Here is a 57,671-nt window from a genome sequence, read left to right on the forward strand (position 1 = left end):
GGTGAGCGCGAGAACCAAGACTGAAAAGAAGAAAAAGGTGCCTTTAAAGGGATAAATAAGGTAAAAGGAGACACTGATGAGCATAATGGCTAAGCCCATAAAAATCAGCAGACGTTCTTTGTCTCTAAAAGTGAGAAGCGCGGGTGATTCATAGAAGGCAAGCACCAGAAAGAAGGAAAAGAATGACTGGAAGCTAACCGGTAGAAACAGCCAATAAGCATAGGCACCAATCGTTGCAAGAAAGAGCGCTTTATGCAAGACAACTCTTTGCAGGTCATAGGGGTCATGCTCATCAAGCCATTGCTTAAACTTTGACATAAACATAGGCACTACTTCCAAGACGAAGCGGATAATCTGGATCCGGATCGGTGATGCGAATAATTACCGGCAGGCGTTGTGGCAATAAAATCCATTGGTTTTCATTAACGACATTTTGTAGCTGTGTTCGATTGTCTACTAATTGTCTATTTGCTGACCAATAATCCGATTCAATGAGCCCATGAAAGATCTTTCTGCCGAGATACATTCTTGGAAAGACGGTGACCTTTGCACCTTTGCGTACACGGCTCAAATCTGTTTCATTAAAATTTGCTTGAATATAAATATTCTGGGTATCAACCAAAGAAAAAAGAGGCTGATTGACATTTACTGGTGTCCCGAGTGTGAAAAACAGATTTTGAATAATGCCATTATCTTGGGCATAAACATCAGTGAGCTGCAGATTTACCTTCGCATTTTTTAATTGCGCACGAGTTGAGATGATTGCCCCTTCTTGTGCCTTAATTTGATACTTATCTATTTCCAGCTGTTGTAGAGATGCCTCCCATCTATTCTTTGCCGCCAGGGTCTCTTGTTCCGAATTTTGTAAAGTAATTAACGAAACTGAACGTAAACGATAGCCTTTTTGATATTTTTCATCATCTTGTTTTACCTTAATGTAATTTCTTTCCTCATTTTTACTTAGTTTCAAATCACGCTCATACGTTGCTTTTAGTGCAGCGAGCGTTGCCTGGGCGCTTACCAAATTGGCGCTGAATTGAGCCTGTGCATAGGCATAGGGTCTTTTAAATACGGTGAAAAGTTTTTGTCCTTTTTGCACCACATCGCCGTTTTTTACATAAAGCCCCGTAATGTAACCACTGGTTAACGCAGCCACTGGCCGAACGTTATTGACGACAAAGGCGTTGTCAGTAAAAGGAAAGAGGAACGAAAAAATATAAACCAGTGTTGTTAAAATACCAATAAAAATAATCGTGTTTGCTAAGGTAATCTTCCTCTTTAAATGAGTAAGACGTTGTTTCAATCCCTGACGCAATCTGGTAAAAGTTATCATATCAACTCAAATCGATTAACTATTCAATATTCAAATAGACCCATAGCAATCTATTTGTCCTGTGTCTTTTCATAAGCATATCCCCCTGCTAGATCTTGGTATAAAACAACTAGAGATATGGCTAGATCTAATTTAGCCTGATTTGTTCTAAGTGCTAAGCTATCCAAATTGATTTTGCTTTGTAATAATTCTTTGTATGAAATCAAGCCTGTTTTTAATAATCCTTGTTGTAATTTGTATTTATGGCGATAGTCTGCTTCGGCACGCAGATAAATAGTGAACTGCTCATTCATGCGTTTGTTTGCAGAATAATCAGTATCCACTTCACGCAAAATCCGTCGGACGGTCTGATAAAATTCAGCAACTTTAGCCTTATAAGCCCCTTTACTGGCAACGATTTTGCCTATAGAACCAGGGATTAGACTCCAGTTAGCATAAGCATCGGTTACTTTTATAAATTTGCGATGCGGTAACTGGGCTTCGCCAACTAACTCATCCAGTTGCAACGTTGGAAAGAAATCACTCCAGGCAACAAGCTTACTTGCCTGGGCTCCTTTTAAGGCATAAACCGCCATTTTCATGTCAGGACGATTATTTAAGACGGTGGCGGGCAAACTTCCTGGTCTAAAATGACTAAAGTCTAATTTAGCAAAATTGTTTTTATTGCTTACTCTGCCGGGATTTTCATTGATGAGGTAGCGCAGCGCATTTTCACTGGACACGATGTTATGCAAAATAGGTTTAATCTGGGCGGCAATTAATTGCTCATCGGAATGTAATTGCGCCAAGGCAATGTCATTTTCAAGCCCTGCTTTAATTTCTTGTTCACTTAGAGCAACTAGGGCTTTTAGATCATTATCTAGCTGTTGCAGAAGTCGCAGCTGCTCTTGTTGTGACATCAGCGTAAAATAGGCTGAGGCAATTTGACCAATTACCACCAAACGAACTCCCTCTGTTGCCGCAAGAGAATATTGTAGGTTGTAGGTTGCTTTTTTCTGTTGGGTATAGAGCTTCATTATGTTCAAAACATAATAGGGCCAAATAGCATAAAAAGCACCTGGCACTCCAAGGGCTGGATTGGTTGAATAACCAGCAAATAACTGGATGGTAGGAATCCAGCTTAGTTTGACCTGCAGTAACTCGCCACGTGCTTGTTCTAGATTTCCTATGGCAATATGAATATCTGTATTATTACGCAAACCCATTGCCATTAAGTTATTTAATTCCGCATCATGAAATTGTTGCCACCAAGCCAGGTACGGTAAATTGTCTAACGGCTTATAGGCTGTGCTACTGGAGGGAAATTTTTTAGGGGCAAGTTGCGAGTGTTGTACCATATCTCTATCACAACTAGATAATCCAATTATAAGTATCAAAAATATTATTTTCGGCATCAATAAATCATCATCGGCAATAGCAGCATTTTCATCATTGTAATTTATAGTGTTTCCTATGGGGTGTCTAGGGTTGTCATGAGAATTGCCTTAGAAAATAAGATGTTATGGGCAGGGCTATTGTCCGATTAATGGCTGCGAGGGCGAACCACCAATAGGATTGAAAATAAATTGGTGGCCTGTGCCATATTATTTCATTAGCTTATCAACAGCACCGGGTTTCATTACAATAATACTAATGCGTCGGTTTATTGCATTAAACGGATCTTTTTTATCCAGGGGCATCGTTGAAGAAAATCCCGACACTTTCATGACCTTATTTTCATCCAGACCCGCTTTTATCAAAGCACGGCGGGCAGCATTGGCTCTTTGCGTAGATAATTCCCAGTTGGTGTATTCTAATTCATCGGGATTATGATAGGGATGCGCATCAGTATATCCTTGAATGGTTACTTTATTAGGTACCCCATTAAGTAACTTAGAAATTTTGGTAAATATGGGTTCAAATTGTGGATTTAATTTTTCCGAACCTACATCAAACATAGGGTTCTTTTGGTTATCAATAAGCTGAATACGTAAACCATCGTGCACTACTTCCATTAACATTCGATCTTTTAAGCCATTGAGTGACGGATCGTTTTGAATGCTTAAGTTAATTTCTGATTTCAATTCTTCCAATTTTTGCGTCTGTGTTTGTGATGATTGGATAACCTCTATATCTTGTGGCTTGGCATCTTTGGAATCATTCATCTTTGTGGTCGAAACCTGGCCATTAGTATCTTCAATCTGAAGTCCTCCACCTTTAACGCGGATTTGTTGGTTACCTACGTCTTTGCCACCAAAAAAAGTCACTTTAATTGGTTGTTTAAAGTATTCGGCAATTCCTTCTCTTTGTGCTTTATTCAATGAGGCAATTAACCACATTAATAAGAAAAACGCCATCATTGCTGTCACAAAGTCAGCATAAGCGATTTTCCATGAACCACCATGATGTGCATGGCCATGTTTTTTTACTTTTTTGATAATAATGGGCTGGGATTTCTCTTTCGCACTGTTTTCATTTTCACTCATAATTTATACTCTAACTAGGGGTTGGTTCAGCATTGGCACTAGACGATGCAGGTTCTGCTTGTTTGACATTTTTTATTTCATCATTTAATTGAGTGAATGAAGGTCGTTGTGCAGAGAATAAGACTTTACGCCCAAATTCTACCGCGATTAGCGGTGGATTATTGTGTAAGCTGGCGAGGATGGTGGCTTTAATCGATTGCAACATTAATTGCGTTTGGTTAGCACGTTGCTCCATGGCTGTGGCTATCGGTCCAATAAATCCATAACCTATTAAAATGCCGAGGAATGTACCTACGAGTGCATGCGCAATGAGTATGCCTAATTCTGCTGGCGGCAGGCTGATTGACTCCATGGTGTGCACCACCCCAAGAACAGCAGCTACAATACCAAAAGCAGGCATGGCATCAGCTACTTTAGTTATGGTATTTGCCGGAATCAATTCTTCTTCATGATGTGATTCAATTTCCATATCCATCAATGCCTCTAATTGAAAAGGCTGCATGTTGGAGGTAATGATTAATCTGAAGTAATCGCAGATGAATTCAATAATATGATGCTCACTCATTAATGACGGATAATTGGTGAAAATAGGACTGCTTTCAGGTTCTTCAATATCTGATTCAATGGACATCATGCCTTGTTGGCGTGCTTTATTTAGCAAGTTATATAATAGGCCTAATAAGCTAATATAAGTGGCTTTAGAAGTTTTTTCACTGCGAAAAACTTTAGGTATTGCTCTTCCTAGTGCTTTTAAAACACTCAGACTATTACCGACAATAAGAGAGCCTACGGCCGCACCACCAATGATAAGCAATTCAACCGGTTGGAATATTGCAGCAAGATGGCCACCTCCGAGTGCAAATCCCCCAAAAACACAGAGTAAGACAACTATATAGCCTATTATAATTAACATTTTTATTCGCTCTCCAAATCTACAACATCCAATTATCTATGCCAGATAATCATGAACAACTCGCCCATAAGGCCAAGTCAAATCTGTTAATAAAGGTACAGCATTTATACTCCAGTGAACCGGTTAGGTTGGCTACAGGTGTGCTTGCGTATTGGGTTAATATTAATATGTAGCCTGCATGCTTTTTGTTTGATTTCTATTTTATTCATTGGTTTGTCTCCATCAAATGCTGCTCGGAGGACATGTCATATAGAGCGATTCCCGCCGATTGTGATGTTGGGGCCAGCCATGGTGATTTTTTAATGGCGTTTACTCCGTCACGATAACCACGCTCAATACGTTCAAGTATTGATTTTCTTGAAAACTCATAGTCCTTAGAATTAAGTTCACTGTTATCTTGTGCATATAAAAAACGAACCACCGCAATGGTCGACTCACATCCTCTACGGATGCAACGATTGATTTCAGGATTTTTTCTTTCCTTGGGCGGAACAAATTGCGACAGTATGTGAATGCTGTTTTTTAATTCATGAATTTCTTTATGGAGTTGAATTGTCTTAGAAAAGCGACTGGAGAATTCAATGTCTTTTTTGCGCATCATAACGTCATCAATGGTTTTTGGATGTAAGCCATAAGAATCAAATAAATGGATTGCAAAACAGAGTAACTTTTGTGTGCCATGCTCTGCGGATAAAACATAAGTTGCAGGCGAATTGCTGGATAGTCCACCATCCCAATAATATTTTCCATCGACTTCTACAGCGGGAAAACCAGGAGGAAGGGCGCCACTTGCCATAATATGTTCTGGTCCAATTTTGCATTTAAAAGAATCAAAATATTCGATTTCACCCGAGCTCACTTCAACAGCACCAAGACATAAGCGGGTGCTTTTAGAGTTGATGCGCTCAAAGTCTATAAATTCTTCCAGCGTACTTTTAAGTAGACTGGTATCATAATAACTTAACTTATCTGGCGTTGTATCATAACCTGGAATTATGGGGGGAATACGAGGGCTAAAAAAACCAGGCTGACCAAAAAGAAGGGTCGATTGAGCTGAAATAAAGTGTTGTATTTGTCGATTTCTAAAGTCATCAGATAGTAATGAGGGGGCTATCAGTGCGGGAGTCGCAATTTTTTCCCAAAATTGATACATTTTTTCAATACGGACTTTTTCATTGTTGCCCGCAGCTATGGCTGCATTAATGGCACCTATCGAGGTACCAGCAAACCAATCAGGATAATAACCTGCTTCATTCAATGCACGTAAAATCCCTACCTGATAAGCGCCTAAAGCGCCGCCGCCTTGAAAGCAGCAGGCAATTTGATCATAGTTTGATTTGGTTTTCTTTTTGGTACGTGCCATTACTTACTCCATGAACCATCCATGACTGACAATGAGTGATTGACCAGTTAGGGCATTCGATGCAAATGAAGCAAAGAATAGGGCAGTTTGCGCTACATCATCTGTAGTTGTAAATTCACCATCTACAGTCTCTTTTAGCATTACTTTTTTAATGACATCCTCTTCACTGATTCCTAATTCTTTGGCTTGTTCCGGGATTTGTTTTTCTACTAATGGAGTCCGTACGAAGCCTGGGCAAATCACATTAGCGCGTACATTGTGAGCGGCTCCTTCTTTGGCTACTACTTTACACAAGCCGATTAAGCCATGTTTTGCTGTAACATAGGGAGCTTTAAGTAGTGAAGCTTCTTTAGAATGAACCGAGCCCATATAAATGATACTGCCACCTTTACCTGATGCATACATGTGTCTGAGTACGGCTCGGGTTGTTAAAAAAGCACCATCTAAATGAATGGATAATAATTTTTTCCAATCGGAGTAGGCTAATTGATCAAGGGCACTAATGATTTGAATTCCCGCATTGCTGACGAGAACATCAACATTGCCAAAGTGTTTCACTACATCGTCAACACCTTGATTCACTTGCTTTTCATCGGTGACATTCATAGCTACGGCCATTGCTTCGCCACCTTTTGATTTTATTTCTTCTGCGGCAAGATTAGCTTGATCTAGATTGAGATCGGCAATGGCAATTTTTGCTCCCGCTTTGGCGTAAACTAAGGCAATTTCTTTGCCTATGCCACTGGCAGCGCCAGTAATTATCGCGACTTTATCTTTTAAGTGCATGATTACAATCCTTGTAGTAGTTTTATTAGGCTAAACCCAAGTCATACTTGAGTACAATCAAAAAATTAATCTTAAGAGTATAGCAATGGAAATTTGATATTGCTGTATTTACATCAGAATTTTTTGATTTAGAGATTGAGTTGTAATCGCCATAATTGTGTCAAACCATGGGCATATTTTTCATCCCAGTTGTAAATATCCTCTATTTAGTGGCAGCCCAACAATGGAGTGAGGGACGGCCATCGCGTTGGACTGCATTGCGTTAGGTACCAAAAAGAGAAGTTTTCGCTCTATATATTAGATTTAATCTGCTATTAGTAATAACCATTATTATAATAACGATGGTGGTAATAATAGGCACGTCGGTCTTGTTCTTGACCAATGGAATTTCCTACTAAAGCTCCTGCACCTGCGCCGATTACTGTACCCAGAGCACTACCTCCAGTCACCGCATAGCCTAAGCCTGCGCCAGCAGCTCCACCTACGCCGGTACCAACTTCAGTATTAGTACAACCACCCAGCATAAAAGTTGATAGACTGACTACACAGAGCGTAGAGATAATTTTTTTCATGGCAGACTCCCTTTTCTTATTCATAAGGTGTTTATTTCCTAAAGAGAAATTAAGCTGTGAATTAAACACCCAAAATTTACTCTTCATTATGAATTCTAGTACAAAAATTAACTTTTATGATGACAAATTACCCATTTATTGTTTGTAAATGGTACTTTTGTGTTTGAAATTTTACTCTTACCCCAGTTTTCCAGTAGTATTGAAAGATTAGAATAATAAAAATAGAGGACGCTATGTTTAAAGGAAGTATAGTGGCTTTAATAACGCCAATGCAGAATGACCAAATTGATGTTCCTCGTCTACGTGAATTGGTCGAATTCCACATTGAAATGGGAACCCATGGTATCGTTGCCGCAGGCACTACCGGCGAATCAGGTACTTTATCTCATGATGAAAAGCTTTTAGTAATTAAAACGGTTGTTGAGCAAGCCAAAGAACGTATCCCTGTCATTGCGGGTACGGCTATGAATGCAACACGTGACTGCATCAAATTAACCTGTGAAGCAATGGAGTCTGGGGCTCATGCGGCCTTAATTATGACGCCAGCGTACATCAAACCAACTCAAGAAGGCTTATTCCAACATTACAGCGCTATTGCGCAAACAGTGCCTATGCCGATTATTCTTTATAATGTTCCTGGAAGAACTGCTTGTGATTTACTGCCTGAAACAGTGGCTCGCTTGTCCAAAATTTCTAATATTGTGGGGGTTAAAGAAGCAACCGGACAAATGACGCGTTTACAACAAATTTTGCGTCTTTCTGAAGGCAGTATTGATGTTTTTAGTGGCGATGATTTTACGGCTGCTTCCTGGATGCTGGCAGGAGCTAAAGGAAATATTTCTGCTTCAGCGAACGTGGCTGCCAAATTAATGGCTAAAATGTGTGATTGTGCTTTAGATGGGGAGCATGCCGCCAGTTTGCGTTTGCATGAACAATTAATGCCTCTAAATGAGTTATTATTCGTTGAAACGAACCCTATTGCTATTAAATGGGCTTTGAACAGAATGGGGCTAATAGGTGATGAAATAAGATTGCCGTTAACTCATTTATCTGCAGAACATCATGCGGCATTAGAAAATGTAATGAAGAGTTTGGAATTGATTTAATCGGGGAATGTTGTGAAAAAATTAAGTTTTATTGTAGGTGCAGTACTGATACTTACTGCTTGTTCAGGTCGTTATTCAAGTAATGGTGAGAGTCTATACTTAAAGAGCCGTAATGGTGTAAAACTGGAAATACCACCACCATTAACAAGAGCAAATATTAGTGATTTTTATAATTTGCCGCCCCAAAACCAGGATGCGCACGTCAGTATTGCGCCACCGATGTAAGTAATAAGAGGTTATCATGACATCAGAATCAGCTGAGTTGCTTATTGTACGAGAGTTATCACAGCGTGTTGTTGATGCGCAACGGAAAATTAGGATCCTTGATAGTATTAAATGGGATGATTCAATAAAAAAGGAATTTTTTAAACATAAGGGGCAAAAGCTTCCTTCTGTCGATAAAGAATATTACACCAAGAAACCACTCCCTTTTGATGTTCATGAGAAACAAGAAGAATTTCGTTTTATTTTACGCGATGCGCAGAATCAATTAGGACAATATTCGACGTTAACTCGTTTAATTCGCCGTCAATGTGAAGAATACAGTCGCGCTTGTCAAATGTTAGCAGTGCGTGGCACTCCAGCATTTAGCGAGTTGGCCATGGAGTTATATGGTAGTCCAAACGATGTATTTTATGCGGGTGGACCACGTATGTCACAAATGGGCACTTTATTATTTGACGTGTTAACTGATTTGAATGTGCAATTACAATCTGAAGCGGATGTGAAACGCCATACACCACAGCAAGCTCAGGAAATTTTACAGGCACGTTTAGGCCATTTTTTCGATAAACACCCTGGCAAAGTAACCGTGATGGTAAGTGATGATATGGTGGCGGATGCTTCTGCGGGCGCCGACAGCATTAAATTAAGCCAGCAGGCCATGTTTAGCGATAGGGATCTGCGTTATCTGGAAGTACATGAGGGCTGGGTGCATGTTGGCACTACTTTAAATGGTTCTATGCAACCGAATTGTTTTTTTCTTTCTAAAGGTTCACCTTCCAGTAGTGTGATTCAGGAGGGTTTAGCCGTCATTACCGAAGTAGTTACTTTTTCCTCCTACCCGGGGCGAATGTTAAAAATTACGAATAGGGTAATTGCCTTGGATAAAGTAACACAGGGCGCTAATTTCCTCGATATTTATCGGCATTTTATCGAGTGTGGTTTAAGTGAAGAAGACAGTTACAATCAAACGGTACGGGTATTTCGTGGCAGCACGCCAACTGGTGGTCCATTCACTAAAGATTTATCGTATGCAAAAGGTTTTGTGTTGATTTACAATTATATTCGTTTTGCAATTAGTCAAAAGCGTGTTGATTCAATTCCTTTACTGTTCACAGGCAAATTAGTTTTGGATGATTTGCCTCTATTAGGTGAGCTAAAAGAGCGCGGTATTTTAACTAATCCTGTTTATTTGCCGCCGCCATTTCAGGATTTGGCCGCATTAAGTGCGTGGATGAGTTTTTCTTTGTATCTGAATCAGTTTGACTTAAATCAGATACAACAAAATTTCCGTTTTTTATTGGTTTAAATTAACGTAAGTCCGGAGAAGAATATCCTCTCCCGCTCCGTTCGAGTTGAGGAGGTGCGCAAGGTTTTACTCGCTATCTTATTCTGCTCTTACGCTAACATTACAGGTGTGAGCTAGTAGGCTGTTCTCGCGCTGTTTCTCCCAGCCCAACACCCATTTCTTTTTTTTCAGGCTGCGATGTAAAAAAACTTTGAGCATGATTTCCCGCGTGCGTTTTGATTGGTGGGTTTTGTGTTTCTTTAGTCTGTTGGGGGTTGTCCAATAATTTTTTACTGTTTTCAATAATAAATGTATCTTGGGATTCCTCAATTTTCTGAAGATAATGAGCTGCCATTTCCTTATCTTCTGGTAGCCCGGTTTTATTTAAAATTTGGCATGCCATCAACATGGCATTAGTGCACCCTAAATCGGCTGCTTGCAGCACGGTTTGTCTGTATTGATCTGATTTGGGATGATAAATCATGGCTAAGTGATACAACGCCAAAGGATTGGTTTTCGCCAATTCTCTCATTTGTGGTAAATGCTTTATTACCTGCTTTTTCAGATGAATATTATCAGGCGCTAGTTGTAATTGGCTTACTAAAGAAGCAAATTCACTACTTGACGTTAAATGAGTTGCCATAACCTTAACCATCCACATATTTATAATAGATTGTAGAATAGATGATTAAAATTAAGGCAGTGTTAACTCAAGGTCACTTTACAATTTTTTTACGATTTCGGTAAATTATTTACTTAATTTAAAGTCGTAAAGTGCCCATCCTAAATGAAAAAGCATATGGGCCAAGATGGAGCAAATAAGGCCATATTGCCAAAACAAGTAGCCAAAAATGACGGATTGCAAGAGGCTAAGTACTATAAATGAATAAATAAATTGCTGGCTTGATGTGCAACCTGCAGCAATATACGCAGGTAGTTGTCCGATCGCAAAAATTATGCCGCTGATAAAAATTGAGAGCCAAATAATAAGGGGAGAAGGTTGCTTTGTGAAAATGAGCGCAAAAAAAGTGGCTAAATTCAATAAACCCCAACGGGCAATAACTTCTTCGACAACACCACCATAAAGAACACAGCCATCAATACCAAGGGTAATGCGCAATTTAGTCATAATTTGCAGGCTTTTTTCATCGATAACGTGTTTTGCCAAACCATAATAAAGAAGACCAAAAGTAACAAGTCCTACCAGAGCATAGAGGGTGGTTGGGAGTAAAATAGGCATAAATGCACTTATTCCTACTTTACCCTCCAAAAATGCTTCCAATATGGGAGCGCCTAAGCCCGTACTTCGGGATATTATGGTTCCAGCCACACACATGAGTAAGACGGTCACCAATGTTTGTGCAATAGCAAAACGGTTGATGCGTTTTTTTAATTCTTCAGTATTGTCGGGTAATAAAAAATAAATTAACCGTTTTATCGCAATGAGGGTACCCGGAATGGACAGACCGAATAAAACAGTAATTAATGGCCAATTGATTGTCATTTTTCATCCTTAAACGCTTATTTCTCTCTAAGGGGAGAGCAATAGTAATTTTTATTGTTTTAACAAAACTGTATAAAAGAATCCATCCATGCCTTGGTCTCCAGGCAAAATTTGTTGGCCATGACCTGTCGCACATCCCCAAGGCCAATTACCGCTTAGTACTTTGCAATCAGGATTTTCTGCGACAAAACGGGCTATTTGCTGCTCGTTTTCGGCAGATATTACGGAACAAGTGGCATAAACCATCAAGCCATCTTTAGCCAGTAAGGGCCATAAAGAATTTAATATAGTATGCTGAATTTTAGTTACCGTTACAATTTCGTCATTAGTACGGAGTAATTTAATATCCGAATGACGACGAATTACCCCGGTAGCCGAACAAGGGGCATCCAATAAAATGCGATCAAAAAGTTGACCATCCCACCAGGTTGTTGGCGTTGACGCATCACCCTGCAGTAATGTTGCTTGTAGGTTAAGACGGGTTAAATTTTCTTGTACGCGAATTAATCTTTTGGGGTCGACATCTAAGGCAACACAAGCACTTAAATTGGGTTCAGTTTCTAAAATATGGCAGGTTTTGCCACCCGGAGCACAACACGCGTCCAATAGGCGTAAGCCGGGTTTTAATGCCAATAAAGAAACGGCTAATTGCGCTGCTGCATCTTGAACCGAGATGCAGCCTTCAGCAAAACCAGGAAGTTGTCGTACATCACAAGGCGAAACCAAAGTAATCCCATCGGGGGCGACAGGGTGAGCATGCGCTTCTACGCCTGCTTGATTTAATGCCTGTAAATAGTCGGCTACGGAATTTTTTCTGATGTTGACTCTTAGGGTCATCGGTGGATGAGCATCATTGGCTTGAGCGATTGCTTGCCAGTCATTAGGCCAATCTGTTTTTAAGCGTTTTAAGAGCCACTGTGGTTGGCCGTAAACAAATAAAGGATCTTGGCTTAGTTTGGCCAGTAATTCCTCTTTTTGTCGACAAAAATTGCGCAAAACGGCATTCACTAAGCCTTTTGCCCAAGCTTTTTTGGTTTTTTCCAGCAAGGCGACGGTTTCTTTTACTACGGCATAATCAGGCTGGTTCATATAATGTAATTGATAAAGACCTATCAGCAAAGCAATCCAGATTTCAGCTTCTTTAGGTCTTTTTTTCAGTAAGCAATCGGCTATGGCTTGCAAACGAAAATAATGACGACAAAAACCAAAACAGATTTCTTTAGTCATTGGTGAGACGTCGGCTGAGCTTGGCATGAGTTGGGATAAGGACGATTTGTCGGCCAGTAATGTCGTTAAAATTTTTAAAGCGTGGAGCCGTTCGTTTTTATTCATGAGTAATTATTCACTACCTTAAGTGGTTTTTTTTTTACGGAGTAGGGGCGCTTTATTCCTACGTTCGCAGCTTGTCCGCCGAATCCATGGTTTCGTCATGGCGCAAGATTCCAGGATCTTGCGGACAAGCTTCAGGAAGTAGGTAGCGGATTTTTTCTTAAGTAAGCACCATAAGACTTTACAGCACAGCCTATTAAAATATCAATCCTACATGTATCTGTGATTTAGATGAATTTAACCAATCAGCAATAGTAATTACTTTGCCACCAGGGAGCTGAATTTTCTCAACCAATATGCCTTGCCGCCCTGTAGCAATCAACATGCCTTTTTTATCAATATGTAGTACTGTTCCAGGCGTTTGCGTGCTTTCTGTGGTGACAACGTGCGCTTGATGAATACGCAATACCTCTTCATTTAAAAGCGTATAGGCTATGGGCCAAGGATTAAATGCGCGGATTTTTTGATCAATTTCAGCGGCGGTTTGTTGCCAATTAATTAAAGCGTCTTCTTTGTTGATTTTTCCGGCATAAGTAGCCAAGTCATTATTTTGTACTTCAGGACGTGCGGTATTATTGGCTAATTCAGTTAACGTTTTAAGCAATGGTTGTGCTGAAATCTGGGCTAATTTATCGTGCAAAGTGGTTGCGGTATCGGTGGTCGTGATTGGGCAGCTCACTTTAAGCAGCATATCGCCAGTATCCATGCCTATATCCATTTGCATAATGGTTACCCCTGATTCGGCATCGCCATGGAGAATGGCATGTTGAATTGGTGAGGCGCCACGCCAGCGTGGTAGTAAAGAGGCATGAACATTAACACAGCCTAATCGCGGTATTTCCAGTACCGATTTGGGTAAGATTAAGCCATATGCAATAACAATCAGCACATCGGGCTTTAATGTGGCTAACTCAGCAACTGTTTCTGGATTTTTAAAGTTCAGCGGTTGATAAACGGGGATATCATGAGCCAAAGCCCATTCTTTAATCGCAGAGGCTTGTAGCTTGCGGCCACGGCCTGCGGGACGGTCTGGCTGGGTATAAATGGCTTGAATATGGTGCGCCGATTGCGCTAAGGCATCAAGGCAAGGCAAGCCAAAGGCTGGTGTTCCTGCAAAAACAATATTTAATCCACTCATGATTTGCCACGAGCTAGCTGACGTTTGAACTTATCTAATTTTTTACGTGCCATCGCTTTTTTTAAGGGTGAAAGCATGTCGATAAATAATTTACCATTCATGTGATCGATTTCATGTTGCAGGCATTCAGCGAGTAAGCCTTCGGCCTTAATCTCAAAAGGTTTGCCATGGCGGTCTAATGCCTTAACGGTAACTTTTTCAGCCCGGGTTACTGTATCGTAGGCACCAGGAACCGAAAGACAGCCCTCATCAAATTTGCTTTCACCTTCAGAAGCAATAATTTCAGGATTAATAATGACGATTTGATTTTTTTTATCCCCCAGAATATCGATTACGGATAAACGTAAACTAACGCCGATTTGTGCTGCAGCAAGACCTACACCATGCGCATCGTACATTGTTTCAAACATGTCATCGATTAGCGTTTGTAAGGTGTCATCAAAGGTAACAACTGGTTTTGATAGCTCTCTTAGGCGAGGATCGGGTAAATAAAGAATCTTGTGAATGGCCATTGTGTATCTGGTTCTCTGTATAAAAATCGTGATATTATCCTTGATATATTGTAATGCTGCAAGATGCCAATAGCCCACAAAGGATTGACTTGATGAGATTTATTCTCTTTTTATTCTTTTTTTTATGCGCCACGCTCAATTATGCACTTAGTTTAAGACCTGATTCCCCCGAACGTTATGTAATCCAACCTGGCGATAGCTTATGGCGTATTTCTGGTAAATATTTGCATAATCCCTGGGAATGGAAAGAACTTTGGCATGCCAATCCCACGATAAAAAATCCTAATCGTTTGTATGCTGGCGATGTATTGATTTTGGCTTATTATGAAAACAAGCCGTACATTAAAGTTTTAAGTAATGGTGTAATTAAGTTATCTCCTAATGCGCGCCCCATGCCTATTGAACAGGCGATTCCCGCAATCCCTTTGGGTGATCTCAAACCGTTTTTAAATGAATCATTAGTCTTAGATGTCGATGCCCTAAGTCGCGCACCCTATGTCGTTGCCTTTATGGGGGAACATATGATGGGCGGGCAGGGGGATGAAGCTTATGTTAAGGGGTTACGCTTGCGCCGGGAATTAGCCGAAGGTGGTTCTATTGCTTATTCATTGTTTCGTCAAGGGACAAATTATGTTGATCCCATAACGCGAGAACCATTAGGGTTTAAAGCATCTTTAGTAGGTTATGCTCGCCTAATCGCAGGTGGCGAACCTGCAACTATATTATTAACCAATATTAATGTAGGCATCAAAATACTGGATCGTGTTTTAATTAATAATAGCCCCGAATTTGATTTGTATTTTGCACCCAAAGCCCCAGCTGTTCCTGTTATGGGACAAATTATCGATATGCCTGATGGTATGCCAAGTGGTAATAGCCAAGAAGCGGTGGGTGGGGTTGTGGTGATTAACAAAGGCGAGCGTAATGGATTAGAAGCAGGGGATGTTTTAGGTATTTATCGAAAACCACACTTGGTTCGGGATCCGAAAAATTCGTTAATTCCGATTAAATTACCTCCTGAACGCATTGGCGAAGTGATGGTATTTAGGGTCTTTACCAAGACTAGTTTTGCATTGATAGTTCGTTCTTCACGAGCCGTTTATTTGTATAATACAGTGACTAACCCATGAATAATTTACCTTATTTTCTTGCTTTAAACCGAATGGATAAAATTGGCCCGCGTACGGTGGCTAAATTATATAGACGCTGGCCGGATTTACAGCAAATGTTCCAGCTTTCTCAAGCAGAGTTAGAACAAGCTGGATTACCGTCATTACTGGCGCAGACCATTACCGGCTTTGATTTAAATCTAATTCAGGCTGATTTGCAGTGGTTGCAGGCTGCTGCAGATCATCATTTATTAACTTGGGATTCGCCAAATTATCCGGCCTTATTAAAAGAAATTACCGATCCTCCGATTGTTTTATATGCCCAAGGCCAGTTATCGGCGTTTCAACAACCGCAATTGGCCGTAATTGGTAGTCGCAATCCTTCGGCGACGGGCAGCGAAAATGCACGTTTTTTTGCTAAAGAGCTGGCTGCACAGGGCATTACGATTGTGAGTGGTTTGGCTTTGGGGATAGATGGTCAAGCACATATAGGTTGTCTGGAATCTGGTGGGAAAACGATTGCGGTGATGGGTACCGGGATTGATTGTATTTATCCGCGCCGGCATGCCAAACTTGCGGAGCAAATTACGCAATCTGGTTTGCTATTAAGTGAGTTTCCGTTAAAAAGTCCACCAATCGCTGGACATTTTCCACGCAGAAATCGTATAATAAGTGGCTTATCATTGTGCACTTTGGTTATAGAGGCCGCAATAAAGAGCGGTTCATTAATTACAGCACGGATGGCATTGGAACAAAATCGGGACGTTTTAGCGATACCAGGATCCATTCATAATCCATTAGCTCGTGGTTGTCATTATTTAGTGCAGCAGGGCGCTAAATTAGTTACCTCAGTTATTGATGTTCTTGATGAGCTTAGAATAGAGCCACAACCGCTCATTACTGAGAAACCTATTTTTTTTCTTGCCAGTGAGAATGAAAACCTAGTAAAGTTCATTGGCTTTGAAATGACGACTATTGATCAGATCATTTTACGTAGTGGAAGCACCGTTGAGCAAGTGACCCGTGAACTTGCAGAATTAGAATTAAAAGGGGCTGTATTATCAGTACCCGGTGGCTATATGAGGTGTTAGTATGAAAGATAACTTATTTGAAATGTTGTTGAACTTATTTGAAACAAGCCTTACCCAGCTGCAAAAGAGTCATAAATCCGTTGATCAAGACGCAACGGATGTTAGTGATGACGAAAACACATCTGCAGATGATGAAGTGTTACATGTTCGAATGCAACAACAAAAGTCAACCCGCATATTTACTTATGATGAGCAAATGAAGTTGACTAAGGCAAGTTATCAATTTCTCATGCGTATGAAGTTATGGAAAGTTCTTAATGCGGAATCTTTCGAAATGATTATGAATCAACTGCAATTTTCAGATTCGCGTATCGTAACTTTGCAAGAGACGAAGTGGATTATCAGACATGTATTGTCTTCTAATTTGACTGAAGAACAATTGGCGTTTCTCGACTTGGTTCTCTATCAAACAGAAGATGAATCTACACTACATTAATGTCAATTATTTAGCACAACCCACAACTTCCTCGCCCAGCGACTTGACTGTAGGGCGAAAGATTCTATATATATTAATGTTGAATGATTATCATTGAATATAAGGAAAAGGTTAACTTTCTATGAGTAAACATTTGGTGATCGTTGAGTCACCCGCTAAAGCTAAAACAATACAAAAATACCTTGGTAGTGATTATGAAGTTTTAGCCTCCTATGGCCACGTTCGCGATCTGCCTGCCCGTAAAGGTTCAGTAAATCCTGACCAGAACTTTTCTATGACTTATGTTCCCCTGGAAAAGAATGCGCGGCATATTGAAACGATTGCGAAAATGTTAAAAAAATCAGATTCGTTACTACTCGCAACCGACCCCGATAGAGAAGGCGAGGCCATTTCTTGGCATATTTTTGAATTAATGAAAGAAAAAAATCTACTTAAAGACAAAGAAGTGCACCGCATTTTTTTCAACGAAATTACCAAATCAGCGATTCAAGATGCAATCAATAATCCACGTGCCATTTCTATGGATCTGGTTAATGCGCAACAAGCGCGGCGTGCCTTAGATTATCTGGTGGGTTTTAATCTGTCGCCTTTGTTATGGAAAAAAATTCGCCGTGGCCTTTCTGCTGGCCGTGTGCAAAGTCCTGCATTGCGCTTAATTGTTGAACGAGAAGAAGAAATAGAGCGCTTTGTTTCCCAAGAGTATTGGAAAATACTGGCTCAGTGCCAGCATGAAAAAGTTCCTTTTGAAGCGCGATTAACGCATTATAAAAGCGAGAAATTACAGCAATTTACCGTAATTAATGAAGAGCAAGCCCTACAAATCAAAGCAGATTTGATTAATCAAGCGCAAGGCTCTTTAATTGTTACTCAAATTGAGAAAAAACAACGTAAACGCAAACCCTCACCACCATTTATTACCTCAACCTTACAACAAGAAGCGGCGCGTAAATTAGGTTTTACGGCACGTAAGTCGATGATGGTTGCTCAGCAGTTGTATGAAGGTATTGATATTGGCACAGGCACTGTGGGTTTGATTAGCTACATGCGTACCGATTCGGTGAATTTGGCGGTGGAAGCGGTAGATGAAATACGCGAGTATATTACTGAGCGTTATGGTGCCAGCAATTGCCCAGCAAGTCCTAGAGTTTATAAGACAAAATCAAAAAATGCTCAAGAGGCGCATGAAGCGATTAGACCAACCTCGGTTAAACGTACGCCAGAAATGGTGCAAGCAGCACTGACTACAGATCAATACAAACTGTATAGCTTGATTTGGAAGCGTACCATCGCCTGTCAAATGGCGGATGCCTTGATGGATACCGTGGCTGTGGATTTAAGTTGTGGCGATGCAGGTAATGTATTTAGAGCCAATGGTTCTACGATTACTTTCCCTGGTTTTCTTGCTGTTTATGAAGAGGGCCGTGATGATTCTAAAGAAGATGACAGTGAAGGATCATTATTACCGATACTTTCTGTTGGCGAAAAGGTTAAGGTTCACGATATCGCGGCCAATCAGCATTTCACTGAGCCACCACCACGATATTCTGAAGCAACTCTGGTTAAAGCCTTAGAAGAATACGATATCGGCCGTCCATCGACTTACGCATCAATTATTCATACGTTACAACAGCGTGAGTACGTAATTGTTGATAAGAAACGATTCTTCCCAACAGATGTTGGCCGTATTGTGAATCGCTTTTTGACTGGTTATTTCACGCGTTATGTGGATTATAAATTTACCGCACAACTAGAAGATACGCTTGATGCGATTGCTCGTGGTGAAAAAGAATGGATTCCTGTTCTTGAAGAGTTTTGGCAGCCCTTTGTGCGGCAAATTCAAACTACGGACGAACAGGTACAACGTAAAGACGTTACCACGGAAATTTTAGATGAAAAATGTCCTAAATGTCAAAAACCTTTGTCAATCAGACTGGGTAAACGTGGTCGCTTTATCGGCTGTACAGGTTATCCCGAGTGCGATTACACCCAAGATATGGCAGGACAAGACGCTGAAAAAAATGAACCAGAAGTAGTTGAAGGCCGAGTATGTCCGGTATGTTCCAGTGCGCTACATATTAAAACTGGAAAATATGGCCGTTTTATTGGTTGTAGCAATTACCCACAATGCAAACATATGGAGCCTTTGGAAAAACCGGCAGATACTGGCGTTGATTGTCCTAAGTGTCATGAGGCCAAAATATTGCAACGCAAATCCCGCAAAGGAAAAATCTTCTATTCTTGTGGTAATTACCCTAAGTGTGATTATGCTTTATGGAATGAACCGTTAGCTGAGCCTTGCCCTAAGTGTTCATGGCCCATCTTAACCGTTAAGGAAAGTAAACGCTTCGGTCGGCAAATTTTGTGTCCTCAAGACGGGTGTGGGTATTCGCGCAAAGACGACGAATAGTGTGACGATATACACTCAGATTACCCGGGTGCCAGCGCAAGCGAACCCGGGAATACAGCATCGCTTCCTGATTCATTGCCCTTATTCAGCTTAGCCATGGTGAATATAAATTAATCATCATGGCATTATTGACTCTTAAGTGATAAGTATTGGACAATAAAACATTTTTCTGGAAATGTTTCATGACGAACGCTATTTTTACCGCCATTAGTTGTAATGATTTAAAGAAAGTACAAGAACTTATTGACGATGGTGTCGATATTAATTGTAGAGGTGAATATTTAACTACACCTTTAATGCTGGCAGTTACAAAAAACAGGCCTGATATTGTTAACTATTTAATTAAAAATGGTGCTGATCCATATTTAATAATGTCTGATGGAGAAGACGCCTTATGGGGGGCAAGGGAATTAAATGTTTCTTCAGAAATTTTTTTAGCGCTTATTAAAAAAATTGCTGTAGATAAACGCTATATTGAGGTAGACGATAATGATAATATCGAGACAATTACTAATAAGTTGATAACTACGCTGCTTTATAAAAGTAATCGTCATAATTGGAATGGTAGCTTATGTTCCGAAATAAGAAAATTTATTGGTGATTTAAAACCTGATTTTGCGATGCAGGAAAAAGCCTTTTTTGATACGTATATTAGCCACAAAGAAACAGAAGAAAATAATTTTTTTGGTTCTTATTTATCTGATAATTCAGATTCGGAAGATGAAGAATATTTTGGCGGACTTGATGAGGAAGAGCAGACTAAGCGCACTGCACCGGCTAAGCTTTTTATACAAAGAGGGCAGATAGAAAAAATTACTTATCAGAAAAAGACAGGTGATAAGCAAAAAGGTGATTTAAAATCAATCAAAAGTGGTTCGGAACTTTTTGACTTAAAATCACGGACTAAAATTCACTACCCTCTCACTACGTTTCCTACATTAGAAGCGCATCTGCACCTACTTAATCAGAAGTTAGCAACTGGAATATCAATAAAGAAAGCCATTCAGGAACTAGAGGCAAATACCCCTAATTTTACGCGCTTTTTTGTCGCTGAATATCGTGGCATTACGTACCAAACAACCAAATGGAATCAATCAAGCCGAAAATCACACCGAAAAGATCAATCGGAAATAGCAAAACCTCTTTATAGCAATTCTGTAATGGCGGCATCTGGGCTTCGTTTTTTTAGATGCCATACAGAAGCATTAGCAGCCATGGAGTCTCAAAAGAAGAGTGTTGATGCCAATGCTAAATTAGTACATGAACTATTACTCACCTTGCGAGAGCCAAAAGCTTATACGTACAAAAAATATTCTTATAATAGCCTTGCCCATGTTTTGCAAAATATTTATACAGAAGATTACGATGGCTTTCATCATCTAATTAAAAAACATCCGGTGCTAAAGGACTTATTTTTAAACGATTTGAATCCTTTTATTTCCATGGGGGATACGCCTTATCATGCTGAAAAATATGCGCATGGAATAAAGCCCTACAAAGGCCATGAATCGTTCCGTTTAAGACCGCGCTGGCAAGCCAATGGACGTGCGGAAAGGCCCTATTCCGGAGTGGTTTATGCTTCCTTACATCCACTTACTGATTTTACAAGAAAGGGCCCTTTGCATGTTGTTTCCTTAAATAGAAACGCTGAAATTAAATTGCAAGATGAACTATTGATTGTTGCCGAGCGAGAATCCTGCTTCCCCTCTTATTTGCCTGAAAATCGTGTTTTTTATAAGCACATTGCAAAATACCCTTCTTTTAGTGGTAACTATAAATCCATCTATTTAATCAAATATGGATTAACCGAGGTAATTTATAATAAATTTAAAGAAAAATTGGCTCATTCTAGACCTCACACTAAAGAGATGGGCGATTTTAAAAAATTATTAGGTGAGTGGTTATGTTCTTTCCATGAAGTCAAATCAATTGAATTAGCGCGCCAAGAGGCTGAAAAACGAGGAGGGATCTTAATTTACCGTGATGTTAATGGAGGCTTTTGCTTAACTCCACCAATAGATTCTGTTAATCGGAACAGCAACGAAATGACTACGCAGATAAAAACACCGGTAAAACTCAAACAACAATCACGAGCTTCTCATTCGCCAGGAGGTTCTGATATCGGATTTTTAAATGAACTATTTGATGATCTTGAAATTAGTAGCGACAAATATGGTATTTCTATTTTAGAAAAAAATTCTTCTTTAAGTATGGCTTTTAGCCTCATGTTAAATGCGGTTTCTAATAAGTATCATTTAGCACTGCAGCACTTCCTTACAAAGCCAAATTTTAATCAGGAAATTAATAAAACATTTCAATGTGAACGTTTAGAACATGCAAGTCTTTTGCATTTAGCTGTTTTGGCTAACAATATCAGAGCCGTTGAACTTTTATTAGAAAATGACACCTTTGACCCGAATCTTACAGCATCCGAAACAACCGATAGTGATCTACATGAGAACAGGTTTTATGAGGAGTTAACTCCATTACATTTAGCTTTGCTCGAAGGGCGTAGAAATATCGCTTTAAAATTAATTCAAAATGAACGAATTAATATTTCGATGCGTGCTGCCTATGTGGTTAATAAAGATTTACTTGGTGATGTTATCTTGTTACCTAACCAAGAATATGATGATTTTGGTAATCCAATCCGAGAGTTACCCAAGGATCACCCGCAATATGATCCCGACGATCTGGGTGTGGCCTGGAGATTCCGAGGAACATGGCCTATTACACGCTACCGCGGAAATAGCGCGCTACATTTGGCAGTAACGCATGATTGGCCAGAAGTTATAAATGCTCTTATTGACAGAGGAATCGATATTGATGCAAGTAACCCAGAAGGAACTACCGCATTAGACCTTGCGCTAAGGGATAAAAAATATATGCTAGCTGCTCAATTAATTAGACATAAAGCAAGCTTAAGTTATTCGATAAGCTTAAAATGCATTCTTGAAGAAATAGATATTGATTCGCGCAGATATATTTTAGATTCCACAAAGCCAATAAATAAAATGAATATCTCTAATGAACTGTTTGAACTTTTAATGGCTGTTAAGGAAATGCATCCACAATTTCTTGAGTTTGATGAAGAGAATGAAGCAAGGACAGGGTTTAATGCGATGAGTAAATAAAAGGGGGATATTGCGGATCTAGTCACTGACTATAAGTGGTTTTATGGCCCATAAGGAACCCGAAGAGTCAACGGGCAGCCTCATGGGCGCGTTATTGCTATTCGTGAAATTACGGAAGATTGGCTTTTATTATAGGGACTTACATGCATAACCGCGGAACCTTGACATGGGTTAGAAAAATTCAAAATATTCTTTTACTGTGGTTATTCTTTCCATTAATACTTCATGCTTCGTTTATTGAATCAACGCTAGGAACCGCCGTCGTGAATGATGCGACGGCAAGTTATTATAATCCAGCAGCTTTAACACTTTTAACCAATGTTCAAATAATAACACTTGGCTCAGTGGCATCTTCTAAAACTCGTTTTACGGGTAAATCAATACAATCAACAACGGGCTTCACTCAATTTGGTAGTTCAGCGGCACAAACGTATTATTATTTGCCTTCATTTTATTTAGGTATCCCTGCTAGCGATAAAATGACTTTTGGATTTGCTGTTATATCTAATTTTTTTAACAAGAATAGCGAAGAAAATTCCATTCTGCGTTATGCTCAAGCGAACAACAGTATTCGCGATATTGATTTATCTCCAGCTTTAGGATTTAAGTTAAATGAATTTTTTTCATTAGGTGTCGGACTATCCTGTTCACACACTAATATTCTATTAGAGCCAATTTCTGGATTCCCAAGCTTAAACATTCCCGATGCCCAAAGTCATAATGACGCGAGTAGTTCGGGTTTAGGGGGCGATATTGGTTTTTTACTAAAGCCAAGCCGTTCAACGTTAGTTGGGTTTAATTACCGAACTTCAGTTACGTATCGATTTAATGGTAAAAGTGTTTTCAAGGATGATCCGGACGTTATTTCCAATGATTATCATTTTAATTTTTGGACCCCGGCCAGGAGTGTGCTTTCTGTAAACCATTTTGTAACCTCTTCATTAGGATTTATTGGTACTGTTCAGTACATTCAATGGCGTATATTTAATGAGGTAAACATTCAAGGTATAGCAACAAAAATAGGTTCTCAACCAATTATTGTGAATGCGAATGTTCCTTTTCATTTACATGATGCTTGGCTTTTTACTGTTGGCAGCCATTATCGTATAACGCCTAAATGGGTAATCAGGGTTGCCGGTAATTACACGCAAACCCCTGGAAACGGTAATTACCAGATATCCAGTGGTGACAATATTATTTTAGGCGCATCAATGGGGTATGAAATCTACAAAAATATTATTATTGATGGCAGCTTCGCTCACGCCTTTATCCAAAATCAAAATGTAAACATTATGACTGGTAGGAACATCATTAATGGTGAAAATAGAACTTTCCGAGATGCATTTTCTTTAAAATTAACGTTCAATCGATAATAAAAAAATCTTGCAAACCGCTTTGAATGGTACGTTTACATTGGTTTATCCCATCTATGAATTGGCATTTGTACCAGTGTAGGAATGGAGCTTCATCTGTGCCGGAAGGCATGTTGGATACATAGAATCTTTAATAGTAGGGCTGTTTGACCCGTTTGAAAATTGACTTATAATTTCTAAAATTATACAGAAAGGGATATTTATGCTTAGACTAACCTCAGAAACAGATAAGCTCCAATTCATTCAATTATTCGAGCAATTAACAAAAAAATGGTGTAAACGTTGAAGGACTTCCGCTATCCACGGAAACCGGTTGCGTGGATGACATTGTATTCGGAGTGTTTGCAAGGAAATATTCCTTGCAAACACTCAAGGTATTAATAATAATCAATAGTCGTAGTCGTCACATCAATAGGACCTTGGCTGTAAGGATAAATCATCACGGGTTCAACGACGGGGGCAATGGCAACTTGCCTGTATTGAACAACTTGCGTCGTGCAACAGCATCCAGCCATAAAGACAACAGCTCCTATTAGAATTATCCATTTCATTGTGAATCCCCGATCGTTACATTTAAACAAAGTGTAGATTATTTAAACATCGATCGCCAGTAACCATAAGAGACAATTAATTACCTTGCTTCGTATTAGGGGCTCGGCCTTGTGCTTACGGGTCTTTATATCAATATTCCTCTTTGAATAATCATCGTTAATAATAGTCAATGGTTGTCGTTGTGACGTCGGTCAGACAGTAACTATTGGGGTAACGCATAAAGGGTTCAACAATAGTGGCAGAAGCACGTTCTCTGCATATAAGCGGAGAATTAAAACAACACCCAGTCATCAATAAAACAACTACCAATAGAATCATCCCTTTCATTCTGAGTCTCTATCTTTAATATATAAATAAATCGCTTATTCTTTGCTTGTTAAGCACCCATGTTGGAAGTGATATTTTACTCATTCTTCCGGTTCATTTTGAATCAGTATATACTCATCAGCTTGGTATCGAAAGCAATTCAGACAGGATGTGAGGATGTTAGATAGAGCCAGTGTAGTTGATGAACAATTTGTTAAAAGAGTACAACAAGCTGATTTCCCTATTCCTAATAGTATCATCAGCTTGGAAACAGCCGAGTTGGATAAAAAAACAGCCATCGATCTGTTTGACTCGCAGATTAAGTCGCGATTATTGGATTTAATTGCCAGGCAGCTTAAAGAAAAAGGCTTATCTTTTTATACTATAGGCAGTAGCGGGCATGAAGGAAATGCTCTTATAGGCCAGGTTTTTCGCCCTGAAGATATGGCCTTTTTACATTACCGTAGTGGCGCCTTCTACATCCAGCGTGCGAAAAAAGTGCCAGGTGTTGATGGGGTCAGGGATATCTTATTGTCTTTAGTTGCTGCAGCCTGTGACCCGATTTCAGGTGGTCGTCATAAGGTTTTTGGTTCAGTGCCTTTAAATATCCCACCACAAACCTCAACCATTGCCTCACATTTACCCAAAGCTTTAGGCGCTGCTTTATCCATTAAATGTGCAAAAGACATAGCGTTTCCTGGTAGCTTAAATCCAGACTCGGTGGTTCTTTGTTCTTTTGGTGATGCATCAACGAACCATGCATCTGCACAGACGACCTTCAATGCATGTTCTTGGATAGCACAACAGCATTATCCTTTACCTATCGTATTTATTTGTGAAGATAATGGCATTGGTATTTCCGTCCGCACCCCAACAAATTGGATTGCGCAATCAATCGGTGCGCGTCCAGGTATTCATTACATTGCCTGTGATGGGCTAAATATTGCCGATGTTTACGCTAAAGCACAAGAGGCAGAGTATTTAGCACGCATCAAAAAACAACCTGTATTTTTACACATGCGCTGTGTGCGTCTATTGGGGCATGCCGGCTCGGATATTGAGTCGCAATACCTGACCCAGGCAGAAATAGAGTTTACTGAATCACATGATCCTTTATTGCATACCGCCGGCATACTTTATCGCGAAGGCTGGATGACGCAAGAAGCCATTATTAGTCTTTATGACAGTAATAAAGACTTAATTGAAGCGAAGGCGGCAGAAGCGATTCGCCAACCGCGAATGGAAAGCGCAGAAGTAATTATGGCCTCACTTACGCCCAAGGTCGCCAAAAAACAAAGTTATACTCTTCCTAATGAAATAAAGCGTGCTGCTGTATTTGGTAATGCTTATCCGCAGTTAGCGCAAAAACGTAATTTATGTCAGCACATTAATTTTGCGTTGACGGATTTACTGGCCCAGTATCCCAATATGCTGGTATTTGGTGAGGATGTTGGTAAGAAAGGTGGGGTTTATCGGGTTACCGCTGATTTACAGGCACGTTTTGGCAAGCGCCGCGTATTTGATACGATTCTTGATGAGACGACTATTTTAGGAACCGCGATTGGCTTAGCTCATAATGGCTTTATCCCTGTTCCTGAGATTCAGTTCTTGGCCTATTTACATAATGCAGAAGACCAATTGCGCGGTGAGGCATCGACCTTATCCTTTTTTTCCGGTGGGCAATACCAAAATCCGATGGTCATCCGCATTGCATCTCTTGCTTATCAAAAAGGTTTTGGTGGCCATTTCCATAATGATAATTCCATTGCAGTCTTGCGTGATTTGCCTGGCGTGATTGTGGCAAGCCCCTCTAATGGTCCTGATGCTGCTAAAATGTTACGGACTTGCATGCGTTTAGCTTATGAGGAAGGACGCATAGTCGTATTTTTAGAGCCTATAGCCTTATATATGACTAAAGATTTACATGAAACTGGTGATAATGGTTGGCTATTTGATTATCCTGCGCCACAGGCATTAATTGAACCTGGCGAAGTTGGCGTGTATGGTGAAGGTGCTACTGTTATTTTAACTTATGCCAATGGCTATTATTTATCGCGCCAGGCTGCGAAAGTATTGCAAGACGAACATAATATCAATGTAAAAATTGTTGATTTACGTTGGCTAAGTCCTTTGCCTGAAGACGCCATTTTACAAGAAATAGCGCAAGCGAAGAACGTGCTTATTGTGGATGAAGGCCGACAAAGCGGCTCAGTGAGTGAAGGGTTAATCACATTATTAGTGGAAAAAGCAACCTCTAGTTTGCAAATCAAACGGATTACCGGTAAGGATTGTTTTATTCCATTAGGGACTGCTTGGCACTATTTATTGCCCAGTAAGGAAAGTATCATTGACGCAGTAATTGCGCTACGGTCAGAGAAAAAGGAGATAGAAATTGGACGACTTGTTGTTTCTTGATGAACAATTGCAAGATGATGAACGAATGATACGCGACAGTGTTGCGCGGTTTGTACGTAATGATGTAATACCGTTGATGGCTGAGTCTTTTGAACACGCACAATTTCCACGTGAATTGATTCGTAAATCAGCAGAGTTAGGCTTATTAGGTTTAACCTTACCTGCGGAATATGGTGGTGCCGAAGCGTCTTATGTCGCTTATGGTTTAGTGTGTCAAGAATTAGAAAAGGGTGATAGTGGCCTGCGTAGTTTTGTTTCCGTACAAAGTTCTTTATGTATGTATCCAATTTTTCGCTACGGTAGTGAAGAGCAGCGGGTGCGTTATTTGCCCGGCATGGCCACTGGTGAAATCATCGGCTGTTTTGGCTTAACAGAACCCGATGCGGGCTCTGATCCAGCCAGTATGCGCACTAATGCTAAAAAAGTAGACGGTGGCTGGCGTTTAAATGGTGCCAAAATGTGGATCACCAATGCACCGATTGCCGACATTGCTATTGTCTGGGCAAAAACGGATGCGGGTATTCGTGGTTTTATTGTCGATACTAAGTCCGAAGGCGTGCGTTGTCCGGAAATTAAATTAAAAATGTCCTTACGTGCCTCAATTACTGGTGAATTGGTTTTTGATAACGTGTTTGTTCGTGATGAAAATTTATTGCCTGGCAGCGAAAAAGGTTTGGGGGCGGCATTAAGTTGCTTGAGCCAGGCTCGATATGGCATTGCCTGGGGTGCTATAGGCGCCGCGATAGAGTGCTTTGATATCACCAGTAATTATCTGCTAGAGCGTAAACAATTTGATAAACCACTCGCTTCATTCCAGATCATTCAAAAAGACCTTGCAGATATGTATACTGAAATTATTAAAGCCCAATGCCTGAACTTACACGTTGGTCGCTTGAAAGATGAAAAACGTGAAACACCAACGATGATTTCACTTGTGAAAGGGAATTCTTGTCGTGAGGCATTGAAAATTGCCAGAAAATGCAGGAATCTATTAGGAGGGAATGGAATTAGTTTAGAGTATCATGTTATACGACATATGCTTAATTTAGAATCAGTCTTCACTTATGAAGGTACGGACAATGTCCATACTTTGGTACTAGGAAAACATATAACCGGAATTAATGCTTTTGGTTAAACGTAACTATTCAGCATTCCTACTCAATGATCTCCTCTTCCATCCGTGGGAGAGGGGGTGGAAGAGGGCGCAGTTTGTACCAAAGTCTCTCTCGCCATACTTCCTCACACAGGGAGCAGAAGTGGATAGTAACGCTTTAACAAAGCTCTTTTATTGGCTTTAAAGCGGAAGTTCCTGCCAGTTTAATTGCAACTTACAGGAGTATCACTATGTCTAAAATGATTTTAAAAAAAACTTTAACTTTAAGTTTGTTTGCATTAAGCATGTCGGCCCAGGCTGAAATCAATAAAGAACTATTAGCCAACCGCTGCTATGAACTGGCCCAAACGGTTACCTCCCTGGTTCCTAGCCAACACAATCCTACCTGTGTTGATAAACTGTATCTAGCCTCTATGCAAATGAATACCGCTGGCGCATTAATTTTAGACGACTCGACTGCAGCAGCAAAACAAATCATTAGCAACGCGGTTTCTGCACTACAATACGCCGAATTAACCAGCTGCAAACAATACATTCAAATCTCCCATTCAAAACTTGAAGCGAATAAACTGAAACACATGTTATAGGCAATAAAACAAGTTTGAGGTGTTCATGTTGAAATTTATCGTATCTCAACACCTCAACCCCCTTGTTATTTTCGTCAGACTTAGTTATTATTTGCCACCAATCGGGGCGTAGCGCAGCCTGGTAGCGTACTAGCATGGGGTGCTAGTGGTCGAAGGTTCAAATCCTTCCGTCCCGACCAAGCCCAGCAAGGGGTTATAGAATCTCTTCCTCATTAGAAACACCTCTTGGCTACACTTATGGCTACACTTTTAAATAGATTGTTTGCTTTATAATACCTACTTAACCCAGTATACTTCAAAAAAAACTCTATTGATAAGGCTCTTCCTATGACAAATTGCGGATGTCATCCTACCGCCACGACCCTTGCAGAACGAAAAGTTTTAATTATTGCTTTGATTCTTAATGCTTCTATGTTCGTTGTAGGGTTGATTGCTGGGGTGTTAGCAGAATCAACAAGCCTTCTAGCAGACTCTTTGGATATGCTTGCTGATGCAGCGGCATATTCTATTGCATTGTATGCAATAGGACGTAGTCAACGTTTCAAAGGTATAGCTGCTACATTAAGCGGAGTATTATTATTGGTTCTTGGTACGGGTGTATTAATTGAAGTTATACGGCGTGCTTGGCTAGGTAGTTTTCCTGAAAGTACAACCATAATTACGATTGCTTGTATTTCATTAATCGTAAATGTGAATGTGCTTCGCTTATTAAAAGGGTTTCGTAAAGGAGAAGCGCATTTACGTGCAGCTTGGCTTTTCACTCGAGCGGATGTCATTATAAATTTAGGGGTGATTTTTTCTGGGATATTGGTTGCATTAACAAAATCACGTTATCCAGATTTAATTGTTGGATTTTTCGTTGGTCTTTATGTGATAAAAGAAGCCTATGAAATACTTGGTGATGCTCGGAAAATTTAAAACACCTAAACTCACCAAAAAAATGATTTGTTTGGGCTGCACTCACTAACCACAAAAAGTTGTGTCATAACTTATCTTTCTATTAAACAAATACCTCGATCACGCGAGCAATAATATAGTGGGCAGCTACAGCAAATTTATAATGGGAGATGATTTTGTGAACAAGATTACTGTAACTCATATAAAGGTTTAGAAATGTTATCAGAAACAATTTTATATGGAAAATACCGGCATTATAAAACCGAAAATCTGTATGAAATCATTGGCCACGCCCGTCATAGTGAAACATGTGAGGATATGGTGGTGTATAGAGCCCTATACCACTGCCATGAGTTTGGGGAGAATCAGCTTTGGGTCCGTCCTAAGCAGATGTTTTTTGAGCAAGTCATGCATAATGGACAAACGGTCCCTCGATTTCAACGAATAGAGTAAAAATAAAATGACAAAAAACAGGCTATTGTAACCTGTTTGCTGTTATTTTTTAGTTCGTATTAAATGGCCACTTCTGTTTCTTCCTGTTTGATATTATTATTAATCCATTGTTCGATGCTTTCTATATGCCAAGCTAAGGTAGTTCCATTTAATTTAACTGGTCTTGGGAATTTACCAATTAACCACCAACGTCTTATAGTTAACCGATCTCGACCAAGGATCTGCTCAAGGTCACTGATAAATAAAATTTGTTGCTTGAATTCAGTATGTTGCATGATAATTCCCTGTCCTATTATTACTTATCAACATTTTTCTTGAATATATCCATTTTAAAAATGCTCGAATCGAGTAGTTATTTAATCATATCGAGTATTAGCATGCAATAATTATTCTTCAAATTTTTTTATAAGCGCTATACCTTTGCTCGTTTTGTTTATACAATTGACTACGGGATCTATTATTACAGAGGAAATAGGGATGAATTTACTAGATGTAATAGAAAAGGCAGTAGGTAGTGAGTATTTCGATAATGCTGAATGTTCAGAATCATGTTTAGCAATGCAGGAAGCAAGCATGAATATAGAGCTTTCTTTAAATCAATCTCAACAACCTAATGCAAACAAAGTTGTAACCATTAAGTAATTAAATGCACACACTTATTGTAGTAGGTTCTGGGATCAAGTCGATTGCTCATTTAACTGAAGAGACCAAAGTAGTTATTCAAAAGGCGGATAAGGTTCTTTATTTAGTAAATGAAGAAAACTTAAAGTCTTGGATTCAGCGAGAAGCTAAAGAGGCTGAATCTTTGGAACCTATTTATTTTAATTTTGATAAAAGAGCTGATTCTTATCATCAAATAACCACTCATATTGTTAACGAATATCAAAAAGCTAAAACTCTTTGTGTAGTTTTATATGGTCATCCAACAGTATTTGCCGAGTCCGCTTTGAATGCAGTGAAAATGATCAAAGCAGACAATGGAAATGCGTTAATATTGCCGGCAGTATCATCTATGGATTGTCTTTTTTCTGATTTACAAATTGATCCGGGGGAGCAGGGTTGTTTTGTAATGGATGCGACTGAGCTATTAATTTATGAAAGGCAAGTTGATATATATGCACACAATATTTTTTGGCAAATTTCAAATTTGGGAATGCACGATATAAAGTACTCTCAAAAATTAGATATTTTATGTGGTTATTTATTAAATTATTATCCTGAAAATACGCTTGTTTGCATTTATGAGGCAGCTGTTCTGCCTTTGCAAAAACCACGAATTGAGTGGATTAAACTGCAGGAACTTAAGCAAGTAGAGATTAAACCGATATCTACTCTTTATATTCCCCCTATTGCTCAAAAAGCTATAAGTAAAAAATACCTAGAGCTTTTAGGAATGGATATTCAAAACTTTAAATTATCTACTGAGTCGTACACATCCTCGAAATAATTTAGCATCGCCTGAGAAGTTGGTGTTGTTATCACAATACGAGAATGAAAACCGTTTATCTGATTCTAAAAGATCAACGGGGTTTCTTATTATCTGTTTTCCTGTTGATTTATAATGATAAAAAGAAAATTCAGTATCTTTACTAACATGATAAAGAGGACTACCAAAGGCGTCACTATTCTCTTCAGTGAACTCGTCTTGATAAGCAAATAAAACATTTTTTAGTGTTTCGAGTTCGGTCAATGTGCTATTACTTTGATTTGTTTTAAATGTGTTTATTTTAGAAAAAGGGCACTGTAAGGGATAGTAAACACTATCATTTTCTTCATTTAGGGAAGAAGGCACCATTATCGTTGGGGTATACTCAAGACCGTAACATTCATTATAAGCTTTCTGGATATCCTGGATTGGAAAATATTGTTCATCAACTGCTGGTTTTACACCAATGCCGGCTCCCATACAGATATTAAAGACATATTTTGCAGTATCCATTATAAAAGGAGTTGGTCGGAATCGATTGATTTTCTTTGCACTGAGAAACAAATCATTACAGGAGGTATCATATGTATTCTGCATTAATTTTTTTCTTAATGACTCTGAAAAATATAGTTTTAATTTAAGCCATTGTTCATTATTCTTAACTTGCTCAATAAATTGCTCAGAAAAATAAAGAATTTCACTTTGCCAGTTACTTAAAGTATTTTTATTTTGTAGGATTTCTTTGAAAATAAGGTAATGCTCATAAGGCGACTTAGGGGCAGGTAATGATACATTAAAATATTTTTGAATTTTTGTATGTCTTCTTTGACATCCTATATTGGGGAGTAAAAAAGAAGATAAGGCACCTGAGGATACCGATAAAATATTATTATCAACCGTCTGATCTTCATCAAATATAACTTGCATGTTAAAAATGGCACCTGGTCCCTGTACGCAATCAGGAAAGATTCTTTGATTTTCCCCAAAATAATGCCATTCACAATATTTATCTAAAATCATCCCTAAAGGAAGACTATTCTTTCCATATCCCAAGTGTTGAAATAATTCGTTGCTCGTATGTGTACTATCAATTTTTTCTAATCTCCCTGATTCTGTTGGTAAGTATGCATGATTTTTAATACCAAAATGTTCGCCAAAATCATATTGAGCAAGAAAAAAAGGAATGTCCCCTCCTGGAGTAATCTGCTCAATTACCTCGTAAATAGAAGGGTTGATAGTTCTTACTTTATTTTTGATTTCATCCCATGAAACTCGCTTAATTTTGTTCATTCCTAAAAACCTTATAAAACAAAGCACTTACAAATACCGCAATTTTATACAAGTAAATACATGTAAAAAAAATTTAATACTAGCCAATTTTAATGGTAGAGTCACCACTAAAAGGACTTAGGAAATAAAATGATTAAGACATTGCATAAAATGCCCAAGGGCGTAATACCACTCTATTTTATTCAAGCGTTTTCTACATTTTCATTTGCTATTCTCTATTCCTCCTTATCACTCTACGTTACTAAACAACTTGGTTTATCTAATACTGTTTCAAATAGCATTGTGGGCTTATTTCTGGCATTTAATTATGCCTTACATTTGTTAGGGGGAGTAATAGGAGGACGCTTTCTAAGCAATCGTTCATTATTTTTTATTACTACCATTCTGCAAAGTATAGGCATTATGTGTTTGGTTTTTTCACAAAGCTCACTTCTGTATATAGGATTAAGTTTGTTTTTGGTGGGATGCGGGCTTAATACTACCTGCTACAACACTATGCTAGCGGATCGTTTTCATTCTACCGATAATCGAAGGGAAAAAGCATTTTTTTACAGCTATTCTGCGATGAACATTGGTTTTTTTGCGGGTTATATTATTAGTGGCTTTTATGATTATTCGAATCAATACCAACACATATTTTTTGCAAGCCTTGTTACTAATCTAGTTACTATAATTCTAATCGCTTTTAATTGGGCTGCTCTTGAAGATAACAATAGTCTCTTATTAGATTTGAAAAATGATTCACGTCAGAAATTGAGAAATTGGATTGGTATAGCGGCTATTTTAATATTAGTGCCTTTTTTGACTGTGAGTTTTAATTCATCTGATTTTAGTAATGGCATGGTGATGGTGCTCAGTATTATTATGTTTTTTGTTATTTTATTCTTAGGTCACAAGCAAAAAATTAAAGCCGATAAACAAAAGATTAAGGCTTATTTAATCCTGACAGTTACTTCAATAATCTTTTGGATGATCTATTACACAGGTCCTATGGGTGTAACTATCTTTATTAAAAATAATGTTGATAAGCATATTTTTGATTATGAATTGGCGACTCAATGGGTTTTAAATATAAATGCCTTGGTTATCATTGTGGGCGCACCGATTATGGCAATCGTTATTAACAAGCTGCAATCCAAAGGCTTCAATTTTTCTGTTTCTATGCAATTTGTATGGGCCTTTATAATTCTGGCATTTTCTTTCTTTTTCTTAGCTTGCGGCGTGACGTTTTCTGATAGTCACGGTTATAGCAGTCTTAGCTGGGTAATACTTCATTTAGTGGCTCAATCTATTGCCGAGTTACTAATTGGTCCAGTAGGGTATGCAATGATAGGGCGAATTGCCCCTGCTAAGTTACAAGGAATTCTGATGGGTACTTGGATGATGGTATCTGGGGTTTCGGCTTCATTATCATCTTATTTTTCTAATGCGATGATGAAAACAGACTCTATTGATCCTTTAATAACGAATGCTGATTATTTTCATGTATTTAATCAATTGGGCATTTGGGCATTGATAGGCGGAGTATTTTTGTATTTTATTTCTGGAAAGATACGAAGTCTCATTGATGATACAAACGAACTTGATAGCAAATCGACTGAAACAGTTATTGCCTGATTTAAGTTGGATCTAATTGCTTAATGTTATTTCAAGTTTGCATTTTACCTCCAACATTCTCGTAGTAAAAAAACTAATTTTTTTACTCTCTTCAGTATGTTTTACTGTTTTCAAGGGCAGTACTAGAGCCCTTGCCGTAAGTAAAATCTGGAGATTATTACATGGGATGTTTGGCTGAAGTGTTGGGATCTTTTTCTGATGTGAATTTTAAATGTAAAAAAGAGAATCAAAAATATTTAATAGAGTTTATCCTGTTTTTCAGCAATTATGATTTGAAGTCATTAGCTGAACTTTTGGAAGTTAATCTTTTGTTCTTAAGCCAAGTTGTTAGCGGCAAATATTATCTTAATGAGGATAGAGCCTTAAAGCTGTTGAAGTGGTTCTTGATTTTTATTGGCGAATAAAGGACCTTCCTACAAATATTCAATAATATTAGCTTTGTAATTTACTTTTTATGAGAAACAAGCAGGCTGAACAACGCAATGTTTTTTAGTCGCTAATAAGAGTGAACTATTTTAAAAATTAATAGTTGTTCTAATGAAGTCCCTGACTGTTATAATACTCATATGCTTATGACAACATAATAGTAAATATGAGTGAAACTACGATTTTGAAAGAAATAACCCAAGAATTTCTAGAAAAAATTAGAGAAGAAAATATTTTAGAAAATACCGATAAATTTGAACAGTTCTCTGAATTATTTAATGGTTATGAGATTCCAAATGGCGAGCAACTTAAGCAAATATTATTTGATGAGGAGCTCTCTTGATAAGGATAGAATCAATAACAATAGAAAATCTTAGAGGAATTAAACGTCTTCATCATAATCTCGGGCATGGCAACCTTGTTATACAAGGTCCAAATGGTTCGGGAAAAAGTGGCATTATTGATGCGATTGAATTTGCATTAACGGGAAATATCTCTAGATTGTCCGGCACGGGGTCGTCGGGAGTTACACTTAGTATACATGCACCACATGTTGATTTTCGAGATAACCCTAGAAAAGCTAAAGCGATAATTAAAGTAACCAATGATTTGACCGGTAATTCCTTCACTATAGAAAGAACCGTAGCCCATTTAAAAAAACCTAAAATAGAGCCAGAAAATGAAGAAGGTAAAATAATTTTAAACTTTCTATCAGAGCACCCCGAGTTTTCATTATCACGACGAGAAATTCTAAAATTTATTGTGACTGAACCCAGTAAACGTGCCAAAGAAGTTCAAGAGCTTTTAAAAATGGATTCAATTGATAAAATTAGAAGTGTGTTTAATAAATTAAACAATGAAACTAAAAGATCTTTTACTGAAAAATCGAATAATCTCACTCAGGCTGAAAAAGCTTTGTTACAACACTTTGAAATGACAGAAATTAACAAAAATAATATGTTGAAACTGGTCAATGATATGAGGGCTATTTTGATCTTGGACAAGATAGAGTCTATTAATATTGATACGAAATTTTCCATAGGTCTTGGCAATGATACTCAAAACAATAAAAAAACAGTTGATAAAAAAGTGCTGTGCCCAGGTATTAATAGCTTGCTGATAAAACTAGAAGCAAAAACTATAACCACCTCACTGGAAGCTACCAATGAAGCAATTGTAAATCTTCAAAGTAATTATGAATTTTTGCAATACGTTAATAAACAAGAGTTTTATGAGAAGGGATTAAACTTCATTATTGATAACTTCTGCCCCTTTTGTGATACAGCTTATGACCTACAATTATTAATAAGTCATATTCAGCAGAAAATTGCTGATAATGTAAAAGCAGCTACCCTTTTGAGTACCATTCAATCAGGATGCAATATTCTTAAATCTGATTATATTATGCTGCTTTCTGAACTTGATGAGATTAAAAGGGGCGCATTTTCTCTCAATTTAACTTCTGAAGCTGAAAAATTGGTGGCATTGTCAGAAAGAATAAAATTAGACTGTGAGTTTCTGGATTCCCCTATTGATAATTTAGAAAAGGTTACTAGCTTAATTAAAGATCCTTATGGTAGGTTTGACGTACAAATCGTTGTCTTATTACAAAGCATCTTTACTTGTGTAAATAAAATACCTGATTATTCATCTGAAGAAAATGCAAAGCGCTTCCTTATAATTGCAGATGAAAGGCTTGATGCTTATAAGTTTGCAAAACATCAGATTAGCATTTGGGATAAAAGAGCCCAAAAAACAACGCAATTATTATCTTTATTTGAAAGTATTAGCGAGAAAAAACTTGTTGATCTTTATGCTGAAGTTGAGAAAGATTTCTCACGCTTTTATAGTCAAATTAATAATGATGATGAAAAAGAATTTAATGCTCAGTTAACTCCTTCAAAAGGTAGTCTTGGTCTTGATGTTGATTTTTATGGTAGAGGAGTTTTCCCTCCCTTAGCTTTTCATAGCGAAGGACATCAGGATGGAATGGGGCTTTGTCTATATTTAGCATTATCAAAAAAAATCATGGGTAATAAATTTACATTTTGTTTGTTGGATGACGTTTTGATGTCGATAGATACGAGTCACCGCAGAGCATTTTGCATATTATTAAAATCTGAATTCCCATTAACACAATTTGTCATTACTACACATGATGAAATCTGGAAAAAGCAGTTAATCAATGAAGGATTTGTTAGTTCAAAGCAAGTACTTAATTTTCGAGGATGGTCTGTTGATAATGGCCCATCATTTCTTAATGAGAAAGATACTTTAGAGACATTAGATCGTTGTATCAAAGAACAATCCATCTCAGAAGCCGCCTCGATTTTACGGCATTATCTTGAATATATAATGACAGAATTGAGTATTAAATTAAGAGTGAAACTGGAAATAAGATATAATAATTCTTATGATTTCGGTGAAACACTTTCAGCAGTAATTAGTAGATATAAAGAATTGTTAAAGAAAGCAAAAACGGCTGCTAACTCATGGAATCAACAGGATATAGTAGGTAATATTAGCTTTATAGATACCAAGTTGATTGCAGCGATACAAAAGACTAATTTGGAGCAATGGACATTAAACCCATCAGTTCATTACAACGAATGGGCTAATTTTACTTCAAACGAATTCTCACGTTTAAAAGAAGCTTTCTTTGAACTACTTAATCAATTCAAATGTGCTAAATGTGATGGTTGGATATACGCATCACCCTCAAAGGGGAACGTTGATGAGGTTCGTTGTGAGTGCGGTGAACTCCTTCTTAACTTTAAAACAAAGAATTAAAATATTCTTTTAATATTTACTCTTATAATCCCCCTTTACAGGAGGAGCTAGTAGCATATGGCATTGTTTATAAATATTTTGTTTTGGCTACAGTTCAGTAACCTTATATGTTTAATATTTTAATATCCTCTGCAAACTAATTACAGTGCCAACAATTTTATCTTTTGTATCGCCATTAACTTGTAAACTAGCCCAATTCTCATTTAGGGCAATCAATTCAAACTCAGGAGTAGTTCGTGATGCAGACAATTGTTTGTATTTACGAAGAATAACTTCATTATCACCATCAAGCTTGGCTATCACAAAATCACCAGGATTTGGCATCGTTTCTGGATCAATTATAAGCACATCAGTCTTCCTGAATTCTGGAATCATACTGTCATCTTTAACCTCTAGTGCAAAAGCATTTTCCCCTATACGAGCAGTTAAACTAGGGCTGATCGGAATTAAGGTAAATATTTCAGAATATTGTTCATTTTTAATTTCCTGAATACAAACCGCAGGATCGCATGCCTGTTTGTAATTAAGTAGAGGAATTAATGCACCTAGACCCAGAGGTTTTTTAAGTTTGCCTTGTTTATCATCAGACAAACACATCAAAAATGCTGGTGAAACCTCCAGTACCTTTGCCAGTTGTTTAATTTCTTCTGGGCCTGGAGTTCGTTCACCGCGCTCATAGTTGTTAATTCTGGATATTTTCAAGCTATCAGTTAACTCTGCCAGAGCTTTTCTGGTTAAGCCTTTGATGGTGCGCTCGTGCTTAATTCGTTGTCCTATTTTCTCTTTTATGTTCATTCCATGTCGCTCATAAAAATACTTAATAAATATGATACCAGATATTGACTGATTCTCAATATGTGTTAACTTGTAATTTATATTGCTCGATTCGAGTATTTATGCACGAAAAGAGCTGTTTGTTGTTGAGTGGATATTGAAAAAGAAGAGGGAGAGATGGATTTCATAGTTAATCAAAACGAAATGGCTGGGTTGTGTGGTTTAACGCACATCCAGCAATTAGTTTATTTTAGAGGGATTAAGCCGTACATGAATGTGAAAACAGGCATAGTTGGGATTGATCGAGGTATTAGTTATCAATCCATTGCTGAACAGCTTTATATCGAACCTCATCAAGGCATTAAAAGCGTTAGTTTTTCTCGCGCTCAGGTACGACGTGCGGTGGCAGGTCTTGAACGGGCAGGGCTTATTCAATTTCTGTCTGAAGATCATACTTTGATTTTAAAATGCATATTGGCAACAAGGGATTATTATGTCTCAAAAAAAGCCGTCACAAAGCCGTCACAGCAAGGCATCACTAAAAAATCTCAAAAAGATATTGAAAACACTGGCAATTTGGCAAATGCGACCTTAAAAGCCGGCATAGCAGAAAGTGCAAAAGCCGACATACCTCTTATAAACAATAATTATTTATATTTATTTAAGCAATTCGAAAAATTTTGGTCGCGTTTTCCAAACAAAAAATCCAAACAAAAAGCATGGAGTGAATTTCAACAAATCAATCCTGATGAACAACTTTTTGAAAAAATAATCATCGCGATTGATGCGCAAATTAATAATCGTGAGGAACACAAGCTTTCTGGGGAATGGCTTCCCCCATGGAAGTATCCTGCCAATTGGTTAGCCCAGCATTGCTGGAAAGATGAACTCTCAACCGTAATGACACAGGAGCAAAGTAATGCAAAGAATAAGCGAAGTAATGCAAAAAAATCTCCCAGTGAAATCTTCTGGGACACATGCGGTGATGCAGAGTTCGATTTTGCAGATGAAACACCCAAACAATCAACCCCAAGCAACGTCCTCAACTTCAGTAAAGACTGAGGCTCATGATAAACGAATTGATACGTTGTTTATCCGTCTTGGCGCTATTTATGGCCATATCTGGTGGAGCAATTACCAAAATGAAAATGCTTTGTCTGTTGCCAAGAAAGAATGGTCTGACACTTTAAGTCGTTTTAATAATCAAATTCTTAAAGAAGTCTTACTGAGCATTCGTGAACGAAATGTTTTTCCACCTAGTTTGCCCCAGTTTTTTGAATATTGTATGGCCACGTTTAAACGTCATGAGCCTTATCGAGTTAATAGAGAGCCTATTCAGCCAGCAAGTTCTGATATTGCAACCAAGCACCTTAATGCCATGTTGCGATTCTTAAGACCTTAACTTTAAAAAGGAGATTTTACATGCTTGTACTTACCCGTCGCGTTGGAGAACTAATACTAATCGACAAAGGTCAAATTGAAATCAAGGTTTTATACGTTCGCAATGGTCATATAGCCATAGGAATCAAAGCTCCTCTACATATAGACGTTGATCGCAAGGAAATTTTTATTAAGAAAATGACTAATCCTCAGATCGAAGCAGAGAAGGAATTCATTACAGAAACTAATTAACCATCAGCACCGGGCATGAAGCCCGGAAGGAGTTTGTTATGTCCAAGTTGCTATTAATCACTTCACTAAGCCTGCTTACATTGACAATTCATGCGGCCAATGATGTAACCCAGATTCACCGTTATGCCACCGTAGCTAATAAACCTTTGGCTGCTCAAGTTAATCCTTTATTAGCAGTTCAACAAATTCATTTTCCACAAGAAGTTAAAACTGTTGGGGAGGCGATTGAATGGTGGTTGCACTATTCAGGTTTTACTCTTGTGAGCAAAGAAAAACAACCTGAGAGCTTGCAAACTGTAATGCATCAGACCTTGCCTCAAATTCATAGAAACCTTGGCCCATTAACAGTTAAAGGGGGGTTGGAAGTTCTTGCTGGTCAGCAAGTCTTCATGCTGGTTGAGAATCCCTTGTTACGCCAGGTGAACTTCAAATTAAAACCTGCTTATCAATCTGCTGTTAAGCCAGTGACAAGGAGTAAAGCATGATTTTATTTAACGCCTCAACGAAATGGATAGCGATTGCAGCCCTTAATCTGGCTCTTGTCGTTGGTATGATTTTCATCATAGAACGTCCAGTTGACTCCACGAAAGACACAGAAATAATTAGTACTCGCTTAAATGACATTCAATCACAGCTTATCAACCTACAAAAGGAAGTTACAAAGCCTAGTGAAAAAATTGATTTGAGTTCGATCAATCAGGATTTCAATAAGCTAGCTTCTTTAATCGAGCAACTAAAATCCAAGGATGACCAACTCCTAACTGATAATCGTACTGAACTAACACACAAGCTGGATGCTATTCATGAAGTCATTAATACCTTGGATAAAAAACAAAATCCCGTCAAATATCTCCCTGTGTCAGCATTACCATTTAAAGTATTGAGCATCGACAGTATCCAACAGGTCAATGTAGCCAGTGTTACCTATGACTTTAAGACATTCCCACTAGAGAAAGGAGATAAGCTAATTGATTGGACTGTTTTGAATGTAGATTTTGGTAAGCAACGACTCGAACTGGAAAATAGTAAAAAAGAGTATGTTGTGGTGACCCTGGATACTGAGCAAGGTGATCAAAATGCTTAAGTACTCTGTAATAGCAATATCCTTGTTTTCAACTCAGCTAGCTTTTGCTGAGTTGAATATCCCTGGTATCAACACTCAATCGTTGAATACTCTTGCAGCACAAGACCAGACATTGGCGAAAGCTGGATTAACTGTTAATGACGATGACTTAACCTCAGAACAAGACATCAACAAAATTCAACTCAATGAACAACAACTTCATGAATCCAAGGTTTGGGACTTAACAATTGAAGAAGAAAAACGTTATGTCCTGCTCATGCAAAATCGTAGCAAGATCTATTATCAGGGACTAAGACAAACTCCTCTGGATATTCTTGGCCTCAATGCCAGAAATGAAGCTGAGCGTAATCATTTTGCCGAATTAGCAGCAGCTCAGGAAGCCCAGAAAGTCTCTAAAAATATTGCCTGGAATAATGCATTTTATAAGGCCTATAACAAGCTCTTTGCCAATGTACCTGTTGTTGGTGATTTTGATCCGTCTCCTTACTCACCCTATGCCCATAAGTCTGTTCAACTAAATCAGGGAGACATCCTTTATCTGTTCATGAAACCAGATGAAGCAGTCAAAACTATTTTGATGATTTTAACTGAAGCAGTTGAAAATACTCCTGATACTCGCTTACACCTCATGCTTTTGGATAGTGATGATTTATCAATTCAATTATGGGCTAACAAGAATCAAATACCACAACATCTGATAAACAGTGGCCGTCTTACGCTCAATCATGGCGACCTGAATTATCAATCTCTAAAGGCTAATAAAAAAACCACCCCGTTGTTATTACTTTCTAAAAACGGCAGTTCTAGCGTTGTTGATCTGGGGAGGTTTTAAGATGAGAAAGATATCACTAATTGCAGGTTTATTGATGATTACTTCCTGCTATGCCTATCAAGTCATCGATAGGGAACACTACATCAAAGAATCGCAAGAGCAACTCACAGAAGAATCACTGAAACTTCAAGCAAAACTGGATGCGCGATTACCTGCAACCAGCAAAGCAACAGCGGGCAAAGTATTAAAACGCAAATTAGAATTAATTAACTTTTCTTATTCTATTTTTATCATTGGTGATGATGCTGTATCTCGTCAATGGTTAAAGGATCATGCACAAGAGTTAGAAAAAATAAATGCTCTGGGTTTTATTACTAATATAGACAGCAGTTCCAGTCTGTTGGAACTTCAGGAATTAATCAAAGCGCCATTATTGCCTGCTAATGTAGATGACCTCTTAGCCATCTTCAAAGAAAGCCATTACCCACTGATTTTTAATAAAGGTGAGATATGGCAATAAAAACTCAAACCCAAAAGAAATCCAAAAGAATCATCATGAGCTTGCTGTTACTTGTCTTCATAGGCTGGTTGATTTTATTGGGTTGGGCATTGAGTCTATGGGGAATGACTGGCTTTGATTCAGCCTGGCAAACCATCTATGAACTATCCAAACAACAAACTAGTGCAGTCGCAGAATTTAATGATGCTTCAGTGGCTGAGCGTTTCAAATCATGGGTTACCGCAGTACCAACTGAAAAGATGACTGACAAAGTAGTAAAAGTTACTACCGTTATAAAAAATGAATTAAATACGGTTTTACCAGAAAACAACTCTGAATTAGATCAGATAGTAGATGACTTATTTACCACTACAAAACAAGTTGGGTTGCTTATCAGTCTGACTGCTCATGTGATGTTTATCAAGCTGATGATTATTCTGGCAAGCATTCCATTATTTGCTTTAGCTATGACAGCAGGTTTGGTCGATGGTTTGAATCAACGAGCCATTCGCACCGCCTCGTTGGGGCGTGAGTCCTCATATGTATTTCATCAATTAAATCGCTACTTCAAACGTGGTTTGCTGATGTTATTGGCCTTATGGCTAGCAGTTCCTTTGTGTATTACCCCAGCACTAATGTTCGTACCCGTCAGTATCTTATTAAGTGTGATGGTTTCCATTACAGCCAGTCGCTTTAAGAAATATTTGTAAGGAGAAAAAATGAAAAGATTGTTTTTGATTTTAATGCTGAGCATGACTTGCTTTGCAACATACGCCAGTGAAGAAGCTCTTAATCAAACGTTGGTCAGAGTGATTAACCAAATTAACGCCATCATGCCCTTGCTGGATGAAGCCCAAACGGAAATTGAACCTAATACTCGAATCCAATTACACATTGAATCTTTTGAAGGATCTGATGGTAAGTCACATCCTGGGTTGCGTAATGATTTATTGGTTATCCGCAATTCACTAATTGATTACATCAATAAGCCCGCCATCGAACCTAAAACTATCAAGCCTTTAGCGCTTGATTTCATTGGTAAGTAGCCATGGGCAAAGTGGATATCGCTAAAACATTTGCCGCCAGCTTCAAGCAAGCGGCAGGTAATACAGCTGCTGGGGTGTACTCAAGTTGCATTCGGTTCATCGCGATCATGATGGTCATTATCGCAGTGATCTGGTGCATCAATCACTTTATGGGCAATGAAGAAAGAGAACAAGATGGTTTTCTCATTCGTCTGGGCTCTCGTTCAATTCGCATTGTAATGGGACTTTGCCTATTCATTCTAATTTTAATAGTAAAGGGGAATTAACCATGAAAAATAAAAACGTCCAGTTGAATCAATGGTGGCAAAAAATCGGTACGGGTTTTATCAGTTTAAACTACGCACCAGCCCTGTTTGCTGATAATTGGTTCCCTAAAATTTCTAATGCTGATGATATTAGTGACGGCAATAAAAGCATGATGACGGTGACAGGAAATTACGTCAGACAAGGATTGGGATTATTACTCTTTATTGCTGCGGTAATGAGTTTTATCAAGTTCATCACAACAGTTCAGCATGGTATAGAGGAATCCAAGAAAAATGACGGTTCGATGGTGGCTTTTGGTACTTTTGCGGTGATGGGTATTACTTATCTGGCAATCAGTATTGTTGCAGGGTACGTGGGTTATACCATGATTACCAAATTCAAGATTTAGGTGGCTGCCATGAACCGACCTTCATCACGCCATCTGTCTCATGATTACGAAGCCTACAAAGGGTTAAGTCTGCGTGAACTATTCTGGATTGTCATTGTAGCAACGCCAGGTACCAGCTTGCTTTTTACCTTAAGCGGTATACCTGCAGGCTACCCTTTGGCTTTTGGTTGCGTTGGTTTTTTGGTGGGTTTTGTGTTGTCCATTACGGTTTGTCCAAAGCGTGTTGCCCGATTAAAAACGGGCAAACCTTATGGTTATCTAATGAAGAAAACCATTTTAGGGTTTGCACGTTGGGGCATAAGAACTTCGCCTTATCTTTCTCATAAAGGCATCTGGCAAAAATCCAAATTAGTAGGTGAACCTCATGTTTAATTACTGGAAGAAAATCGATAGCTTAAACCATCTCAACCGCCTTTTATTGGCCTTTATCTCAGTGCTTGTATTCATTGTAGCTGGACTGATTATCACTCTGGTTAAATCCCCTAATCGTTATGAATTTTGGCTAACCCCTTCAATGGCAACAAATGGTGGATTAATTAAAGCAGAGCAAATTCCTGCTGAGTATGTGCAAGGGTTTGTTGCAACGTTAATGCCTGCTTTAAATACCTGGTCCAAATCAGGTAAAAGTGAGTTCACTAATAACCTCGCCAGTTTCCACTATTACTTCACCCCACGTCATAGACATTTAATGGAGCAAACATTGGTAGCGTATAAAGATGCTCAACTCTTCAATAGAGTTCAAGTGGCTAGTCTTTATCGCTTTATGGAAGACAGTGATGTGAAAGCCATAGGCAATAACATGTGGGAAGTACATCTGGTTTTACGCATCACGCAAAGACTTAAAGACAATAGCCCTATGGTCATTGCTGACAAGGTAGTTGATTACCATCTTCGAGTAGTCAAAGTGACCTTATCTCGCCTGCAAAATCCCTTTCAATTAGCTCTCGATGGTTATACCCAACCAGAAGCCCTGGTCAAAGATTTGTTAGCTACACCTTTGGAGGAAAAACAACATGACAAAGTATAAATGGTTGTTCGTATTAATCAGTGTTTTGGTCAGTATGGAGGTTTTCGCACTCGATGCCGAGCATGTGTTATGGGATAAAACGCCTATTCATTTGAGTATTTCTTTAAATGAGGAACGATTAGTTCATTTCCCCCAAGCCATTAGCATTATCGACAACGAAGCTGGCGAAAAAATCGCAGTATTAAAAATTCAGGATGCTCTTTATCTTAAAGGAAAGGAATCTTTTGATAACAAACGCCTGCTCGTTCAGCTTATGCCCCAAGGCGAAGTGATTATTCTTAACTTATCTGCCAATGAGAAAATCACCGCCAATAAACCTGTAGAAATCTTGTTGGAAAATAAAGAAGAATCTAACAATAATCAACCGGAAACGGCTAACAGTTTTGATATCAACTCAATCACATTGACCCGTTTCGCTATCCAATCCCTATATGCCCCACAAAGACTATTAGTCATTCCTGAAGGGGTTGGTCGTATTCCCATGCAAACCAGAAAAAAAATAAGTCTGATTTTTGGTGCCAGTATGGAGTCTCGTCCTTTGATTTCATGGCATGGAGGTGCCTTTTATGTCACAGCGGTCGAATTAAAAAATCTGTTGAATAAAGAGGTAGTTGTTGATCCTCGTCGCATGGTGGGAAATTGGCAAACCGCTACCTTCTATCCCACCAATACATTAGCACCACGAGGTAAAGAAGACACAACCACCGTATTTCTGGTTTCGGATAGACCATTTAATGAGGCCTTGGCTACTGGTAGGGAGTTTGTACGATGAAGAAAAATGCCGGATTAAAAGTATTAACTAGTGCTGTAGTAGGCGTCGCTGCTTTGATACTAATGAATAGTGGTCATCATTCATCTGTACCTGATAAACAACAAAGCGATCCTAATAACTTAAATGAAGCCATAGCCAGTCAATTCAATGACAATATTCGTGATGTTGCGGCCAGACAGCAAGAGACTGAAAAGAAACTGGCGAGCCTTGAGGCGCAGAATAAAATGCTCAAGGAGCAAAACACTCAAGGAAACATTAATGCACCGCAAACCAACAATCCAGAGTTAACCAAAGAGCTTGATGCCCTAAAAGAACAAATCGCAGAACTTAAATCCTCACAGGAACAACAACCTCAGGATCAACCTTATTCAATTAATGGTGAACCAGCAAAAAAACCAATTAAAAAAAGCACTATTAAAGACATAGATCAGTTACTTATGAAACATGAAAACAATCAAACCGAACTTGCTTATTGGGACAGACTCAATGCCAAGCGTAAATCTTTAACCGAAAAAACTAAAATCAATCTGAAAAAAACAGAAGTAAAAAAATCTATTCCTTTCTACACCATTCCAGCTGGATCGGATCTTGGTCACACCACTTTATTATCCGCATTAATTGGTGAAGTTCCAGTGGAAGGAAAATTAATGCAACCACTTTTTCCCTTTTCAGCAGTTATTAATCGAGGGGATTTAATGGCTGCAAATGGCATCCCATTACCGCCTAATATTTCAGGGATGAAGGTCAATGGCTATGCCATAGGAGTAGGCTCATTCCTCGATAACATCAGTTGTGCACGAGCTTATGTCACCTCTGCTTTATTTGTCTTTGATGATGGCCATTTTGTAACCGTCGGCAAGGAGCAAATGAATGGAACCGCTGAGATGATTAATAACGAAAGTCTGGGTTATCTGACTACTGCCTTCGGCAACCCATGCATCAAAGGCCAATATTTTACCAATGCTCCGCGTGTATTAACCGCCATGATTGCAGCAGATGGGGTTAAGGGTTTTGGTAATGCATTGTCTCAATGGCAAATGACCTACACGGCCAATGACAATGGCGGAACTGCTACACCAACAGGTTCTATGGGTAAGTACGCTTTAGGCGGTGCGTTATCCCAAGGATCAGTCAAAGCAGCTGATTGGCTGGAAAAAAGGATTCAGGGTAGTTTTGACATGGTATTTGTTCCTGCCAGTGTTGCTTATAAATCAGGGTATAGACCCAATCAATTTTCATTTCATTTAACACAAACCATCAAACTCGATAAAGAAGCGAACGGGAGAGTATTAGATTATGGCCATTCACAACAAACTACGCATGATTTTAGCCTTAGGTAGCACATTGACTTTGAGTGCGTGTGCTTCTTCGATAGTAGCCTCCAAAGCAATACCAGAAGGAGGTTTGACTGTCAGTCAGCTCTATCAGCAAAGCATTAGCGAACCAACACAAAGTTGGTCTGTAAAACGAACACCAAACAAGCCTGTCAATTATGAAGGGTATACACGTGATGCCTCTAATGAAATTCAGAATTTATTTAAGCCCTTAGATAACCCTCAAATTCCAATTTATGTGTTTCCCCATGTGGCTTTAATTGGTGATGAACAATTGATTAAACCTGGCTACACCACAGGATTTTTTCTCTACAAACAAAACCAGTTTGCTTTGGCATCTGAACAATATTGAGGGGGATGGTATGAAGCTATTATTGAATGAAGCCAGTGATTGGTTGTTAGGTTCTAAATCCAGGAGTGCTATTACAGAAAAGGAAGTTAAGAAAGGGTATAGCAACCCCCATCCTTCATTACCTGATCAACTCGCCATAGTCGATTTTTGTGATAAACAAAATCTGTTTTTGTTAAATGATGGAATCAGTATCGGATCAGGGTTTGAATTAGCCAGCATACCTGCAGAAGCCGCATCTCCTGCTCATCTGGATTCTGTATTTAATAAAATTCGTGACACCTTTGCAGCAGTAGTTCCCTTGCATAAAGACGATCCTTGGGTAATGCAAATGTATGTGAATGATGAGTACAGCTTAAAACCTGTTTTGAATCACATCACCAATAATCTTGATCCCAAAATCGCTCAAATGTCCTTTACTCAGGATTATCTGGCCAGACTCGATGATCTATTCACTAAGATGGTAAGGCCAGAAGGATTATTCTTAGATCCTAAAACTGATATGCCTTATCGCGGTAGAAGAAGGCGTGTTCGTGTTTTGTTTTATCGTTTATACAAACAAGTTCAAACAACACGAGATCAGGCACTGCTGGAACATCAAGAAGTGATGGCGCAGATTGAAAGCAAACTGAAATCACCTGGCTTGCAACTCAAAAGACTAACAGGTAAGGATTATTACCAATGGTGGGTACGCTGGTTTAATCCTGAACCTGCAATGACTAATGGTAATATTGAGGAGTTACTTAGTCGTTTTCCTTACCCCAAAGAAAAACAACCCGCTGGATATAGTTTAAATCAGGCTATATTTTTTACGCCGCCTGAAAGTAATGAGAAAGGTTTTGTATTTGATGGTCATCAACATCGAATATTATATGTAGATGGCTTAAGAGAAGCGCCTGAAACAGGTTTGTTGTCTCGTGAAAAACCTCAAGCAAATCCCAAACATCGTTATGCATTATTAGACAGATTACCAGAGGGAGCAATCTATACCATTCAGGTCACTTTTAGTAATGATGAAGCTCTTGATGCTCATTTAATGCGACTTGAAAAAGGCATCATTGGTACCAGTTTAAAACCGCAACAGGTCAGAGATGATATTAAAACTGCCCGAGATGAATTATCAATGGGCAACAGATTATTTTGGGTTAATCAGGCAATATTCTATCGTGCAAAAACTGAAGAACATGCAATCCAAATTGAAAAAGACCTAAAGGACTTGTTCATTGATGCCAAAATGCCTTTAATACCTTCCAGTTATGATCTTCACCCAATCAACAGTTACCTTAATGCATTACCTTTTAATTTTGTTCCAACTTTTGCGCGACAATATTTACGATTTGACCGTTTAATCTATGCCTCAGAATTAGCAGCTTTACTTCCAGTCTATGGTCGTAATCAAGGTGCGCGACATCTGCCTTGTCTTACTTTCTTTAATCGTCTGGGTGAGCCGGTATTGTTTGATCCATTGCATACGGACTTTATTAGCCAAAACTCTCATATGGCGCTTTTCGCTAATTCAGGTGGTGGGAAATCTGTAGCAGCGGGATGGATAATTAATACATTAATGGCTACTAAAAACGCGCGTATTGTATTGTTTGAAATGGGTAACTCTTTTGACCGTTTTCTCACCCATTGTCGAGCTAAGGGAAAAAGTGTCAAACAATTATTATTAAGCAATCAAAAAAGCAAAGCTGTTCCTTTAAACCCATTTTGTGAAGCCTACAAAGCACTTGATGAAATCAGTAGTAATTTAAGTGATGAAAAGGCCAAAAACTTGGCTGAAAAAATAATGCAGATGAAAGAAGGATTAAATGAGGCTGCAAACTCTGCAGAGCAGGCATGTAATGAAGAATCACGTAACTATTTGGCAGAGTTGTCACTTGCTTTGCGTACCATGATTACTGAAGCTAATGATTTAGAAGAAAAGAGCTTCACTCTAGCTGATGAAACCATACTAATTGAAGTCTTAAGTGATGCCATATTAACTTCCTTTAATGCCAATATTCCGCAAATGCTGACGGAACATGTATTGGCTGCCTTTGCCAGAAGAATGGAAAAAGAGACAGTTCCTCGCAAAAAAGACCGTATTTTAGATATGCATGACCGATTAAAAAGTTATGTAATTAATAGTAATAAATCACGATTTTTTAATGTACCTACTGAACCTTTAGGTGATTTTGATATTTTCCATGTCGATGTGTCAGCTATTAAAGATGATAAAGGGAAATTGGCTCTGGTTATGGTATCGCTCTTACCACGTATTCTTGCTATGGCTGAAGAAAACCAAAATAACAATCGCCCAACTTTTCTCTTTTTTGACGAAGCCCATATCCAGTTTCAAATTCCATCTGTGGTCACATGCGCACTGCTTGTAGCTAAAGTTGCACGTAAACTGGGCTTGTGGCTGGTTCCCAGTACTCAAAATGTCGCAGACATGAATTCTGAAATGGCTACCAAGATTTTATCACTGATTGAAACATGGATTTTATTAGGTATTGATGAAAAGGAACTGGTTGATGTCCAAAAATTCAAACAATTAACTCCTGAACAAATAGCGCTTATTCGTGACATTGATTCGCAAAAAGGACTTTACGCTGAGGCAGTCTTACTCGGTTCGCGTTATCAAGGATTATTTCGCGTCATTCCAACTCGTTACATCTTGGCGTTACTACTCAATGAAAAAGCAGAAAAGGCCGAACGTCATGCACTAGAAGAACAATACGATGTTCTTAAAGCCGCTGAGATTGTGGCTAGCAGATTGGAGAACAAAGTACGCAATCAAAATGATGGAGGTTATTTTTATGAGGATTAACCATTCTATATTACTTGCATTGTTCTTTGGTTCCACAGTGCTGCATGCACAGGAAAGTATTAAACCACCTAATCCTATTAGCAGTTTTGGTATTGCAACCAAAGTCATTAGTAAAATCTTTAATAATAGCCATTATAAAGTGATAGGCAGTTGCACTTGGGCGGTTGGCAAGTTGCCACCCAAACTGGTTCCTGTGCCTGCTGTGGAGCAGTTTCTTCCAGATTTAATTGTCACCGTTGCCAATAGACCTGAAACCAATCCATGGATAGAGGCTAAAGCTTTGTTTGAAAATCCGGCCAGTCAAACGTTGTATAAACAAACTTATAAGTTGGCGACAGGTTCAGATCTGGGTTTTGGTGATGATGCAGGACAGATTAACTCAATGCACATTAATGATGAGCGAACCAGAATCGTTGATGTGATAGGTAGTCCTGCTGGATTGTATCGTTTTCCTTATCTTTCGCACCGTCCCGAAACACGATTCGGATTTCCCTATTACATTAGTGAAGCTGATGCTGTATCTGATAGAACTGAAATAGCTGAAATTGCTTATATGGCTACTCATCCTCAATTACTGTTTAACCACGATATTGGCAGTCAGACTGATATCTGGGGACATGAAACTCCACGACTAATGAGGGTAACGCAACCTTCACGGTTTCGTGCCTCAATAGTTGCTGCCATGCATGCTGCCGATATCGTTACCAATAAAAACAGTCTGCATGTCACCCAAAGTACCAGCAATTCTTGCGGCCCAAATTGTGTTGTTTCCAATGTGATTTTTGACCCAAAACGTAAGCAGGTAATTTGGCAGGAAGTCTATCCCAAGAGTCGTAATATAAACCCAACTGACTCAAGTGATATGGGCATAGAAGATGATAAAGCAGGAAATGGAAATTATGTCTTTGTGGTTTGGCGTAAATATCGTGGCTGTGTTCATCATGAAGGAAAGTACATCCGTGCTTTGTCATTTCCCAAAGTAGGTCAACCTCAAAAACGATAGGAAGAAATTATGAATAAAACAACAATTGCACTAATTTGTTTCCTCCCAACAATCTTATTTGCCGATTCATTTATGCCTAATGAGTCAGACTACTATTATAAATTGGGTGGTTCATCTAACTTGTACATACCTCCTGTTAATAACGATCAAACTATAACTATAGGAGGAAATGTTGATGCTCGTCTAGGTTTTACCTGTAGTGGTTTTAATCCTGTCGTTTCTATCACGAACACTTTTCAGGATATGAAATCTTCAGCAATGAATATACCTGGTGGAATTATTGATAATTTGAAAGGCTCCGTAGCTGGATACCCCATGTATAAGCTACAGCAATCCATGCCAGCTCTTTATAATGTTTTGCAAAATACTGCATCTGGTGCGCTAAATGAATTTGCCGTCAAAGTGAAAGATTGCCAGGACGTTAAACAGACTCTGGAAGAAGGTCAATCGCCTATGGAAAGTATGTTATCAATTTCAGACAGTCAAGGTTGGCTAGACGCTGCTAGACGTGCCAAAACAGAAAATGTAGATGTTACTGCAACTGCCAAAAACATTGCAAAGAAAAGAGATGAATATGGCTTACCCTGGATTGGACATGAAGCAGGTAATGCAGGTGGTAAGTATCAAAGACCAATTAAAGTCATTAATGATGTGGTGATAGCTGGTTACAACATTCTACTAAACCGAAAACCTTTAAATAACGATAAAAAAGCCGATGTAATCACACCAATGACTCAGAACTGGAAAACTCCAATGGAGGCTGCTGACTGGGCAGTAAAAATTTTAGGAGATATTCATGTCAGCGCCAGTGAAGATAAAAACGATAAAACCAAACATGATGCCAAAGCAGGAATAGGATTATCTGCTTTATTACAAAGCTGCGACAGTAGCAACACATGCACCTCTAATGTAGCCAAAGCACTGTGGAAATTGGTTGATAAACAATGGCCTTTGACTGAAGAAAAGCTCAGATTAGTGAGCGCATCTAATTTGATGATTACAGATGAAATTATCATCACAATTCAACGTTTACCTCGTGAAGAACAAATACTCACCGTATCTAAACTAGCCGAGCAGATTGCTGTGCAAAACATGCTGGATAAGGCATTGATGATGCGCAAAATTCTTCAAGCTGGATTACAAGTACAAGAAGTACAAAACCTGAAACCTGCCTTGGATATGGTGCGGTTTGCATTAAAAAAGCTGGATGACGATATTCATTCACTGGCATTTGAAAGTGAAGTACGCAAAAAAATGATGACAGAAACTCTAACTATGTTAATGGACATGCGCTCCAATGAAATAGCCAAAGGTTTACCCGGTGATGATCATGAGCAATCAAGTGTGAAAAATGGAGCTGTGTATGTGAAACCCCAAACCAACTTCAAAGGAGATTGATATGGTAGTTTTTAGTCCATTATCCCTCTACACCACTTATTTAGGTTGGCAGCAATATGAAGTCTTATTCAACGCCCTGTGGCAAACAGGGCTACTTTATCTTGGCTTTCTTATGGTGGGCTATCGGTTTTTGAAAAATGTCCTGGCTCCAGCAGGATCTACCCATCATGCAGCTGAACATGCCTTAAATAATTTTCTTTATGAATTGGCAATGACATTCTTAATTTGCGGGATATTCGTTTATCCCTGTGTCCCTTTGGAAGAAAAAGCTCTAAGTTTTAAACCCATGTGTGGAATTAAAAAGGGTTCTGATGCCAAGACTTCTACATTAAAAGATACCGGAACTACTTACGATGAAGCCTTCGCAGATGTTTTGACCCCCAGTGTCAAAATGCCTATAGGATTTGCCATTTTGCAAAACTATATGTCTGGGATCACTTATGGCTTAATGAAAGTAACAGGGTGTACCGATAGCTTACAAGCCATCGAAGGCGATTTAATTTCCACGTATCTACCAACAGAAGTTCGGGAACAAGCCTTAAAATTTCATAGGCAATGTTTTTTGGAGGCCAGAAACAGTTATCACAATGAACCATATGACAAGGTCAAGGTAAAAGAAATCCTGAAAAAATATGGTGGTGAAGAAGATCTGAAATGGATAGGTTCAAAAGTCTATCAAACTCTGTACTACGGAAAAATTCATGCCCGACAACCTGTACCAGGATTTAGTTTTAAAGAAGCTCCCAATAGCAATTTGGAAAAGGCGGCTCAACGAGGTGATATTGATTCAAAACACTTGCCAGAGGAAGGTTATCCAACATGTAATCAATGGTGGGGTAAACTAAAAACAGATTTGGTGAAAGTCGCCAATGAAGCTAGTGTTTTTGATAGCCATCTGAATTATTTCGCTGTGTTAGACAGAGTTCGTACTTTTAAAACTAACCATCCCAAAGCGTGGGGTTCACAATTAAGCTCAGAAGATTACATCGCCAAGATGCTGCTTAACGATAGCCGTGATATGCAAGCCAACAGTGTTAAAAATCTTATGGATAATACTAATGGTGCATTCGGTGGTGCCATATCCCATGGACTGGTTAACATGGGGCAATGGACAAAATCATGGACTTCAACACCATTGAAACGGGAAGCTATTATGCAAACACTACCTGTAATGCAAGCTTTCCTATATTTTTTTCTGATTATTATGACTCCAGTTATTTTGGCTTTAAGCGGATATAACCCTAAGGCATTAGGCAGTATCTGTGGTTTATTCATCATGGCTATCTTTCTGCAATACCTCTGGCATTTGGTTGGTTTTGTTGAACGGAGTGTACTTGATCCCTTGGGGCAAAATGATGCCGTTTCTGCCATGCGTAATATGGCTGTCATGTTTTATTTCATTGCACCTATGTTGCTGTTGAAACTGTCCAGTCATTTTGGTGGAGAGGCAGGAGCAGGGCTATCTAGTTTGATAAATGAAGCGGGTCAACAAAGTGATAAAGTTGCTAATTCAGCATCAGACACTATAAGACAAGGAGCAAAAATAGCCAGTGCAGGGAAAATGCTATGAGTCAAATAACTTCATTCACCATGAATGCTTTTGGCATATTCAGATCCACTGATCGCATCTTCCTCATAAAGCTGTTGTGCTTTTCCGGCTGTATAGCGTGTTTTAGATCGATCATCCGAGGCAAAGGACGCTATTACTTGCAAAGTTAAAAATGCAAATTTCCAAAGGATTTTCAATGCCATAAAGGCCATGGATTTACGACTTTTGATATTCCTAATCATAAGGATTTTCCATGTTAAATAAATATATTCGTTCAACTATTATAGTCATGATTCAGGTTATTCTGCCAGTAGTGCTCCTTTTATTATTGGCACCACAACTGTTGCAATTTAATCATGAGTTTAATCAAGCCAGTCACTTTTTTCTAACTCATAAAATCAGTTTTCTAGTTACTCATATAACGTTTTATCTGGCATTGTTTGGGTTATGGCCAAGAGTCATCTCTTTCTATGTTCAGCGAAGTAATACCGAAATTCCTACTGAGCACATTCAATCTGCGTTAAAAGCTAAATGGTACTTATTGGTCGCAATGGTCTTTTTTGAATTACTGGTTTGGTGGAGATAATAATGGCTGATTATCCCGTTGAAAACTTATTACGTGAACCAACAGAAATCTATACAAGTATTACTTGTACTGCATTAGCTTTACTTGCTACGACTAAACCTCATTTATTTTTATTAACCCAAGGCATGGGATATTACGCCGGAGTAAGTCTAGGTTGTTTAAGTTTAGTCAGAGGATGGCAAGCACTGAAAATCAAACGCTATCATCGCCGATTAATTACTATGCCGTACTACGCATTATCAACTACTCAAGTACCCTTATCCCCAAAATGGCTGTTCGTTGGAAAGGGCTTTCGTTGGCTACCACACCACACTCAACGTTTGCATCAGATTAAGCAAATAAAAAATGAATTGTTCATGCAAAGAGGAAAATGCTACAGAACAGTAAGAGAATTTTGCCAAAACCATGAAAAAACAATATTGGCAAAAATGTTAAGTAGTTCGTCTAAACTAAACCCTTTCAGACCAGATCCACCTGTAGGTGGTAGCCCTTTTCTGCATGGATTAGGCGAAAAAGATAGTCCAGTTTACATACCTCAAGATGTACGTGTTGGACATACCTTTGTTGTAGGTACCACAAGAGTGGGAAAAACAAGGTTGGCCAGTATTCTGATCAATCAGGATATCCGAAATGGTGATGCGGTGATTGTAGTAGATCCCAAAGGGGATCTAGATCTAGTACGTGATATGTATTCAGCCTGTGAGGCATCAGGACGTTTAGATGATTTTCGTATAGTGCATTTAGGTTTTCCCGAATTATCCGCCCATTACAATCCATTAAAAAATTATGATCAGGTTAGTGAGGTTGCAACTCGAATAACTGATGCAATTGCCGCAGAAGGTGAAGGGAAACAATTCGCAGCTTTTGCATGGAAATACGTTAACATAGTCGCAATTTGCTTGGAGGAAATGCAACAGCCTATCACCTATAAATCAATAGCATTCTACATCAGCCGACTAGATCAACTGCTTATGGCCTATTCAGACACAATCATGCCAAATCTTTACCCTGATTATAATGATCACATAGAAGCTATACTGACTCATCATGAAGAACGTAACAGTCGTAAAAATAAAAATACGGCTCCTATGGATAGACCCAAAGCAGTCGCAGAGTACTTAAAAAATTATATAAATAAAACTATCGCTGCAGGAAATGTTGAAAGCCTCCATGATCAAATCCTAATAGATCTATATGATGCTGCGATAATGGATAAACATTATTATGACAAAATTACCGCAAGCGTAGGACCAGTCTTATCTGAGATCAATAAAAGTAACGCTTCTGCTATTTTCTCATTTAACAAAAGTCCTAATGAAATTGAATTAATGACTGCAATTAAGGAAAAGAAAGTCATTTACATAGGCCTAGATAGTCTGACTAATCCGAATATAGCCCAAGCAGTGGGTAAAGCATTCTTATCTGATTTAGTCTCTACTGCAGGAAAGATCTATAAAGAAAGTAATGCCAATTATCGTTTAAATCTGCATTGTGATGAACTTTCAGAAATCATCCAGGATTCTTTTGTAAAAATCCTCAATAAAGCAGGTGGTGCAGGATTCCAGGTAACAGCCTATGCTCAAACCATACAAGATATGGAAGTCTCTCTTGGCTCAAAAGCTAAAGCTGCAGTAACCGAGGGTAATTTTAATACCCTGATTATGCTTAGAGTTAAAAATGAGGAAACCGCTAATTTATTGGTTAAAGCCTTACCCCAGGTTGGTGTCGTTGATCATACTCAAGTATCTATGGTTAATGATACTCCCAATGGAGAGGATGGGATTTATTTTAATACTACTAATGAAGATCGTGTACAAACTACCTCAGTACCCATGGTTGATGTAAATGACCTTATTTCTTTACCTAAGGGACAAGCTTTTGTTTTGGTGAATGGGGGAGAGCTTTATAAAATTAGAATTCCATTGCCATCAAACAATATAAATTCAATTAATAATTTCATAAATATTACTAATCTAGTCAATGGGGATAGATATTAAGTCAGGGATTGCTGCCAATTGGGCAGCGATTTTGCATACTGAGTAATTAAATTGTTTAATTGAGCTAACATTCCGACCATCTGATTATATGGTTAAATAACGATCAATAATTGATGTATTTTTCCACCAATTAAAAATATTACCTCAAGATCTCTCCATTGCTAAATTTTTCATAAGGATAACTGACGAGCCTGTGCAATTCAGGCGAAATCTTCGGGTCTTATGCTAAGAAACTCATTCTATAACCTGTGGCAGGATGCCTGGTCGGCAATCTGTAGTTCTAGGATATCCTCTTTGAGTGAATCACTCGACTAACACTAAATCAAAGACAGGGCAACATCTTTTGTGCCCGTGATCGATGTGAATGATGTTATTTCTTTGCCTAGGGTTAGGCTTTTTTAGTAATAGCGGGGAGTTATATAAAATTA

General features: G+C 38.6%; 59 protein-coding genes, 1 tRNA gene and 1 pseudogene. 43 read left to right on the forward strand and 18 right to left on the reverse strand.

Features of this window, described 5'->3' with window-relative positions:
* The 8 genes and pseudogenes from LDG_RS19615 to LDG_RS07725 all read right to left on the reverse strand — a co-directional run.
* Positions 1-318, reverse strand: a pseudogene (locus tag LDG_RS19615) (hypothetical protein); the annotation flags it as partial.
* Positions 305-1,333, reverse strand: a complete 1,029-nt coding sequence (locus tag LDG_RS07695) for an HlyD family secretion protein (RefSeq protein ID WP_040534861.1) — start codon at positions 1,331-1,333, stop codon at positions 305-307. The gene LDG_RS07695 and the pseudogene LDG_RS19615, both read right to left, overlap by 14 nt.
* A gap of 50 nt (positions 1,334-1,383) precedes the next feature.
* The gene (locus LDG_RS07700; RefSeq protein WP_006870691.1) at positions 1,384-2,670 is read right to left on the reverse strand and encodes a TolC family protein; all 1,287 of its coding nucleotides are present in this window, start codon (positions 2,668-2,670) and stop codon (positions 1,384-1,386) included.
* 246 nt (positions 2,671-2,916) lie between these two features.
* Complete coding sequence (motB, locus tag LDG_RS07705) at positions 2,917-3,798, reverse strand: flagellar motor protein MotB (protein ID WP_006870692.1); 882 nt, start codon at positions 3,796-3,798, stop codon at positions 2,917-2,919.
* Between the two features lie 10 nt (positions 3,799-3,808).
* Positions 3,809-4,711, reverse strand: coding sequence for a flagellar motor stator protein MotA (gene motA, locus LDG_RS07710; protein WP_006870693.1), 903 nt, complete (start codon positions 4,709-4,711; stop codon positions 3,809-3,811).
* 205 nt (positions 4,712-4,916) lie between these two features.
* Positions 4,917-6,074, reverse strand: a complete 1,158-nt coding sequence (locus LDG_RS07715) for a patatin-like phospholipase family protein (RefSeq protein ID WP_006870695.1) — start codon at positions 6,072-6,074, stop codon at positions 4,917-4,919.
* 3 nt (positions 6,075-6,077) lie between these two features.
* A complete protein-coding gene (locus LDG_RS07720) occupies positions 6,078-6,860 on the reverse strand; it encodes a 3-hydroxybutyrate dehydrogenase (protein WP_006870696.1) in 783 nt (260 codons plus the stop codon).
* 314 nt (positions 6,861-7,174) lie between these two features.
* Positions 7,175-7,432 (reverse strand): glycine zipper domain-containing protein, encoded by a 258-nt coding sequence (locus LDG_RS07725; protein ID WP_006870697.1) that lies wholly within the window; start codon positions 7,430-7,432, stop codon positions 7,175-7,177.
* A gap of 233 nt (positions 7,433-7,665) precedes the next feature.
* Between LDG_RS07725 and dapA the strand changes: the two genes are divergently transcribed.
* Genes dapA through LDG_RS07740 form a run of 3 tightly spaced genes read left to right on the forward strand, consistent with a single transcriptional unit; the run spans position 7,666 to position 10,069 of the window.
* The gene (dapA, locus tag LDG_RS07730) at positions 7,666-8,538 is read left to right on the forward strand and encodes a 4-hydroxy-tetrahydrodipicolinate synthase (RefSeq protein ID WP_040534867.1); all 873 of its coding nucleotides are present in this window, start codon (positions 7,666-7,668) and stop codon (positions 8,536-8,538) included.
* A 12-nt stretch (positions 8,539-8,550) separates the two neighbouring features.
* On the forward strand, positions 8,551-8,763 hold the full coding sequence (locus LDG_RS07735) for a hypothetical protein (RefSeq protein ID WP_006870700.1): 213 nt from the start codon (positions 8,551-8,553) through the stop codon (positions 8,761-8,763).
* A 13-nt stretch (positions 8,764-8,776) separates the two neighbouring features.
* Entirely contained in the window at positions 8,777-10,069 is a 1,293-nt protein-coding gene (locus tag LDG_RS07740) for a flavohemoglobin expression-modulating QEGLA motif protein (protein ID WP_085955934.1), read from the forward strand.
* 100 nt (positions 10,070-10,169) lie between these two features.
* Here LDG_RS07740 and LDG_RS07745 read toward each other — a convergent pair whose 3' ends face one another.
* The 5 genes from LDG_RS07745 to def all read right to left on the reverse strand — a co-directional run bounded on the left by LDG_RS07745 (position 10,170) and on the right by def (position 14,531).
* The gene (locus tag LDG_RS07745) at positions 10,170-10,691 is read right to left on the reverse strand and encodes an SEL1-like repeat protein (protein WP_050805532.1); all 522 of its coding nucleotides are present in this window, start codon (positions 10,689-10,691) and stop codon (positions 10,170-10,172) included.
* A gap of 105 nt (positions 10,692-10,796) precedes the next feature.
* Entirely contained in the window at positions 10,797-11,552 is a 756-nt protein-coding gene (locus LDG_RS07750) for a CPBP family glutamic-type intramembrane protease (RefSeq protein WP_006870703.1), read from the reverse strand.
* 51 nt (positions 11,553-11,603) lie between these two features.
* Positions 11,604-12,884 carry a 16S rRNA (cytosine(967)-C(5))-methyltransferase RsmB gene (gene rsmB, locus LDG_RS07755; RefSeq protein ID WP_040534870.1) on the reverse strand — a complete coding sequence of 427 codons (1,281 nt, stop codon included), beginning with the start codon at positions 12,882-12,884 and terminating at the stop codon, positions 11,604-11,606.
* Positions 12,885-13,077: 193 nt separating this feature from the next.
* The gene (fmt, locus tag LDG_RS07760; protein WP_006870705.1) at positions 13,078-14,019 is read right to left on the reverse strand and encodes a methionyl-tRNA formyltransferase; all 942 of its coding nucleotides are present in this window, start codon (positions 14,017-14,019) and stop codon (positions 13,078-13,080) included.
* Entirely contained in the window at positions 14,016-14,531 is a 516-nt protein-coding gene (gene def / locus LDG_RS07765) for a peptide deformylase (RefSeq protein ID WP_006870706.1), read from the reverse strand. The genes fmt and def overlap by 4 nt, the downstream gene beginning before the upstream one ends.
* A gap of 92 nt (positions 14,532-14,623) precedes the next feature.
* Between def and LDG_RS07770 the strand changes: the two genes are divergently transcribed.
* From LDG_RS07770 to LDG_RS07795, 6 genes are all read left to right on the forward strand, one after another.
* The gene (locus LDG_RS07770; protein WP_006870707.1) at positions 14,624-15,661 is read left to right on the forward strand and encodes a LysM peptidoglycan-binding domain-containing protein; all 1,038 of its coding nucleotides are present in this window, start codon (positions 14,624-14,626) and stop codon (positions 15,659-15,661) included.
* Positions 15,658-16,731, forward strand: coding sequence for a DNA-processing protein DprA (gene dprA / locus LDG_RS07775; RefSeq protein WP_006870708.1), 1,074 nt, complete (start codon positions 15,658-15,660; stop codon positions 16,729-16,731). The genes LDG_RS07770 and dprA overlap by 4 nt, the downstream gene beginning before the upstream one ends.
* Position 16,732: 1 nt before the next feature.
* On the forward strand, positions 16,733-17,167 hold the full coding sequence (locus LDG_RS07780; RefSeq protein WP_006870709.1) for a DUF494 family protein: 435 nt from the start codon (positions 16,733-16,735) through the stop codon (positions 17,165-17,167).
* Between the two features lie 121 nt (positions 17,168-17,288).
* Entirely contained in the window at positions 17,289-19,574 is a 2,286-nt protein-coding gene (gene topA, locus LDG_RS07785) for a type I DNA topoisomerase (RefSeq protein WP_006870710.1), read from the forward strand.
* Positions 19,575-19,756: 182 nt separating this feature from the next.
* On the forward strand, positions 19,757-22,708 hold the full coding sequence (locus LDG_RS07790) for an ankyrin repeat domain-containing protein (protein WP_006870711.1): 2,952 nt from the start codon (positions 19,757-19,759) through the stop codon (positions 22,706-22,708).
* Positions 22,709-22,851: 143 nt separating this feature from the next.
* Entirely contained in the window at positions 22,852-24,081 is a 1,230-nt protein-coding gene (locus LDG_RS07795; protein WP_006870712.1) for an OmpP1/FadL family transporter, read from the forward strand.
* 377 nt (positions 24,082-24,458) lie between these two features.
* Here the strand turns inward: LDG_RS07795 and LDG_RS19835 are convergent, their stop codons facing one another.
* The gene (locus LDG_RS19835; RefSeq protein ID WP_199484663.1) at positions 24,459-24,632 is read right to left on the reverse strand and encodes a hypothetical protein; all 174 of its coding nucleotides are present in this window, start codon (positions 24,630-24,632) and stop codon (positions 24,459-24,461) included.
* A 484-nt stretch (positions 24,633-25,116) separates the two neighbouring features.
* Between LDG_RS19835 and LDG_RS07800 the strand changes: the two genes are divergently transcribed.
* From LDG_RS07800 to LDG_RS07825, 6 genes are all read left to right on the forward strand, one after another.
* Complete coding sequence (locus LDG_RS07800) at positions 25,117-27,354, forward strand: dehydrogenase E1 component subunit alpha/beta (protein WP_006870714.1); 2,238 nt, start codon at positions 25,117-25,119, stop codon at positions 27,352-27,354.
* Positions 27,332-28,489 carry an acyl-CoA dehydrogenase family protein gene (locus LDG_RS07805; protein WP_006870715.1) on the forward strand — a complete coding sequence of 386 codons (1,158 nt, stop codon included), beginning with the start codon at positions 27,332-27,334 and terminating at the stop codon, positions 28,487-28,489. Before LDG_RS07800 ends, LDG_RS07805 begins: the two co-directional genes overlap by 23 nt.
* Positions 28,490-28,698: 209 nt before the next feature.
* Positions 28,699-29,055: a hypothetical protein gene (locus LDG_RS07810; RefSeq protein ID WP_006870716.1), complete on the forward strand. Its 357-nt coding sequence runs from the start codon at positions 28,699-28,701 to the stop codon at positions 29,053-29,055.
* A 102-nt stretch (positions 29,056-29,157) separates the two neighbouring features.
* Positions 29,158-29,234: transfer RNA gene (locus LDG_RS07815), tRNA-Pro, on the forward strand.
* 148 nt (positions 29,235-29,382) lie between these two features.
* Complete coding sequence (locus tag LDG_RS07820; protein ID WP_006870717.1) at positions 29,383-29,973, forward strand: cation diffusion facilitator family transporter; 591 nt, start codon at positions 29,383-29,385, stop codon at positions 29,971-29,973.
* Between the two features lie 195 nt (positions 29,974-30,168).
* Positions 30,169-30,405, forward strand: a complete 237-nt coding sequence (locus LDG_RS07825; protein ID WP_006870718.1) for a DUF1653 domain-containing protein — start codon at positions 30,169-30,171, stop codon at positions 30,403-30,405.
* Between the two features lie 59 nt (positions 30,406-30,464).
* Here the strand turns inward: LDG_RS07825 and LDG_RS07830 are convergent, their stop codons facing one another.
* The gene (locus LDG_RS07830; protein WP_006870719.1) at positions 30,465-30,680 is read right to left on the reverse strand and encodes a helix-turn-helix transcriptional regulator; all 216 of its coding nucleotides are present in this window, start codon (positions 30,678-30,680) and stop codon (positions 30,465-30,467) included.
* Between the two features lie 202 nt (positions 30,681-30,882).
* Between LDG_RS07830 and LDG_RS19620 the strand changes: the two genes are divergently transcribed.
* Positions 30,883-31,047, forward strand: coding sequence for a hypothetical protein (locus LDG_RS19620; protein ID WP_006870720.1), 165 nt, complete (start codon positions 30,883-30,885; stop codon positions 31,045-31,047).
* A 4-nt stretch (positions 31,048-31,051) separates the two neighbouring features.
* Positions 31,052-31,852 (forward strand): SAM-dependent methyltransferase, encoded by an 801-nt coding sequence (locus LDG_RS07835; RefSeq protein ID WP_006870721.1) that lies wholly within the window; start codon positions 31,052-31,054, stop codon positions 31,850-31,852.
* Here LDG_RS07835 and LDG_RS07840 read toward each other — a convergent pair.
* Positions 31,820-33,121, reverse strand: coding sequence for a hypothetical protein (locus tag LDG_RS07840; protein ID WP_006870722.1), 1,302 nt, complete (start codon positions 33,119-33,121; stop codon positions 31,820-31,822). The genes LDG_RS07835 and LDG_RS07840 overlap by 33 nt on opposite strands.
* A 129-nt stretch (positions 33,122-33,250) precedes the next feature.
* Between LDG_RS07840 and LDG_RS07845 the strand changes: the two genes are divergently transcribed.
* From LDG_RS07845 to LDG_RS07855, 4 genes are all read left to right on the forward strand, one after another.
* Positions 33,251-34,738, forward strand: a complete 1,488-nt coding sequence (locus LDG_RS07845; RefSeq protein ID WP_006870723.1) for a peptide MFS transporter — start codon at positions 33,251-33,253, stop codon at positions 34,736-34,738.
* Between the two features lie 161 nt (positions 34,739-34,899).
* Positions 34,900-35,142, forward strand: a complete 243-nt coding sequence (locus LDG_RS07850; protein ID WP_006870724.1) for a hypothetical protein — start codon at positions 34,900-34,902, stop codon at positions 35,140-35,142.
* Between the two features lie 188 nt (positions 35,143-35,330).
* Positions 35,331-35,507, forward strand: a complete 177-nt coding sequence (locus LDG_RS19625; RefSeq protein WP_158307871.1) for a hypothetical protein — start codon at positions 35,331-35,333, stop codon at positions 35,505-35,507.
* Complete coding sequence (locus LDG_RS07855) at positions 35,504-37,954, forward strand: AAA family ATPase (protein WP_006870726.1); 2,451 nt, start codon at positions 35,504-35,506, stop codon at positions 37,952-37,954. The genes LDG_RS19625 and LDG_RS07855 overlap by 4 nt, the downstream gene beginning before the upstream one ends.
* Before the next feature lie 111 nt (positions 37,955-38,065).
* Here LDG_RS07855 and LDG_RS07860 read toward each other — a convergent pair whose 3' ends face one another.
* Complete coding sequence (locus tag LDG_RS07860) at positions 38,066-38,749, reverse strand: helix-turn-helix domain-containing protein (RefSeq protein ID WP_006870727.1); 684 nt, start codon at positions 38,747-38,749, stop codon at positions 38,066-38,068.
* 129 nt (positions 38,750-38,878) lie between these two features.
* Between LDG_RS07860 and LDG_RS07865 the strand changes: the two genes are divergently transcribed.
* The 20 genes from LDG_RS07865 to LDG_RS07960 are packed head-to-tail and all read left to right on the forward strand — an operon-like array spanning position 38,879 to position 54,681.
* Entirely contained in the window at positions 38,879-39,790 is a 912-nt protein-coding gene (locus tag LDG_RS07865; protein ID WP_006870728.1) for a hypothetical protein, read from the forward strand.
* The gene (locus LDG_RS07870; RefSeq protein WP_083821401.1) at positions 39,735-40,130 is read left to right on the forward strand and encodes a Vir protein; all 396 of its coding nucleotides are present in this window, start codon (positions 39,735-39,737) and stop codon (positions 40,128-40,130) included. Before LDG_RS07865 ends, LDG_RS07870 begins: the two co-directional genes overlap by 56 nt.
* Before the next feature lie 20 nt (positions 40,131-40,150).
* Positions 40,151-40,360: a carbon storage regulator gene (locus tag LDG_RS07875; protein ID WP_040534874.1), complete on the forward strand. Its 210-nt coding sequence runs from the start codon at positions 40,151-40,153 to the stop codon at positions 40,358-40,360.
* A 38-nt stretch (positions 40,361-40,398) separates the two neighbouring features.
* Positions 40,399-40,845, forward strand: coding sequence for a PFGI-1 class ICE element type IV pilus protein PilL2 (gene pilL2, locus LDG_RS07880; RefSeq protein ID WP_006870730.1), 447 nt, complete (start codon positions 40,399-40,401; stop codon positions 40,843-40,845).
* Positions 40,842-41,444: a hypothetical protein gene (locus tag LDG_RS07885; RefSeq protein WP_006870731.1), complete on the forward strand. Its 603-nt coding sequence runs from the start codon at positions 40,842-40,844 to the stop codon at positions 41,442-41,444. The genes pilL2 and LDG_RS07885 overlap by 4 nt, the downstream gene beginning before the upstream one ends.
* Positions 41,437-42,276, forward strand: a complete 840-nt coding sequence (locus tag LDG_RS07890) for a TIGR03759 family integrating conjugative element protein (RefSeq protein WP_006870732.1) — start codon at positions 41,437-41,439, stop codon at positions 42,274-42,276. Before LDG_RS07885 ends, LDG_RS07890 begins: the two co-directional genes overlap by 8 nt.
* Before the next feature lies 1 nt (position 42,277).
* A complete protein-coding gene (locus tag LDG_RS07895; RefSeq protein WP_006870733.1) occupies positions 42,278-42,736 on the forward strand; it encodes a PFL_4695 family integrating conjugative element protein in 459 nt (152 codons plus the stop codon).
* Positions 42,727-43,425 (forward strand): TIGR03747 family integrating conjugative element membrane protein, encoded by a 699-nt coding sequence (locus LDG_RS07900; RefSeq protein WP_006870734.1) that lies wholly within the window; start codon positions 42,727-42,729, stop codon positions 43,423-43,425. The genes LDG_RS07895 and LDG_RS07900 overlap by 10 nt, the downstream gene beginning before the upstream one ends.
* 9 nt (positions 43,426-43,434) lie before the next feature.
* Positions 43,435-43,761 (forward strand): hypothetical protein, encoded by a 327-nt coding sequence (locus LDG_RS07905; RefSeq protein WP_006870735.1) that lies wholly within the window; start codon positions 43,435-43,437, stop codon positions 43,759-43,761.
* Positions 43,762-43,763: 2 nt separating this feature from the next.
* Positions 43,764-44,027, forward strand: coding sequence for a hypothetical protein (locus LDG_RS07910; protein ID WP_040534879.1), 264 nt, complete (start codon positions 43,764-43,766; stop codon positions 44,025-44,027).
* A gap of 2 nt (positions 44,028-44,029) precedes the next feature.
* Positions 44,030-44,416, forward strand: a complete 387-nt coding sequence (locus LDG_RS07915) for a hypothetical protein (RefSeq protein ID WP_006870737.1) — start codon at positions 44,030-44,032, stop codon at positions 44,414-44,416.
* Positions 44,417-44,425: 9 nt separating this feature from the next.
* Positions 44,426-44,788 (forward strand): TIGR03750 family conjugal transfer protein, encoded by a 363-nt coding sequence (locus LDG_RS07920; protein WP_006870738.1) that lies wholly within the window; start codon positions 44,426-44,428, stop codon positions 44,786-44,788.
* Positions 44,781-45,443 carry a DUF2895 family protein gene (locus LDG_RS07925; RefSeq protein ID WP_006870739.1) on the forward strand — a complete coding sequence of 221 codons (663 nt, stop codon included), beginning with the start codon at positions 44,781-44,783 and terminating at the stop codon, positions 45,441-45,443. Before LDG_RS07920 ends, LDG_RS07925 begins: the two co-directional genes overlap by 8 nt.
* Complete coding sequence (locus LDG_RS07930; protein WP_040534882.1) at positions 45,430-46,215, forward strand: TIGR03749 family integrating conjugative element protein; 786 nt, start codon at positions 45,430-45,432, stop codon at positions 46,213-46,215. Before LDG_RS07925 ends, LDG_RS07930 begins: the two co-directional genes overlap by 14 nt.
* Entirely contained in the window at positions 46,212-47,555 is a 1,344-nt protein-coding gene (locus tag LDG_RS07935) for a TIGR03752 family integrating conjugative element protein (protein ID WP_006870741.1), read from the forward strand. The genes LDG_RS07930 and LDG_RS07935 overlap by 4 nt, the downstream gene beginning before the upstream one ends.
* On the forward strand, positions 47,512-47,901 hold the full coding sequence (locus LDG_RS07940; protein WP_040534885.1) for a TIGR03751 family conjugal transfer lipoprotein: 390 nt from the start codon (positions 47,512-47,514) through the stop codon (positions 47,899-47,901). The genes LDG_RS07935 and LDG_RS07940 overlap by 44 nt, the downstream gene beginning before the upstream one ends.
* Before the next feature lie 10 nt (positions 47,902-47,911).
* Positions 47,912-50,710 (forward strand): conjugative transfer ATPase, encoded by a 2,799-nt coding sequence (locus tag LDG_RS07945; protein ID WP_006870743.1) that lies wholly within the window; start codon positions 47,912-47,914, stop codon positions 50,708-50,710.
* Complete coding sequence (locus LDG_RS07950) at positions 50,700-51,713, forward strand: TIGR03756 family integrating conjugative element protein (protein ID WP_006870744.1); 1,014 nt, start codon at positions 50,700-50,702, stop codon at positions 51,711-51,713. The genes LDG_RS07945 and LDG_RS07950 overlap by 11 nt, the downstream gene beginning before the upstream one ends.
* 9 nt (positions 51,714-51,722) lie before the next feature.
* A complete protein-coding gene (locus LDG_RS07955) occupies positions 51,723-53,111 on the forward strand; it encodes an integrating conjugative element protein (protein WP_040534889.1) in 1,389 nt (462 codons plus the stop codon).
* Position 53,112: 1 nt separating this feature from the next.
* Entirely contained in the window at positions 53,113-54,681 is a 1,569-nt protein-coding gene (locus tag LDG_RS07960; RefSeq protein WP_006870746.1) for a conjugal transfer protein TraG N-terminal domain-containing protein, read from the forward strand.
* 11 nt (positions 54,682-54,692) lie between these two features.
* Here LDG_RS07960 and LDG_RS07965 read toward each other — a convergent pair whose 3' ends face one another.
* Positions 54,693-54,902: a hypothetical protein gene (locus tag LDG_RS07965; RefSeq protein WP_006870747.1), complete on the reverse strand. Its 210-nt coding sequence runs from the start codon at positions 54,900-54,902 to the stop codon at positions 54,693-54,695.
* Between the two features lie 11 nt (positions 54,903-54,913).
* Between LDG_RS07965 and LDG_RS07970 the strand changes: the two genes are divergently transcribed.
* On the forward strand, positions 54,914-55,246 hold the full coding sequence (locus LDG_RS07970; RefSeq protein ID WP_006870748.1) for a hypothetical protein: 333 nt from the start codon (positions 54,914-54,916) through the stop codon (positions 55,244-55,246).
* A gap of 2 nt (positions 55,247-55,248) precedes the next feature.
* The gene (gene traD, locus LDG_RS07975) at positions 55,249-57,243 is read left to right on the forward strand and encodes a type IV conjugative transfer system coupling protein TraD (RefSeq protein ID WP_006870749.1); all 1,995 of its coding nucleotides are present in this window, start codon (positions 55,249-55,251) and stop codon (positions 57,241-57,243) included.
* Positions 57,244-57,671 lie beyond the last annotated feature (428 nt).

It is taken from the genome of Legionella drancourtii LLAP12, assembly GCF_000162755.2.
Taxonomy (GTDB): domain Bacteria; phylum Pseudomonadota; class Gammaproteobacteria; order Legionellales; family Legionellaceae; genus Legionella; species Legionella drancourtii.

What these genes read in the sequence shown, in the direction of transcription:
- LDG_RS07695 (WP_040534861.1), bottom strand. Translation starts at nt 1,333, where the DNA reads ATGATAACTTTTACCAGATTGCGTCAGGGATTGAAACAACGTCTTACT.
- LDG_RS07700 (WP_006870691.1), bottom strand. Translation starts at nt 2,670, where the DNA reads ATGGTACAACACTCGCAACTTGCCCCTAAAAAATTTCCCTCCAGTAGC.
- motB (WP_006870692.1), bottom strand. Translation starts at nt 3,798, where the DNA reads ATGAGTGAAAATGAAAACAGTGCGAAAGAGAAATCCCAGCCCATTATT.
- motA (WP_006870693.1), bottom strand. Translation starts at nt 4,711, where the DNA reads ATGTTAATTATAATAGGCTATATAGTTGTCTTACTCTGTGTTTTTGGG.
- LDG_RS07715 (WP_006870695.1), bottom strand. Translation starts at nt 6,074, where the DNA reads ATGGCACGTACCAAAAAGAAAACCAAATCAAACTATGATCAAATTGCC.
- LDG_RS07720 (WP_006870696.1), bottom strand. Translation starts at nt 6,860, where the DNA reads ATGCACTTAAAAGATAAAGTCGCGATAATTACTGGCGCTGCCAGTGGC.
- LDG_RS07725 (WP_006870697.1), bottom strand. Translation starts at nt 7,432, where the DNA reads ATGAAAAAAATTATCTCTACGCTCTGTGTAGTCAGTCTATCAACTTTT.
- dapA (WP_040534867.1), top strand. Translation starts at nt 7,666, where the DNA reads ATGTTTAAAGGAAGTATAGTGGCTTTAATAACGCCAATGCAGAATGAC.
- LDG_RS07745 (WP_050805532.1), bottom strand. Translation starts at nt 10,691, where the DNA reads ATGGCAACTCATTTAACGTCAAGTAGTGAATTTGCTTCTTTAGTAAGC.
- LDG_RS07750 (WP_006870703.1), bottom strand. Translation starts at nt 11,552, where the DNA reads ATGACAATCAATTGGCCATTAATTACTGTTTTATTCGGTCTGTCCATT.
- rsmB (WP_040534870.1), bottom strand. Translation starts at nt 12,884, where the DNA reads ATGAATAAAAACGAACGGCTCCACGCTTTAAAAATTTTAACGACATTA.
- fmt (WP_006870705.1), bottom strand. Translation starts at nt 14,019, where the DNA reads ATGAGTGGATTAAATATTGTTTTTGCAGGAACACCAGCCTTTGGCTTG.
- def (WP_006870706.1), bottom strand. Translation starts at nt 14,531, where the DNA reads ATGGCCATTCACAAGATTCTTTATTTACCCGATCCTCGCCTAAGAGAG.
- LDG_RS07770 (WP_006870707.1), top strand. Translation starts at nt 14,624, where the DNA reads ATGAGATTTATTCTCTTTTTATTCTTTTTTTTATGCGCCACGCTCAAT.
- dprA (WP_006870708.1), top strand. Translation starts at nt 15,658, where the DNA reads ATGAATAATTTACCTTATTTTCTTGCTTTAAACCGAATGGATAAAATT.
- LDG_RS07780 (WP_006870709.1), top strand. Translation starts at nt 16,733, where the DNA reads ATGAAAGATAACTTATTTGAAATGTTGTTGAACTTATTTGAAACAAGC.
- topA (WP_006870710.1), top strand. Translation starts at nt 17,289, where the DNA reads ATGAGTAAACATTTGGTGATCGTTGAGTCACCCGCTAAAGCTAAAACA.
- LDG_RS07790 (WP_006870711.1), top strand. Translation starts at nt 19,757, where the DNA reads ATGACGAACGCTATTTTTACCGCCATTAGTTGTAATGATTTAAAGAAA.
- LDG_RS07795 (WP_006870712.1), top strand. Translation starts at nt 22,852, where the DNA reads ATGCATAACCGCGGAACCTTGACATGGGTTAGAAAAATTCAAAATATT.
- LDG_RS19835 (WP_199484663.1), bottom strand. Translation starts at nt 24,632, where the DNA reads ATGAAATGGATAATTCTAATAGGAGCTGTTGTCTTTATGGCTGGATGC.
- LDG_RS07800 (WP_006870714.1), top strand. Translation starts at nt 25,117, where the DNA reads ATGTTAGATAGAGCCAGTGTAGTTGATGAACAATTTGTTAAAAGAGTA.
- LDG_RS07810 (WP_006870716.1), top strand. Translation starts at nt 28,699, where the DNA reads ATGTCTAAAATGATTTTAAAAAAAACTTTAACTTTAAGTTTGTTTGCA.
- LDG_RS07820 (WP_006870717.1), top strand. Translation starts at nt 29,383, where the DNA reads ATGACAAATTGCGGATGTCATCCTACCGCCACGACCCTTGCAGAACGA.
- LDG_RS07825 (WP_006870718.1), top strand. Translation starts at nt 30,169, where the DNA reads ATGTTATCAGAAACAATTTTATATGGAAAATACCGGCATTATAAAACC.
- LDG_RS07830 (WP_006870719.1), bottom strand. Translation starts at nt 30,680, where the DNA reads ATGCAACATACTGAATTCAAGCAACAAATTTTATTTATCAGTGACCTT.
- LDG_RS19620 (WP_006870720.1), top strand. Translation starts at nt 30,883, where the DNA reads ATGAATTTACTAGATGTAATAGAAAAGGCAGTAGGTAGTGAGTATTTC.
- LDG_RS07835 (WP_006870721.1), top strand. Translation starts at nt 31,052, where the DNA reads ATGCACACACTTATTGTAGTAGGTTCTGGGATCAAGTCGATTGCTCAT.
- LDG_RS07840 (WP_006870722.1), bottom strand. Translation starts at nt 33,121, where the DNA reads ATGAACAAAATTAAGCGAGTTTCATGGGATGAAATCAAAAATAAAGTA.
- LDG_RS07845 (WP_006870723.1), top strand. Translation starts at nt 33,251, where the DNA reads ATGATTAAGACATTGCATAAAATGCCCAAGGGCGTAATACCACTCTAT.
- LDG_RS07850 (WP_006870724.1), top strand. Translation starts at nt 34,900, where the DNA reads ATGGGATGTTTGGCTGAAGTGTTGGGATCTTTTTCTGATGTGAATTTT.
- LDG_RS19625 (WP_158307871.1), top strand. Translation starts at nt 35,331, where the DNA reads ATGAGTGAAACTACGATTTTGAAAGAAATAACCCAAGAATTTCTAGAA.
- LDG_RS07860 (WP_006870727.1), bottom strand. Translation starts at nt 38,749, where the DNA reads ATGAACATAAAAGAGAAAATAGGACAACGAATTAAGCACGAGCGCACC.
- LDG_RS07870 (WP_083821401.1), top strand. Translation starts at nt 39,735, where the DNA reads ATGAAACACCCAAACAATCAACCCCAAGCAACGTCCTCAACTTCAGTA.
- LDG_RS07875 (WP_040534874.1), top strand. Translation starts at nt 40,151, where the DNA reads ATGCTTGTACTTACCCGTCGCGTTGGAGAACTAATACTAATCGACAAA.
- pilL2 (WP_006870730.1), top strand. Translation starts at nt 40,399, where the DNA reads ATGTCCAAGTTGCTATTAATCACTTCACTAAGCCTGCTTACATTGACA.
- LDG_RS07885 (WP_006870731.1), top strand. Translation starts at nt 40,842, where the DNA reads ATGATTTTATTTAACGCCTCAACGAAATGGATAGCGATTGCAGCCCTT.
- LDG_RS07890 (WP_006870732.1), top strand. Translation starts at nt 41,437, where the DNA reads ATGCTTAAGTACTCTGTAATAGCAATATCCTTGTTTTCAACTCAGCTA.
- LDG_RS07895 (WP_006870733.1), top strand. Translation starts at nt 42,278, where the DNA reads ATGAGAAAGATATCACTAATTGCAGGTTTATTGATGATTACTTCCTGC.
- LDG_RS07900 (WP_006870734.1), top strand. Translation starts at nt 42,727, where the DNA reads ATGGCAATAAAAACTCAAACCCAAAAGAAATCCAAAAGAATCATCATG.
- LDG_RS07905 (WP_006870735.1), top strand. Translation starts at nt 43,435, where the DNA reads ATGAAAAGATTGTTTTTGATTTTAATGCTGAGCATGACTTGCTTTGCA.
- LDG_RS07910 (WP_040534879.1), top strand. Translation starts at nt 43,764, where the DNA reads ATGGGCAAAGTGGATATCGCTAAAACATTTGCCGCCAGCTTCAAGCAA.
- LDG_RS07915 (WP_006870737.1), top strand. Translation starts at nt 44,030, where the DNA reads ATGAAAAATAAAAACGTCCAGTTGAATCAATGGTGGCAAAAAATCGGT.
- LDG_RS07920 (WP_006870738.1), top strand. Translation starts at nt 44,426, where the DNA reads ATGAACCGACCTTCATCACGCCATCTGTCTCATGATTACGAAGCCTAC.
- LDG_RS07925 (WP_006870739.1), top strand. Translation starts at nt 44,781, where the DNA reads ATGTTTAATTACTGGAAGAAAATCGATAGCTTAAACCATCTCAACCGC.
- LDG_RS07930 (WP_040534882.1), top strand. Translation starts at nt 45,430, where the DNA reads ATGACAAAGTATAAATGGTTGTTCGTATTAATCAGTGTTTTGGTCAGT.
- LDG_RS07935 (WP_006870741.1), top strand. Translation starts at nt 46,212, where the DNA reads ATGAAGAAAAATGCCGGATTAAAAGTATTAACTAGTGCTGTAGTAGGC.
- LDG_RS07940 (WP_040534885.1), top strand. Translation starts at nt 47,512, where the DNA reads ATGGCCATTCACAACAAACTACGCATGATTTTAGCCTTAGGTAGCACA.
- LDG_RS07945 (WP_006870743.1), top strand. Translation starts at nt 47,912, where the DNA reads ATGAAGCTATTATTGAATGAAGCCAGTGATTGGTTGTTAGGTTCTAAA.
- LDG_RS07950 (WP_006870744.1), top strand. Translation starts at nt 50,700, where the DNA reads ATGAGGATTAACCATTCTATATTACTTGCATTGTTCTTTGGTTCCACA.
- LDG_RS07955 (WP_040534889.1), top strand. Translation starts at nt 51,723, where the DNA reads ATGAATAAAACAACAATTGCACTAATTTGTTTCCTCCCAACAATCTTA.
- LDG_RS07960 (WP_006870746.1), top strand. Translation starts at nt 53,113, where the DNA reads ATGGTAGTTTTTAGTCCATTATCCCTCTACACCACTTATTTAGGTTGG.
- LDG_RS07965 (WP_006870747.1), bottom strand. Translation starts at nt 54,902, where the DNA reads ATGATTAGGAATATCAAAAGTCGTAAATCCATGGCCTTTATGGCATTG.
- LDG_RS07970 (WP_006870748.1), top strand. Translation starts at nt 54,914, where the DNA reads ATGTTAAATAAATATATTCGTTCAACTATTATAGTCATGATTCAGGTT.
- traD (WP_006870749.1), top strand. Translation starts at nt 55,249, where the DNA reads ATGGCTGATTATCCCGTTGAAAACTTATTACGTGAACCAACAGAAATC.